Below are 57,671 nucleotides of genomic sequence, written 5' to 3' on the forward strand. Positions count from 1 at the left end.
CGGAACCGGCCCTTGAACGTCGGGCGCTTTGCCGGGTGGTCGGGGTTGACGAAGTTCGCCCACGCCTGCCGGTAGGTCTTCAGCACGGCTTGCGCGGCCTGAGCGGGGAGCTGCCCCATCCACTCGATCTCGTGGCGGGCTTCCCGAATCGCCGCGTCGCAGGCCTTCAGTGACGCGAACCGGCCCTGGCGGAAGGTCGTGAACTCATGGAGCAGGTTCCACAAGGCGCGCGCGGTGTGGGCTTGACCGTCCAAAACGGCCTCCTGGGCCGGGTTGAGGTCGAGTCGCGCCACATGCGCACGAGTCCGCTTCACCTTCTCCACGCACTGATCATATCATTTGGTTTATGTCACCACGATGGAATCCGAACCCCGATGTCAGAACAGGACGACATGTCGTCTACAACCTCCACGCCCATTTGGTGTTCGTGACAAAGTACCGGCGTGGGGTGTTCACCGGCGAGATGCTGATCCGCTGCGAGGAACTCATGCGCGAGGTATGCGCCGACTTCGAGGTCGAACTGCGCGAGTTCAACGGCGAGCACGACCACGTCCACCTGCTGGTCCACTACCCGCCCAAGGTCGCCCTGTCCAAACTCGTCAACTCACTCAAGGGGGTCTCGGCTCGGATGCTTCGTAAGGAATACAGCGCACACGTACGCAAACACCTCTGGGACGGACATTTCTGGTCTGGTTCCTACTTCGCCGGGTCGGTCGGCGGGGCGCCGCTCACCGTGCTCAAGCAGTACATCGAGCAACAGAAACGACCTGTGTGAGTGAAGCTGCTGCCGACAAACCTGAAAGGTCAGGGCACGCTCGCGCCCTAGCGGGCACTCCCACGTGGGCCCTTCACCCCCGGCGTAAACGCCGGAGCACTGGCCCACATTCTGGTAGAGCGGAGTGATGCGCGTTCCGCCCCACTGGATCACGCACCACCGCGCCGTACTCTCGTTGTGGCACCCGTTCACCGGGCAGAGACCCCTTACGGTCGTGCGTCGCCGGGCGGCGAGCCGTCGCCTGCCCGGGTCGAAAGCGAAGGCCATCGAGTGATGAATCGGGCATGAGATGGGGTGGAACGATGGCGGCGTTGTGGACAGGGCTGGTGAAGGTAAGGGCCGAGGCCGAGGGGCAGGGTCTGGGGGCGGTCGAGCGGTGGTTCTCGACAGGGTTTCACTACTGGGATTGGCGCAGGCTTCTGCTCGGGGCGTTCATGCTCTTCTGTGGTGTCGTCGTTGGCGCCGGGGAGGCGCTGTACATGCCGTTGCTCGCCGGTGGCTCCGCGGTGCTGGTGTGGGCGATTCTGCCGCGCGTTCTGTCGATCGGTCGACGGCTCTATGTGTGTGAACGCGGCCTTGTCGAAACACGGATCGGACGGGTGTACATCCTGCCCCTTGAGCGGATCGCCGGGATCCGCCGCACCGTGACCGAGCTCTACATCAACGGCGCGCACCACGCGACGGCCCACGCCGTGACCATTGAGACCGTGGACGGAGGCAGCTTCACCTACAACAACCGGTTCCGGAATATTGAGGGCCTCGCTGGAATCCTTCAGCAGAAAGTGGTGAGCGATTATCTGCTGCCCTCATTGGTGGAGCGTTTCATCGCCGGAGAGACCGTCGCCTTCGGCCCGCTGTCCATCAGTCCCGAAGGGATCGTCCGGAAGCAGAAACTGCTTCCCTGGGATGAACTCGACGGCGCACCGATCACGCAGGGCCGTCTGACCCTCCACAAGAAGAACACGCTCTTCTCCTCGTGGGCGACCCACCACACCTACGACATCCCCAACCTTACGATCTTCCTCACCATCGTCCGCAAAGCCGCAGGCTGGTCGCCTTCGCCGGATCGGTGAGCCACCCCGAGGTTCGGAGGGCTGGGTGGTGAGGTCGTTCTTGAGCGGCTCCTCCTTCGACCCGCACGGCGGGCGCGTGGCCTCGTTGCGGCCGGACCCCCGAGGCCGGAGGGAGAGCGGTCATGCTGCGGAGCAAGACGATCACGCTGACGGGGTGTGGGCACCTCGCCCCTTCTCCAGCTGTCCAAGCATGGTTCCCGCAGCCTCAGGAACTCTTCCGCTCGTCCGTCGACACGGCCGGGGTGCTGAGCTGAGTATGGGCGGTTGATCGGCTACGTCGCCGATACTCGGTGGGTGTCAGCCCGACCAGCGTCCGGAAGCGGCGGGCGAAGTATGTCGGGTCGTCCCAGCCGACGGCGGCACCGACCCGGGCAGTCGGCAGGGCCGAGTGTGCCAGTAACGTGGCGGCGCGCTCGGCCCGCAGCCGGGCCAGGAAGCCCAGCGTCGTCAACCCGACGTACCGTACGAACAGCCGGCCGAGATAGGCGGGATCCAGGTTGACCGCCCGGGCGAGATCATCCAGCCGCCACGGATGGGCAGGCGCCGCCTCGAGCCGGGCAACGGTGGCGGCGACGGCGGGGTGGATGGCGGACTCGAGCGTCTTCCGTTCGGGGTCACGGCCATCGGCCAGGACGCCGAGCACGGTGATCAGCCGACCCAGCACACGGCCCGGCCGCCGCTGATCGGCTCCGATGTCCCGTTCGAGCAGGCCGATCTCCGCGATGGCCTCCTCGGCAGCGGCCGGATCGACGGTCGTGACCGCCACGCCATGCGCGCCGGATGCCACCGGATCGGTCCACAGCGTCCGGCGCAGCATCGGGATGTCGTACAGCGCCGCCAGTTCGGCCCGTAGCGCCTGAGCGGACAGGCAGCAGTTGGCGACGGTCAGGTCGATGCAGTCCCGGAACCCGTGCCAGGCACCGGGGCGGAGCACGATGACCTGCCCGCGCCGCAGCGGGTGCTCGCCCTGGCTGGTCACGTGTCGGCCGCAACCGGCTCCGATCACGGCGATCTCGAGGAAGTCGTGCGCGTGCGGCTCGATGTCGGCGTTCAGGTGGTGGACACCTGCCAAGACCGGGCTCCCTGCGAACAGCGCGTGCTCGTGCAGCGTGGCAGGCATGTCGGGATCGTACGACTACTCGCCGGGATCGGCCTAGCCCGTGGCGGCACACCACGACGACGCTTGCAGTATCCCAACGGTAGGAACCCTGGAGGTCAGTGATGACAACGACCACGAACGAGCAGTCCGGCAGCGACGTCGGCGCCGACGGCCGGGTGTCGGACGAGCTTGTGGCGGCGTACCGCGAATACGGTTTCGTCCGAGTACGGGGTGTTCTCGAGCCCGACCAGATCGAGCGCTTCCGGGCCAGCGCCGAGGCGTTCCTGGAGGCGCATCGGGCGGAGAGCCTGGAGAAGCAAGGCGTCTTCAGCCAGCTGGTCAACGTCTGGCAACACGACCAGACGCTGAGAGAGCTCACGTTCGACCCGCGGCTCGGCCAGATCGCCGAACAGCTCGCCGGGTTCCCGCTGCGGCTCTGGCACGATCAGATGCTGGTCAAGGAGCCGCACAACAACGCCGCCACCGAGTTCCACCAGGACCGTCCGTACTGGCCGCATGCGGGCGACCGGCTCCCGCTGTCGGCGTGGATAGCGCTGGTCGACGTTCCCCCGGAGCGGGGCTGCATGACCTTCCTGCCCGGTACCCAGCATCGCACCGGCCTGCGCCCGCAGGACCTCCACCACGAGGAAGACCTGTTCGCGATGGACCCGCCTCTGCGCTGGATCCCTCGTGTCACCGTGCCGCTCCGCGCCGGCGACTGCACCTTCCACAGCGGCTACACCGGCCACATGGCTCTGCCCAACCGCACCGACCAGGCCCGGCTCGCGCACGTCACCATCTACATGGACGAGGCGACCCGCTACAGCGGGACCGAGCACATCGTGACCGATCCTCTCGGACTCGCCGTGGGCGACCGGTTGGACGGCGACACCTTCCCCCGCCCCTGGGCTTAGGTGGCTGATCAGCCAGGAGGATGAGGGGTTCTCATCGCCCCTACGAGGGGATCACAGTCGGCACTCAAGGGCGAAGGCCGTGGCCAATTCGTCAGAACGCGTCTAGCGGAGTGGATCCGGCGCTGTTACCGTCAATGGTGGAGCGCCGGGAAGTCTGGTCGGCAAACGTCATATCGGACCGGCTTCAGGGGTGCCCATGGCGAACAGTCCCGCCGTTCTCATCAGTGGCTTGTCCAAGCGGTACGGCAAGGTCCGCGCGCTGGACGGGCTCGACCTGACCGTACGCACCGGCGAGGTGCACGGCTTCCTCGGCCCGAACGGCTCGGGCAAGACCACCACCTTACGCATCCTGCTCGGCCTGCTGCGCGCCGACGCCGGGCACGCCGAGCTGCTCGGCGGCGACCCCTGGCGGGACGCGGTCGAGCTGCACCGGCGCCTGGCGTACGTGCCGGGCGACGTCGTCCTGTGGCCCAGCCTGTCCGGCGGCGAGGCCATCGACCTGCTCGGCCGGCTGCGCGGCGGCCTCGACCCTCGGCGCAAGGCGGCCCTCCTCGAACGCTTCGACCTCGACCCCAGCCGCAAGGGCCGCGCCTACTCCAAGGGCAACCGCCAGAAGGTCGCCCTCATCGCCGCCCTCGCCTCCGACGTGGAGTTGTTGATCCTGGACGAGCCCACCTCCGGCCTGGACCCGCTGATGGAGGCGACCTTCCGCGAGGCCGTCGCCGCAGAACGGGACAACGGCCGCACCGTGCTGCTCTCCAGCCACCTCCTGTCCGAGGTCGAAGCGCTGTGCGACCAGGTCACGATCATCCGCGACGGACGTGCGGTGGAGACCGGCACCTTGGCTCAGCTCCGCCACCTCACCCGCACCTCGATCACCGCGGAGCTCGACCGGGTCCCCGACGGGTTGGCAGCGCTCAAGGGCGTGCACGACCTGGCGGTCAACGGCTCGCGCATCCGGTTCGACATCGACGCCGAGCAGCTGGCGAGCGCGCTCCGGCTCATCACCGACGCCGGCGTTCGCGCCCTGACGTGCCGGCCGCCCACGCTGGAGGAGCTGTTCCTGCGGCACTACCAGGTCAAGCCATGACGGGCACACTGCCGGGAGGCCCGCTGACCGGCACGCTGACGCTGGTGCGGCTGGCGCTGCGCCGCGACCGCGTCCTGCTGCCGGTGTGGATCGTCCTCATTCCCGGCGTGATCGCCGCCTCGGCCTCCGCCATCGCCGACCTGTACCCGCAGGCGGCCCAGCGGGTAGCGCTCGGGGTCACCATCAGCTCAGCCCCGGCGCTGCAAGCGTTGACGGGCCCGGTCTTCGACGCCACCTCGGTCGGCGGTCTCACCGCCTGGCGATTGACCACGATGGCCTCCGTGCTGGCCGCGTTGATGAGCATCCTGGTGATCACCCGGCACACCCGCGCCGAAGAGGAGACCGGCCGGACCGAACTCATCGGCGCCTGCGCGATCGGCCGTCACGCGACCCCCGCCTCGGCGGTGCTCGTAGCCGGCAGCGCGAACCTGCTCATCGGCCTGCTCATCACGCTCGCCCTGGCCGGGCAGGGCCTGCCCGGGGCGGGCGCGCTCGCCTTCGGCCTGGCCGTGAGCGGGACCGGCTGGACCTTCACCGGAGTCGCGATCCTCGCCGCGCAGCTGACCGAGCACGCCCGCACCGCCAACGCCCTCGCGACCGCGGTCCTGGGCCTGGCGTTCCTGCTGCGCGCCCTCGGCGACGCCGCCAGGATCGAACCGCTCTCCTGGCTGTCTCCCTTGGGCTGGGCCCAGCGCATCCGGGCCTTCGCCGGCGAACGCTGGCAGGTGGTCGCGCTGTTCGCCGTGACGGGGCTCGCGCTGGTCGCGGTCGCGGCCCTGCTGTCCGCGAGGCGGGACCTCGGCGCAGGCCTGCTGCCGCCACGGCTGGGCCCACGGGACGCCGCCCCCGACCTGAGCAGCCCCTTCGCGCTGGCATGGCGATTGCAGCGGGGCGGGCTGCTCACCTGGACGATCGGATTCACGGTCGTGGGCGCGATGTTCGGCGCGCTGGCGCACAGCGTGGGCGACATCGTGCGGGACAATCCCTCTCTGGCCGAGCTGCTGTCACGGATCGGCGGCGGCGCCGACGTGCTGACCGACACGTTTCTGACCGCCGAGCTGGGGCTGCTCGGCCTGGTCGCAGGCGGCTACGCCGTCCAGGCCACCCTGCGGCTGCAGGCGGAGGAGTCGGCGATCCGGGCCGAGCCCGTCCTGGCGACGGCCGTACCCCGCTGGCGCTGGACAACCGGCCACCTGTTCGTGGCCCTGAGCGGCAGCGCCACGATCGTGGCCGTCGGCGGGCTGACGACCGGGCTCACGCACGGCATCAGGACCGGCGAGCCCGTCGGCCAGGCGATGCGCCTGCTCGGCGCGGCCCTGGTGCAGGTGCCCGCGACATGGACGCTGGCGGGGATCGCGATGCTGTTGTTCGGGCTGGTACCACGGCTGACCGCGCTCGCCTGGGCGGCGCTCGCGGCCTTCGCCCTGCTCAGCCAACTGGGTGAACTACTGCAACTGGACGACTGGATCAGAGGTCTGTCCCCCTTCTCCCACGTGCCGCAGGCCCTGAGCGGGCCGGTGCGAGCGACCCCGCTGCTGTGGCTGGACGCGATCACCGCGGCACTCTCGCTGGCCGGGATCATCGCCTTCCAGCGACGCGATCTGCGGGGAGGCTGACGTGCCGCTCTTGATCGCCCTCAGCGTGCTGGGGCCCATCGTGCTGACCTTGGCCGCCGATCACCTGGTCCTCGGCTCAGGACGACCGGCCGACCGGCTCGGCCTGCAGCCGGTCGTGGTGGTGGTGATCGCATCTCCCGCCCCAAGCAGGTCATCGACCTCCAACCTGCACCCCGCTGACCAGCCCGAACACCACCGCCTAGAGAAACGCCCCTCCAGGCGGCCACAGCCGTGTCAGTCCTGCTCAAAGCCCAGATTCGCATCTCTAGCCCACCGAATTACGCAGAACGCGGGCCATTGTCACGGAAGACCTCCAGCACCACGCCGAAGAAATGGGAGGGTACGTCCTGTTCACAACGAGGCGACCCGTAAAGTGAGGAGACTTGCATCAGTGACCTTGGAGCTTATGTGTTGCACGAGAAACTGTCGTCGATCTACGACAACGTCCTTCGCCGTAACCCTGGGGAAATCGAGTTCCACCAGGCGGTGCGTGAGGTGCTGGAGAGCATCGGCCCGGTTCTCAGCAAGCATCCCGAGTACGCCGAGTCGAAGATCATTGAGCGTATCTGCGAACCCGAGCGGCAGATCATCTTTCGGGTGCCGTGGATCGATGACCGAGGCGAGGTGCAGATCAACCGCGGCTTCCGGGTGGAGTTCAACAGCGCGCTGGGGCCGTACAAGGGCGGGCTGCGCTTTCACCCGTCGGTCTACCTCGGGATCGTCAAGTTCCTGGGCTTCGAGCAGATCTTCAAGAACGGCCTGACGGGCCTGCCGATCGGCGGCGGCAAGGGCGGATCGGACTTCGACCCGAAGGGCCGCTCTGACCGCGAAGTGATGAACTTCAGCCAGAGCTTCATGACCGAGCTGTACCGGCACATCGGCGAGTACACCGACGTGCCGGCCGGCGACATCGGCGTCGGCGGGCGGGAGATCGGCTACCTGTTCGGCCAGTACAAGCGCATTACGAACCGCTACGAGTCCGGGGTGATCACCGGCAAGGGACTCGTGTACGGCGGCGCCCAGGTGCGCACCGAGGCCACCGGTTTCGGGTGCACGTTCTTCGTCGAGCAGATGCTGAAGGCGCGGGGCACGTCGTTCGACGGCAAGCGGGTCGTGGTGTCCGGCTCCGGCAACGTGGCGATCCACACCATCGAGAAGGTCGAGCAGCTCGGCGGCGTGGTCGTGGCCTGCTCCGACTCCTCCGGCTACGTACTCGACGAGAAGGGCATCGACCTGGATCTGCTCAAGCAGGTCAAGCAGGTCGAGCGCGGCCGGCTGCAGACGTACGCGAAACGTCGCGGCGAGCACGTCACCTTCGTGCCGGGTCGCAACGTGTGGGAGGTGCCCTGCGAGGTGGCGATGCCGTCCGCCACACAGAACGAGATCACCGGCCGCGACGCCGCCTTCATGGTGGACAACGGCTGCATCGCGGTCGGCGAAGGGGCCAACATGCCGACCACGCCGGAGGGCATCAAGGCGTTCCTGGAGGCCGGCGTCGCGTTCGGACCAGGCAAGGCGGCCAACGCGGGCGGCGTGGCGACCAGCGCGCTGGAGATGCAGCAGAACGCCAGCCGTGATTCGTGGACGTTCGAGTTCTCCGAGCAACGACTGCGGGAGATCATGCAGGACATCCACGCCCGTTGCCTGCAAACCGCCGACGAGTACGGCATGCCGGGCAACTACGTGGCAGGCGCGAACATCGACGGCTTCCGGCGGGTCGCCGATGCGATGCTGGCCCTGGGTTTGATCTGAGCCGGATATCAAGGCGACCGGCCGTCGCCGGGCTTCCCGCCTTCTCGGCGGTCACCGCCACGTAGGACTTTCAGTGAGTGTGACCATCGGGGGAGGTCACGCTGGAAGTGGTTCGGGCCGCCGGTAGGCACGGGCCCACGCTCCAGCTTGCCGACCGGCTCATCACCGAGCAGCGCGCGCAGTTGGCGGACATCACCAAGCGACTGGCCTGGCCATGGCCAGGGCCCGCCCGGTGTGGGACCATGTGGGCGTCATGCGCGCCCAGCTGCCGTTACGACTGACGCGGTCGGCCACCTTCGCGGCCGTCTGCGTGGGCTTGGCCGCGGGCGGGCACTGGTTGGCAGGCGGAACCTCACCAAGCCTCGGCACGGCCGGCGTCGCGGTCGGCGCAATCGCGGCCGTCGCGATGATGCTGGGCGGACGGGAACGGTCCCCGGTACTGATCACCGGGCTGCTCGGCACCGCCCAGCTGCTGCTGCACCCGCTGTTCTCCTGGGGTGTCGCCCCCGCGCACCCATCCAGTGGGCACGCCCTGAGCACCGGCCTGGGTATGCTCGTCTGCCATCTGACGGCCACGCTGGTGACCGCGTGGTGGCTCGCGCGGGGCGAGTCGGCGCTCTGGTCGCTGCTGAGACGGCTGGCCGCGCGGGCCGTACGGGTCCTGAGGCTCGGCGAGCTCCCCACACCCGCCATCGCCCGTACTCCCCACGTCTGTGAGCTTCATGATCGCGTGCTGCGGCACGTGGTCGTGGGGCGCGGTCCTCCACTGGGGTCGGCTTCCGTGCCCCCCTGTCCCGTCACCCCGTGGAGACCTTCATGTCCTTCCGTTCTGCCTGCCGTCGCGCGGGCACCATTACCGGCGCCTCGATGGCGCTCGTCGTCGGGCTGGCGCTGCCTGCCCTCGCCCATGTCACGATCAATCCCGGCACCGCGGAGCAGGGCGGCTGGACCAAGCTCGCCTTCCGGGTGCCCAACGAGCGCGACGACGCCTCCACCAGCAAGATCGAGATCGCCTTTCCCCAGGACCATCCGCTGCCGTTCGTGTCCGTCAGGCCCGTACCCGGATGGAAGTCCACACTGACCGAGGGCAAGCTGCCCAAGCCGATCGTGTCCGACGACGGTGACAAGGTCACCGAGTCCGTGCTGAAGGTCACCTGGACCGGCGGGAAGATCGAGCCCGGCCAGTTCCAGGAGTTCGAGGTGTCGGTGGGGCCGCTGCCCAAGAACGTCGACAAGCTCGCCTTCCCGACCGTCCAGACCTACTCCGGCGGCGAGGTCGTCAAGTGGACGGACCCGCCCAAGGCTGACGGATCCGAGGGCGAGCATCCGGTGCCGACGCTGAAGCTGGTCGCCGCCGCCGGGGGCGATGAGCACATGTCGTCGCCGTCCGTCGCCGCGATCAACCGGGTCAGCACCGCGACGCCCGGCCCGTCATCCGACGTCACGGCCAGGGTGCTGGGCGGGCTCGGCATCGTGGTCGGCTTGCTCGGCACGGGGATCGCGATAGCTCGGCGGACCCGCCGTGAGAGCGCCTGAACGGATCTATGCCGGTGCCGCCGTCGCCGTGGGCGTCGCGGTGCTGGTCGCCGCCCTCTGGTTCGGCGGCGGCGCCGCCGAACCAGAGATCGTCGGGCTGCCCACCGCGGGACCGCTCACCAGCTGGGGGCTGCCGCTAGTCCGGTTCTGTTACGACCTGTGCGCGGTCGCCTGCGTGGGAACGCTGCTGGCAGCCGTGGTCCTCGCCCCTTCGACGTCGCCCGAGTCGGCGGCCTGTGTCCGCGCCGCCGGTGGGTGGGCGCTCGGCTGGGCGGTCACCGCCGTCCTGAGCTACGTGCTGACCCTGTCGAACATCATCCCGCTGCCCGTGGCGAACCTCCTCGACTCTCCTGACCTGCTGAGCTTCGGCACGTCCATCCCGCAGACTCAGGCCCTGCTGGTGGTGGTGGCCGGGGCCGTCGTGGTGACCCTGTTCACGCGACTGCGGGGCGTTCCCCGCTGGATCCCGCTGGCGATCGCCGCCTTCGCGCTCCTGCCGCCGGCCTACGTGGGGCACGCCTCCTCCGCCGCCGACCACGACATCGCGATCTCCGCACTGATGGCGCACCTGCTGGGGGCGTCGGTGTGGGTCGGCGGTCTGGGCGCGGTGCTCGTCTACTTCCGCCGCTCGCACCACCTCGCGGTGGTGCTGCCCAGGTTCAGCACGATCGCCCTGTGCTGCTTCGCGGCCGTGACCGTCTCGGGCCTGGCCAGCGCCTGGGTACGGCTGAGCAGTCTGTCCGACCTCTGGCAGACCAGGTACGGCCTGCTCCTGCTGGCCAAGGTCACCGCGCTCGTGCTCCTCGCCCTGCTCGGCTGGAACCACCGCCGCCGCACGGTCGCGGGAGTCGCCGACCGGACCGTACGGCGCACCTTCGCCCGGCTGGCGGCCGGCGAGCTGACCGTGATGGCAGCGGCGATCGGGCTGGCGGTCGGCCTGTCCCGCTCCCCGCCACCCGCGGGCGGCGGCGGCCACGACCACCTCGTGCTGGAGTACGACCTCGCCCCCTTCACCAACCCCGGGGTCCTGATCACCGAGGTCCGCCTGGACCCGATGATCCTGCTGCTCCTGGCGCTGCCCGCCATCGGCTACCTGGTCGGCGTGCGCAGGGTCGTCTCCTGGCCGCCCGGCCGCACGCTCGCCTGGTACACCGGCCTGGCGTTGACCGCGCTGGTCCTGCTCGGCGGAGTCGGTGGCTACGCCCGCGCGATGCTGTCGGCCCACGCACTCCAGCACACCGTCCTCACCGTCATCGCTCCCCTCCTGCTCTGTCTGGGCGCTCCCCTCACCCTCGCCTCCCAGGCCACCACCGCCGCCTCCCAGTACGGCGACCTCGGCTCCCGGCTCCTCAACCGGCGTGTGACCCACCCCGCCCTCCTGCTGACCATCTACACCCTGCCGTTCCTCCTCCTGTACGGCACGGCCTGGCTGCCCTGGTCTCTGTCCGGCTACGCCACCCACCTGCTCACCGAGTTCCTGTTCTTCGGCGCAGGGCTGCTGGTCTTCTGGGTGCTGGCGGGCATCGACCCGCTGCCTCGCCCGATCGCCTGGGCCGCCCGCGCGTGGCTGCTCTCCGCGGTCATCGCGGTGCACCTCGCCCTGGGGGCCTTCCTACTGTTCGGACCTCCTGTCGCGGCCGACTGGTTCTCCCTCGCAGCCCCGCCCGGCGTGCCGGACCTCCTCGCCGACCAGCGCCTGGCCGGAGCCATCCTCATGCTCGTCCCGCTGCTCCCGCTCGCCGTGCTGGCCGTGCGAATGGCCTGGCTGAAACAGGCGGCTCTGGCCCGGCTGTCTGCTGTCACATTTCCGGTGCGCCCAGCCGACGAGCCCGGGAGCGACGGCCAGACCCTTCGCGAAAGGAGCTGATATGCCCGCAATGGGGATCGGAGGGAGGTCGTGAGATCTGGGAGAAGTACTTGCCGGAACGCGGGGCCTGAGCAAGCTGTTGACTCACCGTGTCCCCGGTGCCCGGACGGGAGATCTTCGCCGTCCGGTCTTGACCTGGGCAGATGGCAGGAGGTTACCTGAAGTGGAAGGCACCTCGTTCGGTGAGGCGTCTACACGGATACAGGCCACTGACCCCACGACATCGAGAGATGCCCAGGGTCAGGACAGGTTTCCCCGGCTTAAGGGGTAACCCCACGTGGCTTCCCGGCTACGGGATCACGCCGTGCAGTGCCAAAGCTCTTACATGAGGGGTGCCGTCGATCGATGTGGCCATGGGGAGTGCTGACGGCGCTCGCGTGCGCCCGGAACGGGCGAAAGGTAAGGAGGTGGGCGCTGTGTTGGAAGGCGATTGCCATAGTCAACGATCTCAGTTCGTGACACCCCGCGCCCGCCGGCGTCAGCGTGGCTGACTCTCCGCGGCAGCTCTGTGGGAGATCAAGCCCATGGTGCTGGCCGCCGTCTCGCCGGTGCGATGCTGCTGCGGGGCGTCCCCCTGCAGGAGAGGAGGGCCGCCATGACCATCACGATCACGCTGTCCCGTCTGCCCGTCACTGCCGACCTGGGTCGGGCGCTGCGTGCGCTGTGGCCGTTCGCTGCCACCGCGCTGTCGGCACTGGCCGAGATCGCCGGGGCGCCTGTGCTCGTACGCATGATGCTGGAGGTCGTCATGCGCATGGCCGAGCGTGCCATAGGTCTGCAGCCGGCATGAGACCGGCTCACGGTGGTGAGCAGCCCCGGGCAGACAGGGCGGGGCTGCTCGCAAGGCAGTACGATCGCCGCCCCGCCGCCGTCGGCGTCCTGGCCGCCGGGCACGCGGCCCGACGCCCGCCGCGCCTTCGCCCAGCTGTCCAAGCCGGAGTTCGTGCGGGTGTGGCGGGCGACCGTCGACCTGCTCGGCCCCGAGCCCGGCTACCGGACGCCGGTGCCACTGTTCCTGATCCGCGGCGACCGCGACCGCACCGGCAACATCGCCACCGCCATGCCGCGCTGGGTCGCGGCGGAAGGCGTCGCCGAGGTCGTCATCCCGGGCGCCGGTCACCTGTCCACGCAGGACAACCCCACCGCGGTGAACGCGGCCATCGGCGCCTTCCTCGACACTGCCGTCCGGGGGCTGCGTGAACGCACGCCGGGCGTTCACCGTGTCGGTGGGCGACCTGCTGGCCTCCTGGAACCTGCCGCACGCTACCGGGCGCGTCTACGGGCTGCTGCTGATCAGCGCCGACACGCTCACGCTCGACGAGATCGCGGGCGAGCTGGAGCTGAGCAAGGGGGCTGTCAGCACCGCCGTACGGCAGCTGGACCCGTGGGGGCTGGCCAGGGTGATTCCGCAGCCGGGCAGCCGCCGGCTCCAGGTGGAAGCCAGTTGCTCGCCCGGCACCGGGAGGCGCGCGGCTGAAACGTTGTCTCTCTTGTTGACGATGTTGGCTCGGGGGCACTAGCCTCGGGTCTCGATGACCGAGCAGTTTCTCGGCGTCGTCGGGGTGGCCCAGGCGCTGGGGCTCACGCGGCACGCCGTACACAAGTGGCGCGCGCGCCATCCGGCCGACTCTGCGCGGCCCTTCCCCGCACCGGACGTGGAGGTCGACGGCGCGCCCGGCTGGCGGGCTGAGCGGGTGGCCGAGATCGCGCGGTGGCGCGACGGGCTGCCCGGCCGCGGCGCGGGCGGCGGCAGGCCCTCGCTGGCGCTGCGGGACTACCTTGACCAGGCGGCGACCCGCGGCCTGGACAGGGACGAAGCCATGCGGACGCTGGCCGTCTTCGTCGCGGAGTTCCCCGAGATGACCGAGGCGCAGGTCGCGGCGTGGCTGGCGGCGAAGTGGCGGGGGCTGCGCGCGTTCGACACGACGGAAGGCGATGGACCATGACCGAGATCGGCGGCCAGACCGCACCGGGGTTCGAGGGCGTGCGCGAGGCGTTCGCGGCCAACCTGGCCGAGGGGCAGGAGGTGGGCGCCGCGGTCGGCGTCTACCTGCACGGCGAGCCGGTGGTCGACCTGTGGGGCGGCGTGGCCGACCCCGAGAACGGGCGGCTCTGGGAGCGCGACACGCTGCAGGTCGTCTACTCCACCACCAAGGCCGTCACCGCCGCCTGCGCCCACCTGCTGGTCCAGCGGGGTGAGCTGGACCTGGACGCGCCGGTGGCCCGCTACTGGCCCGAGTTCGCCGCGGCAGGCAAGGAGCGCCTTCCGGTGCGCTGGCTGCTCACCCACCAGGCCGGGCTGCCCGCGCTCGACCACCCGGTCACCCCGGCCGAGGCGATCGCCTGGGAGCCGGTGGTGTCCGCGCTGGCCGTACAGCGTCCGTTCTGGGAGCCGGGCGCCGAGTTCGGCTACCACGGCCTCACGTACGGCTGGCTGGTCGGCGAGGTGGTCCGCCGGGTCAGCGGCCGCAGCATCGGCACGTTCCTGGCCGAGGAGATCGCCGGGCCGCTCGGTCTCGACCTGTGGATCGGGCTGCCGGACTCCGAGCAGCACCGGGTCAGCAGGATCCTCGCCGAGCGGGTCGACTTCCAGGCTTTCGCGAAGGTCGACCTGGACACGGTGCCGGAGCCGATGCGCGACATGCTGGCCGCTTTCGCCGACCCGACGTCGCTGACCGTGCGGTCGATGACCGTGATCAAGCCGGGGCTCGACCACAACGACCCCGCCGAGCGGGCCGCCGAGATGCCCTCGACCAACGGCATCTGCACGGCGCGTTCGCTGGCCTGCTTCTACGCCGCCCTCATCGGCGAGGTGGACGGCCACCGCATCCTCTCTCCCGCGACGCTCGCGACCGCGACCGCGGAACAGGCCGCAGCCGTCGACCGCATCCTGCGGGTCCCGGTGCGGTACGCGACCGGCTTCGGCCTGCCGACCCCCGATGCGTTCTGGTACGCCCCTTCCGCCTTCGGTTTCCCCGGCATGGGCGGCTCCATCGGTTTCGCCGATCCGGACAGCGGCCTGGCCTTCGGTTACGTGATGAACCGCGTCATCGAGGGCGTCCCAGACACCCGCGCGGCCCGCCTGCTGGAGGCGGTACGCAAGGCCCTGCGCTAGTGGCGTGGGCGGTACGTGATCACAGGCATCCGCTTGCCAACAGTGACAGTCGGTGCACCCGCCGGAAACACAAACGACCAGCGTTTCCGCAGGTCGTAAGGGGCGTGACCGCGCCCCTGCTCGTCATGCGTCCCATTCCAGCAGAACGTATCCGCGATGCGGCACGCCGACTTCGATCGTCACCCGGTCACCATCACGCTCGACGGGCACGGCCCGCGGCTCCTCGAGGGGCCGCAGCAGTGTCGCCGTCGGGTCGCGGTCCAGCCTGACGACCGGCCGCGCGGAGTCGGCGCAACCGTTGACGATCGCCAGCCGCAACCGCTCTCCCACCCTGGCGTACTGCGGCATGAGGTGCGGCCCGCCGGTGACCATCGGAAAGTCACCGCCGAGGAAGCGGATCGCGTCTTGGGCCAGCCGCTGCCCGTCGTCGCATCGGCCAAGCTGCTCCGGCTCGCACGCGGCGAGCGTGAAGATCCGGCCACCAAGCGCGTTGACGAAGGCGACCCGCCCGCCGCCCCAGTGGTCCAGGCGCGGGGTGAGGATCTCGGTCCAGACCTCGGCGCTCTCGTCGGGCACCAGTCTCGCGAGGCGCGGCTGGACGTTGACGCTCAGCAGCGCGCCGTCGTCGACGATGCGTTCCACGCTGTACGGCCGGCGTGACACGGTTTCTCTGGCGACGATCTCGGCAACCTGGACGCCGAGAAGCGAGCCGAAACCCCGCTCGGCCAGGATGGCCGCAGCCGTGCCGTCGAGCAGGAGACCGCCGCGCAGCAGGTGGAGCGGGTCGGGCACAGCCCAGGCCAGCTCACCGAACAGCGCGGTCACCGGCGCCGTGCCCGCCTGGATGGGCACGCCGTACGACAGCAGATACTGCGCCGCGCGCAGCGGGTCGGCGCTCAGTCCTTCCAGGGTGCCGTCGCCGCGGATCGTGGTGGCGGCGGCGGACCACCAGGGCACGCCCACGCCGAGCGTCGTGAGCTCCCCGGTGGCCGTCGCGTCCAGCGCGGCGCGAGAGGAGGTCAGCATGCGGCCGATCCGCGGGTAGCGCGCGGGGTCGCCGCTGACGAAGGGGTGCACGTCGAGCAGCAGCGCGTCCGCTCCGGACAGCTGTGAGGCGACCATCTCCGACCACGTCTGTGTGTCGGACTTGCGCCACTCGGTGTGCGTCCAATTCTCGATCTCCGGTGCGACCTCGATCCCGGCCGGCCGGAGCGGGCGCTGGAGTTCGAGCATGGCGATCGAGTACGACAGATCGCGGGCTGGCACGTCGCCATAGGGGGCGAAGTGCGGCCGGTGCACCTCGACGCGTTCGAACAGTGCTCCCCAGTCACGGCCTTCGACGGAGGCCACGCCCAGGCCCGAACTCATCAGGCCGATCATGGCTCGGTCGCCGACCGCCTGCCGCACGAGGTCCAGGACCTCGAGCTGCGCTTCGCGCCAGGTCCGCTGGAGCAGCGCCCGCCAGGGGTGCGGCTCGCCTGGCGCGGTGATGGCCGCGACCAACTCCTCGCGGGTGGGCTTGTCCCCGGCGAGCAGGGCGAACCTCTCCAGCATCTCGGGCTCGAACCCGCCACCCCAGGTCAGCGGCGAGTGGTTGTGGAAGCGGAAGTCGTCCTCCAGCCACAGCACGCGAAACCCAAGCTCGGCGAAGCGCCCGTAGTGCGCCGCGAGCCACGTCCGCCAGTTCGGGCAGGCGAACGAGGCGCTCGTGGTGGATGTCTCGCCGAGCGGGGAGACCATCGGCGCGAAACCGACGTCTTGGATGCGGCCTCTGTCGGCGTGCCCTGCGGTGACCCACGGGTTGAGACTGACCGAAAGACCGCTGCCCACGAGGACGTCGCGGGCGTCACGCACGATCTCGAACCAGCGGTCCTCGTCGGCGCCCACGGGATGTCCCGTGTGCAACTCCTCGGAGTTGAAGATGAGCACGACCTCCTCGATGCCGTGCGTGGCGCAGAAGGCGGCGAGCGCGGCGGGGTCGGTGTCGGGGAGGAGCTGGTAGCGCAGGTGGTATCGGGTCATTCGTCCTCCACGTACAGCCAACAATTGGTCCAGGTCCCGTCGGGGAAGTCCACCCGCGGCGGGAATTCTGCCGTGCACTCCGCCTTGGCGACGGGGCAGCGCGGGTGGAAGCGGCAGCCTGGCGGCGGGTCGACCAGGCTGGGCGGCTCGCCGGCCGGGACCGTGCTGGCGAAGGTTGCTCTGCCCGGGTCGGGCGAGGAATCGACGAGCAGCCGGGTGTAAGGGTGCTTGGGGTCCTGGATGACGGACTCGGCCGGGCCGCCCTCGACCATCTGGCCCGCGTACATCACGTAGATCTCGTCGGAGACGTAGCGAGCGCTGGCGATGTCGTGGGTGATGTAGAGCAGCGCCAGCCCCTCCTCGTCGCGCAACTGCGCGAGAAGGTTGAGCACGTCAAGCCTGATGGAGACGTCGAGCATGGAGATGGGCTCGTCGCCGAGCAGAACGGCGGGCCGTACGGCCAGCGCCCGCGCGATCGCCACCCGCTGGCGCTGCCCGCCGGACAGCTCGTGCGGCAGCTTTCGCGCGAAGTCGGCGGCCGGAGTCAGGTTCACCTTTTCCAGCAGCTCACGGATGTGCTCCTCCTCGGCGGGGTGGCCGTGGAGCTTGAGCGCCCGCCGCAGATTGTGGTCGACTCGGCGCAGGGAGTTGAGCGAGGCGAACGGGTCCTGGAAGACCAGCTGGACGTCGCTGTAGAAGTCCTTGCCAGCCCCTTTGACCGGCTCGCCGCGCAGCAGGATCTCGCCAGAGGTGACCGGATAGAACTGGGCGAGCAGCCTGGCGAGCGTGGTCTTCCCGCTGCCGCTTTCGCCCACCAGGGCTGCGATCCTGCCGCTGTGCAGGCGGAGCGTGACGTTCTCCACCGCCCGCACGACCACGTGGCGGCCGAATCCGTCGCGGGTGTCGAAGTGCTTGGTCACGTCCTGTGCGGCCAGCAGCGATACCTCAGACATTGGCCCTCTCTCGGTCGTGCAGGTGGCAGGCGACTTGGCCGCGTCCCACTGTCAGCAGCTCCGGCCTGCGCTCGGCGCAGTCGGCGAAGCGACGCGGGCAGCGCGGCTCGAACGCGCAGCCGGGAGGCAGGTTGCGCAGGTCGGGCGGGGTGCCCGGGATGCCGTGGAGCGTGGTGGCCGGGGCGCGCAGCGGCGGGAAGGAGTCGCGCAGACCCTTGGTGTAAGGGTGCTTGGGCTCGCCATAGAGGTCGGCGGAGTCGCCGACCTCCACGATCCGCCCGCCGTACATGATCGCGATCCGGTCGGCCAGCTCCATCAGAAGCGACAGGTCGTGGGTCACGAAGACCACGGAGAACCCCAGCCGCTTCCTGAGCTCCAGGATGTGGCCGAGGATCTGCCGCTGCATCACGACGTCGACGGCCGTGGTCGGCTCGTCCATGACGACGAGCTCGGGGTCGCAGGCGAGTGCCAGCGCGATCATGGCGCGCTGGCGCATGCCGCCGGACATCTCGTGTGGGTAAGAGCGGGCCCGGTCCGGCGAGATGCCGACCATGTCGAGCAACTCGGCCGTGCGCTCGGCGACCCGCTGCTTGGTGATCTTCCTGTCGTGCGTCTTGAGCACGTCCGCGAACTGGGCACTGAGCCTGGCCACCGGGTTCAGCGCGTCCATGGCGCTCTGCAGGACGACCGCGACGCTGCGCCAGCGCAGGGCGCGCAGCTGCTTCTCGCTCCTGCGCACGAGCTCGACTGGCTCGCCCTCGCGTGGGTGCAGCCAGACCTCGCCACCCGTTGTCACCGCGGGAGGCCGGAGCAGCCGGACCAGGGCCATGATCAGGGTGGACTTGCCGGAGCCTGACTCGCCCGCGACGCCGAGGATCTCGCCCCGCCTGAGCTGGAAGGTCACCTCCGAGCAGGCCCGTACGGCGCCCGCCGCCGACACGTAGTCGACGTTCAGCGCACGGACATCGAGCAGCGTCTCGGTCATCGGGTGCCCTCCAGAACGCGCTTCATCTTCCTGACGGCCTTGACGTCCGAGGTGCGCAGCCTCGGGTTCATCACCTCGTCGATACCGAAGTTGATCAGCCCGGTGGCTGTGCCGAGCAGAGCGATGCACAGGCCGGGCGGCACGAACCACCACCACAGCCCGTTGAGCAGGGCCACCTGCTGGGCCTGGTTGATGATGGTGCCCCAGCTGATCGAGTCGGCCGAGGAGATGCCGAGAAAGGCCAGGCCGGCCTCGGCGAGCACTGCGCCGAGCACCATGTGCAGGAACATCGCCGACAGCCATCCGGCCAGGTGCGGCAGCACCTCCACGACGATCAGCCGGATCCTGGTCTCACCGAGCATGCGCATGGCCATCACAAAGTCGCGTTGGCGTAGCGACATCGTCTGCGCCCGGAGGGTCCGCGCTCCGGGCGCCCAGCCGAACACACCGATGATCAGAGCGATGGTGATCGGCCCGGTGTCCTGCACGTAGCCCGCCACGACCAGGATCAGCGGCAGCACCGGCATGACGAGGAACATGTTGGTGAAGAACGACAGGACCGCGTCCACCCGGCCGCCGAAGAACCCGGCGGGCACCCCCATGAGCACGGCGAGCACCACGCCAAGGACGGCGGCCAGCACGCCGACGAGCACCGAGTTGCGGGTCCCGGCGATCATCTGGGCGAGCACGTCTTGGCCTTGTGCGGTGGTGCCGAGCCAGTGCTCCGCGCTCGGCGGCTGCTGGATCGCCTGGTAGTCGATCTTCCAAGGACCAAGGCCCATCAGGTCGTTCAGCCATGGCCCGACGATCGCGATCACGCCGAAGACGGCGCAGATGGCGATGCCGGTGCGCACCTTCCAGCCCTTCATCGGCCCCCCTCCCTCGTCCGCGGGTCGATGAGCACGTAAATGGAGTCGGCGACGAGATTGGCCAGCAGGACGGTCAGCGTGGTCATCAGGAACACGCCCTGCATGAGCGGGTAGTCGCGCTTGCCGACCGCGTCGAACAGCAGGTAGCCGATGCCCGGGTAGGCGAAGACGATCTCGGTCAGCAACGCGCCTCCCAGCACGCCGCCGATGGCCAGCGCGAAACCGGTGACGGTGGGCAGCATGGCGTTGCGCGCGGCGTACCTGAACATGATCCGCGCTCCCGACAGGCCCTTGGCCTTGCCGAGAAGCACGTAGTCCTCACTGACCGTGGTGATCATCATGTTCCGCATGCCGAGTAGCCAGCCGCCGAAGGAGGAGAAGACGATCGTGGCCGCCGGCATCGCCAGGTAGTAGAGGACGCTGCCGAAGAAGCCCGACCTGCCGTACAGGTCGGGGTCGTATCCGCCGCCCAGCGGGAACCAGCCGAGTACCAGCCCGAACAGCCACAGCGCGATCAGTGCCACCCAGAAGTACGGCACCGCCGTCAGGAACGTGGACAACGGCGAGAGGAACCCGTCCAGCTTGCTGCCGGGTCGCCATCCGGAGGCGATGCCGAGCGCGGTCCCCAGCAGGAACGCCAGCACGGTCGTCGTGCCGACCAGCATGAGTGTCCAGGGCAGGCCGGCGGCCAGCAGTTCGCTCACCGGGGTGGGGAAGCGGCTGACCGACAGGCCGAAGTCGCCGTGGGCCAGGCTGCTCAGGTAGTCCACGTACTGCTGAAGGATGTTCGCGCGAGGGTCGCCGAACAGTTTGCGAATGGCCTCGACCGATTCGGGCGGAACCGACTGGCCGCTCTGCTTCTGCAACTGGCGGACGATGACGGAGGCGGGATCCCCCGGCATGAGCCGGGGGATGAGGAAGTTGAGTGTGATCGCCGACCAGAGGGTGGCCGCGTAGAAGCCCACCCTCCGGACGAGGAACCGGGTACGCGAGCTCATCGGGTGACGGGCTTGAGGTTCTTGAGCGTGAGGACCAGGTCCGGGCCGAGCGAGCTGTGCGGCGCGAACTGGGTCTGGCCGGGCACCGGCCAGCCGGTCCAGCGGGTCATGTTCATGTCCACGAACCAGACGGAGGAGAACATCGGCGAGTAGGGCACCTGGTCCAGCACGATCCTCTGGAGTCGCTGACCGGCATCCTTCTGCTTGGCGTCGTCACCCACGGTGGCACGCAGCTGGTCCAGCAGCGGCACGGTGGACTTATCCTTCCAACGACCTTGGTTGAGGTAGGAGGAGTCCTCGCCGATCGGCTTGTAGGTGGCCGGGTCAAGCTGGTCGGAGAAGACCGAGTACATGCCGTTGGAGCCGCCGGTCCAGTAAAGCGCCATATCGAAGTCGCCCTCGTTGAGCGGCGGGTCGTAGTTCTCCTCCGGTACGGCGACCACCTTGACGTCCAAGCCCAGGTTGGTCTTCCACTGGTCCTGCATGCCCTTGCCGTACGCCATCCAGTTGGTGTACTCCTGCACGACCTTCAGCGAGAGGTCGTAGGCCTTGCCGTCCTTGGTGAGCTTGCCGCCTTCGACCTTCCAGCCGCCGTCGGCCAGTGCCTTCTTGGCGTTCTCGGGGTCCGAGGTCTGGACCTTGCACTCGGGGGCCATGTAATCCTTGTAGACCTCGGGCTCCAGGCCGCAGGCATTGGCCGGGTTCTGGCCGGTGGGCGCCAGCTTCAGCAGTGACTCACGGTCCAGGCTCATCGCCAGCGCGCGGCGCACGTTGACGTCGTCGAACGGGGCCTTGGCCAGGTTGAACAGCAGCGACTCCTCGCCGCCCGTCGCGTAGGTGCTGTAGAGGTTGGTCTTGGGATTCCTGGCGACGTACTCCGCCTGCGCGTTCGGCCAGGACATCGTCGCGAAGTCGAGGTCGCCCTTGAGCAGGCGGGCCTTGGTCTGGTCGTCGCCACCGGCCGCCACGATCTTGATCAGCTTCATCGGCAGAGCGCCGTTCCAGTAGTCGGCGCGCGCCTTATAGCTGATCTGCTGCGGCGTGAACTGGTCGAGGGCGGCGACCCCCGTGCCGACCGGGTCGGGGTTGACCCAGGTCTTGAGGTCCTTGTCCTTCCAGATGTGCTCGGGCACGATCCTTGGCGGGTTGGTGGAGGCGCCCGCCGCGAAGCGGTAGAAGTCGAGCCTGCCGGACTTGCTCCACTTGACGACAACCGTGGACTCGTCGATGGCCTCGGCCGAGACGTAGGTCTGGCCTCCGGTATTGAGCTCGGGATACTTCAGCGGGATGTTCAGCGTGAACGCGACGTCCTTGCTGGTCATCGGGGTGCCGTCGGCGAACTTTACGTCCTTGCGCAGCTTGAGGGTGAGCACTTTGTCGCCGTCGCTCCACTCCCAGGACTCCGCGAGCCACGGCTCCAGGGCACCGCCCTTGAAGACGTTGCGGCGAACCAGCGGCTCGTAGATGAGGCCGGCGGTCGGCGCGAGGTCGGTCGAGGGTGAGTAGATGTTGAAGTTGCGGGTGTAGGTCGTGGCGGAGCTGACACGAAGGTTGATCGCCTCGGCAGGGCCGCCGCCGTTCGCCGCTGCGGTGGGCGCGCCCGTGGTGCCGGGAGAGCAGGCGGCCACGGCCATGGCCAGCGCGAACGCGCCGCCGATCGTGGTGATCCTCCGTCGAAAGATGAGTGGCACGAACCTCGACATCACCGAACTCCTCGTCGGCTAGGGGGGTGGACTGGACCGCCTCAACAGCGGCGACCAGCTGTAGGGGTCAAGCGACGGCGCCGCCGTCGGGGAGCGACGGAGAGATCGGGTACGGCGCCCACGCCTTGCCCCTCATGTCGTCCTATTCCTCCAGTTCTTTGCAGAAGTGACTGGAGGCTAACGCTCATTTGTGAACGAAACCAGACTCAATCGAGCAGGATCCACCAGAAGATGCCTGCGCGCAACCTGAGCGTGATGGCTTCGTAACGGATTTTTTCAGTCATGTTACGAAAAGTGCCTCGCAGCGTCGGTTCAGCACGAGGTCAGTCGGTTCGCCGGAGGGGCGTCGAGCAGCGTGCGAGCGACCATGGTGTGTCCGTTGGGCCGTAGACCCCGGCACCGCCCTGCGCGTCCCAGGCTATTCGTAAAAGATCTTGAGAAATCTTGGGAAGAGGCTCGAGTCTCGGCGGCCCCCGCACGGTCGACCCACTCCCACGAGATCTCGTAGCCACACCCTCTACTAAGAAATAGCCCCTGAGTTCCTGTAGGCCTCTCAAGGTTGTTCCGCCCCAGGAGCAGGGCGTTCTTCGTGCAGAGCACGCCGATCTGGCGATTGAGGAAGTCTCAGGATCGGTGAAGCTTCTCCCTCATCGCCGAGCCTGGATCCACGGCCCTTGTGATCATTCTTCGGTCCGATTCCTCCGCGAGGGCTGGTTCGGTAGGTGGAGGCCGCGTTTCGGGTGTGGAAGGCCCGCCGCGCGTGGGTCGCAGCTTGTCCGGGTGGCGCGGGTGGGGGGCGGGGTGTGCGCCGGTGCGCGTGGTGACCGTCACGGTCGTCGGGTTGGAGGCGGTGACCATGGAGGTTGCGGCGAGTCAGCCCGCTCCGACGGGTGGCGGGTGGTGGACGGCGTCGAAGGCGTTCCGCCACGCCTGCTGCCAGCGCCTGGCAGATGCAGGACCAGGTGGCCGCGGCCGTGTCGGGCCAGCCGGGCGGGCACGATGATGAGGTGGCGGCGCAGTGTGGCCCCACGCGCACGTGCGTGGAAGGCGCCGGCCAGGCAGCCGCAGGCGCGCAGCAGGCCGGTGAACTTCCCCGAGGGAAGATGAGCGAGTGGCCCGTTGATCAAGTCCGCGTTGACCTGCTCCGACGTCTATTTTCCCGTCCTCATCACCCCTACGAGGGGTCGCAACGCCAGATCTCCTGCGCTGCCGCGGCGAGCCTTGGCGTCCTCATCGCCCCCTACGAGGGGTCGCAACTGACCGCCGCTGAGCGTCTCGGCGCTGCACTGATGGTCCCCATCGCCCCTACGAGGTTCGCGACGTGAGGGCTCGGGCGCGTTCGGCGTGACCCACAGGGCCAGCCGCACGGCTGATCCTGCCTCATAGATCGGTACGTGGGTGGTACATGATCACGGGCATCCGCTTGCCGTCAGTGGCAGTCGCACAATGGGTCCACGATCATGAGGCGAGGAAGAGCGCGCACCGTAAGGGCGCAGCTCATAGCCGAGAGCATGTCGCGCATCGTCACAGCATGGAGATCCCGGAGCTTGCCGAGCTGATCTGGCTCTCCGAGGACGAGCCCAGAGCCAGCACGAGGATGTTCATTGGCCGGTCGGCCTTCACTCCTTCCGCCTTTCCCGAGGCTCAACCTCGGTCCTCTTCTCTCTCGATCCCATGGCAGGCGAGGCGTACATCAGCCTCTACGTGGACAATGCCGAGCTCGCATCACTGGGACGGCTGCGCACTCTCGACTGGCTTTCCATCGAGCGGAAGCAGCCCGACTACGAGGGCATGGAGCTGTGGCTCCGGGGTGTCGAGGAGCCCATCACACTTCAGACCAAGCCCATGATTCGACTGGCGTGGCACGTGAAGGCGCTGGGAGTCTGGTAGACGTCGATGCGGGTCACTGGCTGCTGGCCGTGCAATTCAAGGTGAAGCTCGTTTTGTTCCGATCATCGTGACCTGAAACTCGATGTACTCGGCCACGGCCCCGCTGCGCCATGCCCCCTACGCTGCCGAACTGTTGTTGTAAGGCATCAAGGCGGCGGCGCGGCGCGCCGCCGCACCCCGGCCCCGCCGCACGGACCGGACGCTCTGGCCGAGGTCGCAGGAAAAGGCCGTCTCGAGTTTATTCAGACTTGACTTATATAAGTCTCGGGTGAGATTGTTGGCGCCGTGCACGCACTCGACGTGCTCGGCGGCGCTGTCGGCACCCCCGGCGCCCGTACGGCGTCGGCTCCGTACCACTCGGGGAGGTCGGCATCTGGCTGGAGCGCTTGCGCCGGTTCTGGAGCGGGTGCCTGGACGCGCTGGGGACCGAACTCGCGCGCGCCCAGCGCGAGCGCCGCCACCCGCTTGACGAGACGCCGTCCGCGGAGGGACGACCAGACTCGAATAACGAGGAGGAAGAAGGCGAATGATCGACATCGTCAACCGGATCAACGCCATTCACCGCGAGATCGGCAACCAGGCGGTCGCCGCCGGCGCGGGGCGCTCGCTGCTGCTGCGGCGCACGTACGACGCCTCGATCGAGGACGTGTGGAGCGCCTGCACCGACCCCGACCGGATCAGCCGATGGCTCGCCCCGATCGAGGGCGACCTGCGGTTCGGCGGCACTTTTCAACTCAAGGACAACGCTGGCGGGGAGATCCTGCGCTGTGAGAAGCCCCATCTGATCAAGGTGACCTGGGCCTTGGGGGAGGGCATGCTAACCGAGGTCGAAGTGCGCCTCGCGCCCGGCGGCGACGGCGGGACCGTCCTGGAGCTGGAGCACGCCGCACCCGCCGAGATCGTCGATGAGATGGTGCGCACGTACGGGCCCGGCGGCACGATCGGCATCGGCGTCGGCTGGGACCTCGCGCTGCTCGGCCTCGACCTGTTCCTGCGCGGCGTCACGTTCGACCCCGCGACCTGGGGGGACACGCCCGAGGCGAAGGAGTTCGCCACCGCCAGCTGCCACGCCTGGGGACCCGCGGCCCAGGCCGCCTGGGGCACCAGCGACGACGACATCGCCGCGGCCGTCGCGTTCGCCAAGCAGCACTACGCCCCCGGGACCGGCAGCAGCTGACCCGCCGCGCGGTGGGTCATCCCGTTCTCATGAGAGGAGTAGACCGATGACCGAGAAACTCACCACCACGGCGGCCGGCGGGGCGACGCGGACCCTGCTGATGTGCGGCATCGTCGCCGGCCCTCTCTACATCGTCGTGGTCCTGCTGCAGATGCTCACCAGGGACGGGTTCGACATCAGCCGCCACCCGGCCAGCATGCTGAGCAACGGTGACCAGGGATGGGTCCAGATCGCCAACTTCGCGGTCGGCGGCCTGCTGTTCGTTGCGGGAGCGGTCGGCCTGCACCGGGTACGGGGTCCGGCGGGCCAGGGCGGCACCTGGGGGCCGCGGCTGGTTGGCGTCTTCGGCGCCGGGATGGTCGCCGCCGCCTTCTTCTCCGCCGACCCCGCCGACGGCTTCCCGCCGGGGACGCCCCTCGGCCCGCCCACGAGCATGAGTACGCACGGGATGGTGCACTTCCTCGTCGCCGGGGTCGCCTTTCTCGCGCTGATCGCCGCGTGTTTCGCGTTCGGCCGGCGGTTCGCGGCGGCCGGCCGCCGCGGCTGGGCGGCCTTCAGTGGAGTGACCGGCGCGTTCTTCCTGGCGGCCTGGATCTCGATCTTCGCGTTGCAGGGCTCCCGGGTGGCCAATGTCGCCTTCGCCCTCGCCATCGCGCTCGTCCTGGCATGGACGTCGCTCCTGGCCGCGCACCGGCTGACTCGGCCCGGCGCGGCGGCACCGGCCTGACCCTCGGCGTGAGCGGGCCGGCAACAGCGTGGAGGTCCTTCTCAAGCGCTACGCCAAGTGCCTGGACGATCGGCGAGACCAGAACAACCCTCGTGTAGACGCCGTGTTGGGAAATCTAGGATAAGTTCCCGCACATTCGATACGTCGTCGGCTGTTGACCGACCCATCATGGTGGACCCTAAAGGCGGGCAGAATCCCACGTGGATAACGAGGAACAAGTCGCTATGGTCGGTCCGTAATCGTCCAAGGCCGTTGGTTAGCAATTGCGTTAGCAGATCAGCATGTCTGCGAATCCTGGCGCTGACACTCTCCTAACCGGGTTAGCTAGGAGTTGGATGGCTGCTCGAAGTGAAGGCGAGGGTCAGTGCCGAGAACTGCTGCAAATTTGTGAAGACGCGGGATTTCGTGTCGGTGGCTGCCGCCGAACCGGCGTGTACGACAGGAGGCCGACCTCCGTCGTAGGCTGCATCTCGCACATGATCGACAGGAGGCTGAGGTGGCCGAGACGACGCTGACCAAGACGATGGTGGCCGAGGTGATGGCCGAGCTGGCCGAGCTCGAGGACCCGAAGATGCGGGAGGTGAACGAGAAACACGGTGACGATCACGGTGTGAACCTCAGCAAGCTGCGCGCGCTCGCGAAGCGGCTGAAGACGCAGCAGGAACTCGCGTGCCAGCTCTGGGAGACGGATGACACCGCGGCGAGACTGCTGGCGATCCTGATCTGCCGTCCGAAGGCGTTCGAGCGTGACGAGTTGGACGTCATGGTGCGCGAGGCGCGCACACCCAAGGTGCACGACTGGCTCGTGAACTACGTGGTGAAGAAGAACCCGCACTCCGAAGAGCTGCGCCTGACCTGGTCCGCCGATCCGGATCCAGTGGTCGCGAGTGCCAGCTGGGCACTGACCACCGAACGCGTGGCGAAGAAGCCCGAGGGCCTCGACCTCGCAGGACTGCTCGACGTCATCGAGGCGGAGATGAAAGACGCCCCGGATCGCCTGCAGTGGGCGATGAACCACTGCCTGGCTCAGATCGGGATCGAGCACGCCGAGCACCGCGCCCGTGCAATCGACATCGGTGAGCGCCTGGAGGTGCTCAAGGACTACCCGACTTCCCCGGGCTGCACGTCTCCGTTCACGCCCATCTGGATCATCGAGATGGTGCGCCGACAGCACGATAAGTAGGAAGGTTCGCGCTCACGCTCGTGCCGCTACTCCCTCAGAACGTGGCCTCCGATACGAACCGGCCGTGAAGGGCCTCACGTCGCCTGCGGCTGGAGAGCAGCGGAAGCTCTGTCGTGGCCACAACTGGCCCACAACCAGTGAGCGTCAACGAGAACGGGCGGGACTCCGTGAGACTGGAGGCCCGCCCGTTCGTACGATGTTCGCCCTGGTCAGCGGCTAGAACCGCTGGTCAAGATCGAGTGCCCCCTGCAGGATTCGAACCTGCGCACCCGGCTCCGGGGAGGGTTGCAGATGGTGTCCTCATGCTGCATGTGACCTGCGGAAACGCTAGACCCGCGATCATCAGTGTCGATGTCGGCCCACAATGGGCCCACGATCATGACAGGCAGATGAGAGGACCGCACGCCGCAAGTGCGCAGCTCATAGCCGAGAGCATGTCGCGTATCGTCGCAGCATGGAGATCCCGGAGCTTGCCGAACTGATTTGGCTCTTCGAGGACGAGCCCCAGAGCCAGTACGAGGATGTTCATTGGCCGGTCGGCCTTCACTCCTTCCGCGACGGGACCATCAGGCAGGAGGAAAGCGCTGCTGGCGGAGACTTCGTACCCTGACTCCGTGCTTAAGAAGCTCTTACGCCTAATCTCAATCGCCCGCGAGAACCCATGTGAGGCCGATCCCGTCCACCCATATAGAGGCGGGGTCTCTGTTTACGAGGTGGACGGATGTCTCCTGCTGCGTGTCGTCGACTCCAGCGAAGGGCCTGACATCGAAAGGGACACCACAGAAATCATCCGCGGCTACCCAGACGTCAGCCGCGACGAAGTCGGTGCGCTAATTGTCAGCATGGCGGGAACAGCGCGTGTGGTCCCCCTCCCGGACAAGTGGAGACTCCTCTCGGAGTATGCCGAGCCCCTCCTCGCAGCAAGCCCCGTCCGCTACCGTTCGTACCGTCAATGGCAGCGAGCGGCCCGGTACGTGGAAGTCACGCCGCCCGGGACATCGTCACCTGACGAGTGGCGTCTCACGCGACGGCACCCTGAGCTTGGGAGAGGGAGTTGGGCACCAAGGCGGGGCGATCATCCACTTAACTCTGTTTGGCCTCAGGAAACCGTCCTTGCTCGCGACGCGTCCGCGAGGGAACTCGGAGAGGCCGTCTTGACCCTGCTGCGGGAGCCACCCCTACGAGATACGCAACCGCAGAGGTGAGCTGCCTGCCCTGTCTCGCAGGCGATTGCCCTCATTCCGAAGATCCGGAATATACGCGGATGACTCTGCAGTAACGGCCGGTGGGCATCACCGAGTAGCGCTCACTGCGGCTGGACCGGCTGTTCGACGGCGGCTCGGATCGCGGCGAAGTGCCCATGGGCCCGCGTGGTCATCTCGGCCGTCGCATTGAAGGAGACCACGCCGAAGGACGTGTGGTTGGCCCAGGCGCAGAAGTACGTCGTGGTGAGCCAGCACATCGTGTGCCCCTCGTACGGCCACGGGTTGAGCGTCTCCGACTTCCTGGCGGCCTTGCCGAATGACGGCATCAACCAGCCCTTGAAGATCGCATCCGGATCCAGACCCTCGGACTCGGCCGCGAACAGGGTCACCGGGGAGGTGAGCGGAGGCTGCCCGGACGAGGCGTGGGGGAGAACGTAGAGGCCGCTGACCGATTTCGTGACCCTGTAGCCACCGTTGCGCAGGCCGCGGAGGAAGACGGCAGTGCTGTCCTCGACGGTGTCGTCGAACTCGTGGCGCAGGGTCATGCCCTCGACCTGGGCGGGAAGCGTGACCGCGGTGGCGCCGCGAACGGCGGGCAGGCTCAGGCGCGCATCACTGGTCGTGGGCCGGGGCAAGGTATCGGGCGAGGCCGTTGGCGCCACAGGCTTGGGGCGGAGCGCAGAGGGTACGAGACCGGCCGCGCTCAGGGCGACGCCCGCGGCAACGCCCAGCGCGAGTAACGCGGCTCCTGTCAGTGCCGAACGCCGGCGGGGCGTCGGGTCGCCGCCCGAGGCGGGTGCTTCCACAGTCGTTCTCCGATCATGTGAGAAAGCGGTCACTATCAAATGACCCGCCACGGCGGATCAAGGACATCTCCCTGAATCAACCACGTTCAGGCACCAAACACCCACTCTGGCCGCCCATTCAGCTCCACCCGGCCCAACAACACGGAGGTCCCAGCACCGGAGCCGCCAAAGATCGCCCCGCGGCCCCCAGCACCAGCCTCACACAAAGGACCCACAGGCCCACTGAACACTCCAGCGGGCCTGTGACGACTCCCCGCACGGACGCCCCGGCGGGGAGTCACTGTCACCGGATGCCGAACGCGTCGGGCAGATCCAAAGCCGTCAGCCTTCTACTCGCTTCGGTTTCCTCCTCCGCACACTCGGTGAACAGCCTGACAATCGCCTGCCGATCTTCCGCTGGAGCGTTCTGCAGCAGCGCTGCCACCGGCTCCAATATGCCCGTCGCCACATCGGGATCGATCTCGTCGTCATCGCTCAGATCGAGGGAGACCACGATCTCCGTGAGCGCCCTGGCAAGCACACGCTCGACGTCTGTCACGGCACAATCCTCACGCTGATGTTGGTGATGTTCTGGAGACTGAAGATACGCCGCGCACGCGCCGCCTGGGCCGCGTCCGGCACCTCCTACAGCATCTCCGGGCACGCCTTGTTCGTCAGCGTGTACACGGTCTCGGACGGGGCGCACCAGCCGCCGGACGCGATCAGGTCGCCGCCGTCCAGCCGGGACTGGTCGGCGGCCAGGACCACCGCCCGGTGCCTTCCGTACCTGAAGAGGAGTCGTTGACGATGAGTTCGCGCTTGAACGGCAGCCAGCAGGACGCCGTCAGCCCGACACCGCCACTCGCGGTCTTCAAGGCGTTGGCGCGGCGGATGATGATGCCCTCGGTCACGCCATCCATGTCGAGGGCCTGGCCTGGCTGGTAGCCGGGCACGTCCACGCTGGCGGTGATCTCCGGGCCGGGCGGTGGCGCGTCCGGCAGGACACGCGGCTGCCGGCGGCGCACGCTGGACAGGTCAAGCGCAGGCCTGCGCACCACAGCCGCGGACGCGGCGATCGGCTCGGGCAGCACGGCCGGCTCCGGCTCGGGCTCGCTGCTGGCCTCCACCTCGGCCGCGTCCTGCCCGTCCTACTCCGCCTCCGCGCTGCCTCCGCGCACCTGGGCGGCCAGGGCGTCGAACTCGGCGGCCTCGCGGCGGGCCTGCTGTTCGGTGCGGATGTCGTTGACCGCCTGCGCGAGCTGGCGCAGCTGTGCCAGGTCATCGGAGGTGACGGCGGAGGCGTTGGACTTGGCGTCGAAAGCGGCGACCGCGCCATCCAGAAGTTCGGCGAGCTCGTCATCGCCCAGCGCGGTGATGTCCTCAGGAAGCTCGAACTCCACGAGCGGCTCTCTCAGTGAGAGGTGAGAGCCCGGCCCATAACCAGCGGCGATGTGATCGATGCTAGCGCACCAGCCGCTGCCTGGCTGGTGCGGCGGCGCAGGCGCTGGCCAGCGTGAACGTGGTCCGGGAGGTTGAGGCAGATCACAAAAAGTCACAAGATCATGAAGGGGCGGCCAGTCCGACGAAACCGGCTTACCTCGGTCATGATGCCAGGACCGGCTCGACCCGGCTGCCGTCATGCACCTTGAAGTTGGAAGCGTCCAGGAAGAGGTAGTCCAGCCCAAAAGTGGAAAGCTCGCGCCGACACACATGAACTATGTAGCGGCGCCACGTGGCAGCACAGCGGGCACGTGTTCACCACCCCGCAGGGCAGAGCAATCGACCCGACCAACCTCACTCGCACCTTCACCACGCTTCTCGGCAATGCCGGCCGCCTCCGCCGCATCCGCTTCCACGACCTCCGCCACTCGACCGCCACCCTGCTCCTGGAACAGGGCGACGAACTCGTCGTGATCAAGGAACTCCACGGCTCCGCCTCCAGCGCGACGCCATCGAACGCATGTCAGGCGCGCTCGGCGACGGCAGTGCGAACCGTAGCCGTCAGAAAACGATCACGACCGCCGTGGCCGTCAAAGCCGCTTCGGCGCGCCGAATTTGCCATCATGCGGCGTGCCGAATTTACCTATTGAGGAGTAGATGTTGCATCCACCCAGACGGCCTCGAATTCTTCTTTTGAGATTTCCTCGGGCGAAAATTCTCCACCCTCAGAGAGCTCCGAAAGATCTGAAGTTGAAATTTCGGGGTCAGGTTTGATGGGCCATCACGGTTCCGCCACGGCCCATCGATCCTGCCTGGTGTGCGTCACGTGGTGGATACCTGGGCGAGCGGCGACGATAACGTCCTTTCTCAGCTCGATTTCAAAGGCCGATCGGGGCCACGGCAACACGTAGCCGCAATGCGGGCACACCCCTTCGAGGATGGCTTCCACGTACACCCGTCCAGCTCCCGGGACACCTTCGTCATCAGGCGGGCCGTATTCCCAGACGATCGTGTCGCCGATTTCGTAGTCGAATTGCCGGGCGTATCCGTACGTGAACTGGATGACTTGCCCGTAGTGCTGGTGGCAGTTCGGGCAGGTGAACGGCTCGGAGAGCTTCAACCTGTTGAATGCCGGCATAGTTTTTGTGGCCTATCTTTGTCTCGCCCCCTCATTTCCGGCTAGGGCCTGTTGAATTTGAGAAGCTCGTGGGGATAACCTATCCAGTCCACCCAATTCGCGAACTTCGCATCACTTGTGAGGATCTTTATCCGGTTGTGGGCCATTGTCGCAGCGAGGACACGGACGTCCTTGTCCTTGAGGACCGGCGGTTTGACGTTTCTCCATTTATCCATCTCCCACGCGTTCTCGGCCTGCAGCGATTTTACCGCCGACGTCGGCACGCTGCCGCCGTAGACCCCGTTATGCTTGCCCATGAATCTTTCCAGCCACGCCTGGGCCTTGAGGCGCTTCTGCGGATGGACCGACTGTTCGACGGCGGCCCGGATCGCGGCGAAGTGCTCATGTTGGGCAGTCCGGAAAATGCGAACTATTTAGATCACTATCTAATCCAAACGACATCGAGAACCAGAAGGAAAGCCCGGGAGGAGGTATTCCTCCCGGGCCACTCGATTACCTGCTACCAGATCCCCTTACCGCGTCGCTAGATATTCCACATTGGAGACCACGAACTCCCCATAGTGAAGATCTTCGGCTATTTCTGTGAACCTTTCATATTGGCTCCGAGAAATCGGTTCGCCTTTGATGTTCAGGGCTTTCAGAAAGATACGGAATGCGAGGTCTGGCGTGCAGTGGCGCGCACATCGAGCCAGCTGATCGGCCAACTCGACGCCGATAGTCCCGGCAGCCTCATTCAATTCGCGGAGAATTGAGTCGGCCTGACCAGTCCCAGCCTCTTGGTCGATTGGATCAAGACGCCCGGGAGGGGTGATGCCTCTCCTCTGGAGCCAGGCATCGCATTCCTCGATGAGCATCTTCATCCATTGCGATCCAGACGGAACGCGGCGTCCGAAGAAGTTCCCAGCATCCGTTCCAGACTGCCACAGATGTTCTATGGAATCGGACGGAAGCCCCTCAAGCAGCAGCAACGCGTCGCGGCGAAGCGCCATAACATGGCGCGGATCCAGCCCTTCCCACAAATGGTACCGAACCGCACCGATCGCTGTCTCCGCGTTGAGCGTCCAGTCGGCATGAAAGTGACCCATCAGCCAGGTGAGGCCGAAATCATCCTCTGTATACCGCTGCATATCTTCTCTTACTCCGGATAAGCGGTCCACACGATGTAGCCACCCGCGTGACCTTTTTGGCGCTGAAGTATCAGCCTATACCTGTTTCCCGCCTGGGTAATAGTTCCGTTGGAATGAGCGACCCAGCCGATCGAGTTATTCGCTCCGAAGGTGCCTGAGAGGGGAAGCTGGCGATCGCCCCTGCCACCTGCTACCGCACCGCCATCCGACGGGCCCTGCCACACGCGGTTGTCGTGGTTGACCACTTCCATCTCATCGCCCTGGCCAACGAGGCCGTGTGGTCTTTATCAGCGACATGCCCCGGCAGCAGGAACCCGGTGCCCCGGCTCAAGTCGCGGGCTGCGGATTGACGACGTCGATCAGAATTGAACGAGACACAAAGTCGACGTAGAACCTTCCGCTGTATGCATCGCCAGTTACAGCTGTATCGAAAGCTTCGCTGAACGTCCATTGCGCGTCGGCCGCGCATTTCTGGCGGATTTCGTCCGGAACATTCGATGGCACAGTCTGCTCGAAATCGCCGCCCGCCGCCAGCACTTTCTTCCACGCGGACGGCGACAATCGCACAATCCCCACGAGACGGATATCTGTCGGGCCGGGGACCCGTGAGTTCTGCTCCGTCAGCACGATCCCGCACCAATGCGCCGCTGACACGTTCCCGAAGATAGGGAAGCGCTGCATGATGGGCGCCTTGTCCGTCCGTACCACACACTGTCCAACGCTTGCCTGGTGCGTCTCTTCCGGCGATCCACAGGACACCACGAGGGACAGTACCACAAGCGCCAACATGCTTCGGTTCAGCAGCCTCCACGCCATATTCACTACCTTAGCGACCTCTCCGTTGAGTGGCCGCCGCACTGCCACCGGACAGGTGATGTCCGGTGGCCGCAGCGGAGGCCGCGTCGGGCGTCTCCGTGGAATTTATGGCGCTAGTCCCGCCCCGCGCCTCCCGGGTAGCCGCCTGTGATCGAAGTGGTACCGGTTCGTTGACCACGAACCCACGTGACCGTTCTGACGAGCATCCCACGGCTGATGAACGGTTTCGCCCAGCCCAGTACGGCGAACCGTCCGTTGTCCGCGTCAGGCGTGCCGGAAGCCAGGTCGCTCATTCCCGCATTGAAGTCATAGCGGTCCTGGGCCTTCAGTGTGATTTTCATGGTGAACTTGTCGCCGTTGACGGTTACGGTGGCGTTCCCCCACATTTTATGCTCGCCGATGGCCTTCTGCCAATTTTCCGTCACCGGGTAGTACTTGCCACTGATGTTCACTGGCTTGCCGGACATCATGAAGTTTGTCTTGGAATTTTGTCCCTGTACTTTCTCTGCCCACTTCTGGGCGAGTGCGATCTCCTTGTCTATGACCTTGCGGATGCCAGCATCCTCGCGGTACGCCTCATCATAATCAAATTCGTAGTCCTCGCCGGTACCTCCTCGATAGTGCTCATAGGCCAGAGTGGCATCGTCGAGCCCACGAATCCCGACAACGGCAGCCCAGGCCGCAACGAAATTCATGCCGTACCACTTGTACCAGCTCCCTAGATCTCCCCAGGTCGAAACCGCTTTGGGGTCGTACGGGAAGTCATCCTTGTACTTTACGTTCGGCTTACGCTCCCCCCCTTCTCGATATCTCGCGGCGGCCTTCGCGCCCGATGGATCGCATTCCTTTCCGTAATTACCAGCGCACTGCGAGCCGTCGTACTTGGGGTTGTGCCATGGCCGAGGTTCGTGACCGTCGAGTTCGACGTTGCTGATGGGGTTGCCGCCGGTGAAGGCGTAGCGGTTGGCGGTCCAGGGGTCCAGGCCGAGGCCGAGATCGTCGAGGGCGCCGTTGTAGGAGTCGAGGTTGAGGAAGCGGTTGAGGTTGGGGTTGTAGTCGCGGAACCCCATGTCGTACATGCCGGTGGAGTTGTCCCACCGCTTGCCGTTGAACCGGTAGGGGTTGTACTCCTCCTTGGCGGTGGGGTCGACGGGGTCGGGTTTGTCGATGCCGGTGAAGAGTTTGTCGTCGTTGCTGCCGTAGGCGGTGTAGCCGTAGGTGGCGCGGGTGTCGCCCGACTCGCTGGTGATCTGTTCGACGTCGGTGTGCGGGTTGTAGCCGTAGTAGGAGGACTCTTCGCGGCCTTCGTCGGTGGCCTTCACCTGGGACAGGCGTTCGCCCCACGGGGAGTATTGGAAGGACTTGGTGAGTTTGCCGGCCACCTCTTCGTCCAGGACTTCGGCGGACATGCCGAGGTAGGAGTAGGTGGTGGTCTTCGCTGAGGCGCTGCCTTCCTTCTCGGTTTTGGTGGTGGTGCGATCCAGCGGGTCGTAGGTGTAGGTGGTCGTGGTGGTGGCGCCGTCGCCGCCGAGCTTTTCGTGCCGGGTGACGTGGTCGAAGCCGTCGTAGGTGTACTTCTCTTGGGTCTTGCCGCCGCCCTGGATGGTGCGCAGCCGGCCGTAGGGGTCGTAGGTGTAGGTGCTGGTTTGGCCGCCTGTGACGGAGGTCATCAGGCGGTTGCGGTCGTAGGTGAAGGTGGTCTTCTTGCCGAGGACCTCTTCTTCGTAGACGTTGCTGTTGGCATCGTGCCAGTACGTCTCGGTGGTCGCGGGGCCGCTGGTGGGGGTTTTGACGGTCTTGGCGATGCGGTCGCGCGGGTCGTAGGTGTAGGCGTACTCGTGCTCCAGGTAGGAGCCCGGCGAGTCCGCGTTCTGGATCTTGGCGGTGTCGCGGGCGCGTTGCAGGTTGCCCTGGTAGCCGAGGGTGTGTTCGGCGACGACCTGGCCGTTCGGCTTCTTTTCCAGGCTGTGGCGCAGCACGCCGGACAGGAAGTAGTCGTAGTCGACGGTGTTGCCGTTGGCCTTGGTCTCCTGCAACCGTTCGGCGCGCTTGGTGTAGGTGTAGCTGGTGGTCTTGGGCTGGGTGTCGGTGGCGGACTTCTTGTTGACCACCTGCGAGACCAGGTCGCGGACGTCGTAGTCGTAGGTGGCCAGGGTCTTGTCGTGGGTGCGCTCCACCACCGCGCTGTTCTCGTTGTAGCGGTAGGTGGTGGTGTTCTTCAGAGTGCCGTTGAGCTTCTCCTGGATCTGTTCGATCTGGTTGAGGTTGGTGTAGCTGAGGTCCCAGATGTCGATCTTCGCGGTCGGGGAAGTGTCCTTGATCTGGGTCAGGTTGGCGTTGACGTCGTAGGAGTAGAGGAAGTCCTTCTTTTCGCCGTCGGTGTCGCCGGAGTTGTCGCGGACCAGCTTGACCGCGTCGGTGACCACGCTGCCGTTGGCCTCATCGGTCAGCGTGACGGACTGGCCCAGCCCTGCGGTGAAGGTCCAGGTGCCGAGCTCGACCCACGATTCTGCGTTCTTGGTCTGGTCGATCGTGACGCTCGCCTCGCCGCCCTGGTGCTTGACCTTGTACTTGGCGTTGGTGGCGGTGGCGCCGGCCGGGTACTTGACGGCGACCTTGTAGGAGCCGGCGGTAGAGGTGGTCAGGTTCCAGGAGAAGGCGGACTGGCCGGTGCCCGCGGGGGCGACGGCGTAGTCATAGCCGACGAACCCGGTCGACGCGGTCGCGTTCACCTGGGGGCCGACGATGTTCGACGATGAGCTGCCGCCGGAGGCGGCGGTCCACGATCCAGTCGTGCTCACCTGGCCGGTGTCGGAGTTGTCCGACAGCACCACGTCCAGGCCGAGCGGGGTGCCGTCGTCGGAGTGGGTCTTGAGCTTGCCGTCCGGGTAGTAGAACCAGTCCAGCGCCCGCTGGCTGGAGCCGCCCGCGCTGGTGACGGTGCGGTTGGTCTGCAGGCCGAGTTCGTTGTAGTTGTAGGTGGTCTTGATGTCCCACGGGTCGGTGGTGGTCTTGGACCAGCCGTTGTCCCAGTAGGTCATCGTGGTGACGTTGCGGACCGTCTGGTTGTGCGACGGGGGCGCGGAGATCTTCTCCAGCCGGGAAACCGCGTCGTAGGTGTACAAGACCGAGTCGGGCTTGTTGTAGACCGGGTCCTGCCGGTCGAACGGGTAGATCTCCTCGGCGGGCCGGTTCAGCTCGTCGTACTTGGTTTCCTGAACGAAGTCGACCAGGTCACCACCCCGTTCCACACCGCGTGGGGTGACGGTCTTGATCTTGTTACCGACCTGGTCGTATGTGAACTGGGTGGTGACGTACTTGATCGTGCCGTCGGTCTCCGAATGCGGGACCTTGGTTTCGGTGACGTCGCCGCGCTTGTTGTAGGTGGTGAGGGACTTGTTGCCCTCCTGATCGGTCTGGGCGACGACTAACCCGTCAAGGTCGTAGTCGGTGGCCGTTTCGTAGCCGGCGGCATCCTTGACGCGCTTGACCTGATGGTTGAGGTCGTAGGTGTAGAAGGCGGTGTAGTCGGCGGCGTCGGCGGTGGCGTTCTTGCGCGGGTCGACGACCTTGACGGTGTTGCCGACGTTGTCGTACTCGTAGGTGATCTTGTGCTGTTTGGCGTTGAGGACGCCGGTCAGCTGGTAGATCTTGTCATAGAGGTAGGTGGTGGTGAAGTCGGCCGGGTTCGCACCGGCCAGGTTGCCCTTGGGCTCGGTCTGGGTTTCCAGGTTGCCGGCCGCGTCCCAGGTGAAGGAGGCCTTGCGCTCCGGCCCGCCTTCGGTGTCCTTGGGCAGGATCGACGCTTTCAGCTGGTCGGCCGCATCGTACTCGGCGGTGGCCACGGCGCCGTTGGGCGCGGTGGTCTTGGTGATGTTGTCGTTGCGGTCGTAGACCGGTGCCGGGGTGACGATGAACACCGGCGGAGAGGCGTTCTGGTCCTTGGGGACCTTCGACTCCAGCGGCCGTTTGAAGATGTCGTAGGTCTGGGTCGTCTTCTTACCCAGCGCGTCAGTGACCGACAGGACGTTGCCGCGTACGTCGTAGGCGGTGGAGGTGACGTTCATCTTGGCGTCAGTGATCTTCTCCGGGTAACCGGAGGGGTGATAGTCGCTGAAGCTGGTGAGGTTGCCCTTGGCGTCGGTGGCTTTGGTTAGTTGGCCGAACGGGTCGTACTCGTACGAGGTGGTGTAGTCGCCGGCCGTGGATGATTCGACGCCGAGCGGGTCGGTGACCTTAAGCAGGTTGCCGTTGACGTCGTAGTCGAAGTCCCACGTGTGTCCCTTTGGTGACGTCTTGGTATCCAGGTCGGCGATGTAGCCGCCCAAGCCGAACGCGTAGTCCAGCGTCGTCGCCGGGGTGTCGTTCTTGTTGGCCTCGGCGTCCCTGATCTCCAGCGGGTAGCCGGTCAGCGGGTCGTACTTCCACGTCGTGGTGGCGTATTCCGTGGTGCGGTCGGGACGGCCTTTCTCGATCAGCGCGGTGACATTGTGGTCGGCGTTCCACTCCAGATCGGTGATCTCACCGTTGGCGTTCGTGATCTCGTCGGGGCGACCGTAGGCGTCCAGCACGTAACGGGTCTGGTGCTGCAGCGGGTCGGTCACCGTGGCGTGAACGACCGCGTCGCCCGGACCGTCCGGATCCTCATAGGAGAAGCCGGTGTCTTGCCCCAGACGGTCGGTCAGGGTCTGGACTTTCCACAGGTCCTCCGGGTCTTCGGTGGCGTCGTAGTAGTCCAGCTTGGTGGAGTACTTCTGCGAGCCCTGCGGGGTTTCCGTGTGGGAGCGAGGGTCGATGACCTTGACGAGTTTGACGTTCTTGTTGCCCTGGGTGGCGTCGTATTGGAAGGCGAACGTCTTCGCCTCGTCGTCGCCGGCGCCGTCGACCATCCTGGCCATCAGGCCCTTGTCGGTGTAGGCGAAGGTCACCTTCCGACCGGCGATGTCGGTGATCGACTCGACGTTGTCGATGATGTGCGGGTTGGTCAGCTTGGTGCCCTCGACCGGCTGCCAGGTCGTGTCGTTGATGTAGGTGTAGTTCTGGCCTTTGGCGTAGTAGTCGAAGGTCAGGGTGCGGCGGCCGGTGGCGTCGGTGATGTACTGCAGGAACTTGGTCGGCTTGTTGTTCGACCTGCGCCGCTCATAGGTGAACGACATGGTGTTGCCGTTCTTGTCGACGATCGCGGACTGGAAGCCCTCGTCGTCGAAGAAGAACTGGGTGCGGTCGGGCTTGGTGAACACCCACTGCCGCTGGGGGTCGTCGGTGGGGTAGTCGGGGTAGCGGTCGTCGGGGACGCGCTGCAGGTACAGGTGCACGCCGCGCGGGTTCTTGTAGCCGCACTTGGAGGGGGTGCAGGTGTTCGGGTCGATCCCTTCGGGGAGCGTCCACACGTGGGTGGTGCCGTCGCCGTCGGTCAGCCTGACCTGCGATGGCCAGTTTTTGCCGGGTGGGTGGAACTGCAGTTGCGAGCCCAGTTTGGACAGCGTGCTGGTTTGCAGTGACCAGCCGTAGCCGAGTGAGGCTGTTGAGGTGTCCAGGGAGTTGTAGGTCATCCGGGCGAACGTCTGCGGCCCGCGGGAAGGGTTGGAGAAGGCGTTGTAGTTCCAGACGACGTTGCCGGCGTAGGGGTTGACCAGCGCGGTGCTGCCGGCGCCGGTGTTCTTGCCGGTGTAGGTGTAGAACTTCTCCAGCCCCAGCAGGTCGCTGGTCGGGGAGTCGACGCGGATCTGCTGCGGCAGCTCCGGCAGGTGGTGAGTGGCCGACTTCCAGTTGTTGGTGGTGGTGTCTTGGACGTCCCACACCACCTGAGCGCCCTCGGCCAGGTTGGTACCCGGGCCGGTCACGGTCGGCGCCTTGACGGAGACGGTGACGGCCGTCGTCTCACCCGGGGCCAGGGGCGCGCCCAGCGTGGTCTTGCGCTGGTTGTCGGGGGTGGAGATGTCGGTGCCGTCGGGGAGCTTCCAGTGGTAGGAGACCGCCGTGGTGGTGGCCGGCCAGGTTTCGTTCGTGGTGTTGGTGACCACCACCGGCAACTCGGTCGTGGCGCCCGAGTCCAGCCGCTCCGGCGTGCCCGGCACGTAGAACGTCGACGCTCCGGTGGCCTTCTCCCGGTAGACGACGCGCAGCCGTGGACGCAGGACCGGCTCTTCGGCCTCGCTGGACAGGAAGGAGACTGCCTGCTTGGCGGTGCCGGCCTCGTTGGCCACCTTCACCAGCAGCCCCTTGTTGGTGGCAGGGGCGGTGACCCATGCCTTGGCCGCGTCGGTGACCGCCAAGCGCCGCCAACCCGGCGCGGCGTTGCCTGCGGGCGCGCTGCCGAGCGCCGGAGTGGCGAAGTCGCCGCCCGCCGTCGTCCACGGGCTGGTCCAGGTGGCCCCCTCGGTGAAAGCGGTGGTCAGCTGGTGTGCGTCCAACGTGGTGCCGGAGCCGGTGGCCGAGGCGCCCCACATCGACAGGGTGGCCTCGCTGATGTCGGCATCGGCCGGTATGGCGTCGGCGAACTTGCTGAACGACATCACGGCGCGGGTGTTGCCCAGGGCGCTGGTGGTGTTGCCGACCGGTAGTCGCGCCTGGTCGTGTCCGACCACGGGCTCGCCCGAGGACAGCATGGTGTCGGCGTCGGCGTACAGCGTGGTGGCGATCTGTCCCGGCCGGGGCGCGACCACGGTCAGTTCCTGCGATGGCGAGTGTTCGCCGTTGGCCAGCACCGCCACCACCCAGTAGGTGATCTCGTGAATGTACTGGCTGTCGGCTACCGCTTCGGGGTCGCCGCCGCTGGCGGTGTCGGTGTGGGAGGTGACGTCGGGCGGCAGCGTGGTCACCAGCGACCTACCCCCCGTCTGGGGCGTCACGCCTCCGGGGAGTTCGCACCCCGACGGGCAGGTACGGTGCAGCTCGTAGCCCACAAGGTCGTCGGAGGCGTCCTGCGGGGTGGGGTCCTCATAGGCGGTCCACGACAGGGAAGCGCCCACCGAGGTGGCGGTAGTGACCGGCTTGAGCGTCACGCTTGGCAGGCCATAGGTGACCACCAGCTTCGGCGTGTTGACCGTTTCGCCCGCGTTGCCGTCGCCGCCGTAGACGCTTTCCGTGGCCGCCTCGTACACTGGGCCGCCCACCTTGGCGGTCGCCGACTCGTCGGCCGCCTTCAGCATCAGCCCATACGACATGACCTCCTGGCCCAGCCAGCCCTGCACCACCTGGGTGACGTCGAAGGAGTGCCAGCGCGACAATTCGCCCGGCTGCCGGGTCACCGTCGAGGCCGGGGTGGCGTTGAAGGACGGCTGGGAGCCCCAGGACACGTCGAAAATCGACCAGTCGGAGGTGATCTCGTGCGCGCCGATCGTTACCGGCCCGGTCTCACCCAGCGCCTGGTCGAAGTACACCTCGAACCGCGCCTGATCGACCTGCACATTCTCATCCGGCAGCTCGCCCAGCACCGGAATGTTGATCAGCGACCGGTTGATCGCGCCCGCGCTGGTCTTGCCTACCGGCAGCCGCCATCCGTCGGCGTAGTTGGCGTTCGGCGCCGCCGAGTTGACGTAGGTGTCCTCCGACCAGAACCAGTCCGGCTGTAGCCGGATCGTCGGGTCGATGACCACCGGCCACTTGCGCTCCGGCGCGGCCAGCCAGCCCGCGTCCGGGGTGAGTGTGATCGTCGCCTCGCTGCCCTGCTGGCTGACCTCCTGTCGGACCGCTTCCGAGGAGCGCCATCCGTACGGCGAGGTGGCGTCCTTCTCCGAGTCGATCATGAACGGCTTGGGGATCGTGAACGCCGCCGTGCCGTCCGGCCCCAGGAACGCGATCGCCCCGTCCGGCCGCGCCTGTGCCCGCATCCCGCCGGTCTTGACGGTGAACGCATACGACGCGCCCGCGGCCGGCGGCCCGGTCAGCACAAGGTATTCCTTCACCCCCTCCGAAGTGAGCCGGTAGACCAGGTCGACGCCGTCCCACACGCCGGGATAGGTGACCGTGGACCCCTCGACCTTCGGCGTGATCTGCCGGACCTCGCCCGGCACGCCCAGGGTGAGCTGCTGCTCGCCGGTCTTGACCCGCACCAGCTTGTCGCTCTTGCCGCCGAAACGGGTGGAGAAGCCGGTCTTGTCGTTGCCGTGCGTGAAGCCGTCGTCGGTCAGTCCTTCGATCCTGGTGTCGATCGGCTGCCAGGGGCCGTTCCCGCTCCGGTAGCGGACCGGACGCGAGGACACCTCAGCCTGCCGTCGGCCGTCTTCCAGCTCATACACGGTGGTGAACCGGGAGGCCTTGCCCGGCAGTTCCTTGACCCGTTTGCCCGGCGGCGCGGCTACGCGCCGCTGCTCGGCCGGGCTGGTGTTGCGGCCCGGCAGGGTGATCTTCTGGTTGCTGGGGCGCATCTCGCCCTTGGGATCCTCGGCGAACCACCCGGCCACCTGGCCGGTCAGCCAGGAGGCCGCCCGAAAGAACAACACAGGCTCACCAGGGGTGGCCGCGGACGACTGCGCCAGCACCGGCGCCGGCGGGGCCAAGGAGGCCAGGAGCACGAACGCGACGACGACGGCAACATGCCGCCGTAACCGGCCGTGACGGCGGCGGCGGTACCCCGGCTCGGGAAGCCGCTTGGGGGATAACAGCGACACCAGACACTCCACTTCCGCACGACCGCGAAGGCCGCACATAAAGAGCACCTAAAGCTCCGCAGAGCAAAACACCCGAATCACGCCACAAAACGACACATCAGGTCAATAAACACGGAACGTGACTTACCGGAACTTCCGAACAAGCGCTCTAATACGACCGACAAGCACCTCCTGCTGGGAAGATCCACTCGACGGACACAGCCCCAGCCGACAAACCGTCAAGGTGACTGTGTGTAAACAGTCCAGGTCGCGATCAGTCAACGACGACAGCCATGCGATCGGACTCCCAGCAAACTCACAGCAAACCGGCCCCACCGCCAGGCGGATCGACAGACATCGCCTGACCTGCACAAACGCACCAGGAGGGCTCCGCCTCCGCTTGAAGATGGCGGAAATGCCGCACCCCTCCGACCCGGATGACAACGAGCGAGCAACAGCGCTGCAGCCAAGCCGGCTTGGCCATACCTGCCCTAAACGGGGCTATTCGCGATGGCATCGCACCAAGAGTCGACACAGTCAAGTCAGCGCCAGATGACATAACGGTCAGATCACAGTTGGCGGACCGCCATACCGATACGACAGGAGTTGGCACCCCAGGTCAGGACGCCCTCCCGCTACGGAAACGCACGTTCGACACCCTTGCCAGGGAGTCTTGACGGGCTTCCAGCGTCCATGTCTAGATCAATCCGATTTGCCCCAAAAATGCGGAGGTTGGCCATGACATCGACGCAGCCCGTGCGAACGTGACACCGCAGCAGCCCCCAACTGCCCCGGACCACGCGGGCCGCCGAACTCAGGCAGCAAAGATCGCCGCAGTCCTAACCGGCATCCTGCTCCTGGGTTTCGCGATCACCCTGATCGGCATCCCCGGCATCTCCACCACCCTGGACGAGATCGACGACCCAGACGACACCGCAACCCCTCGCCCAGCCGCGGCCGACCTCCACCGCGTGCCCTCGTCTGTCACGCCAACACCCCGAACCATCGCAGCAGCTGCCACCACATCGCCGGTCGCGCCGCCTCCAACCACGCGATCAGCAACGACGCCTCGACCGACCTCCACCAGAACTCCGCGAAACACACGCACCCAACCGACCACCAGCACACACACCACCGCGCCCACACACCCGCCCACCATCACTCCCCTCCCAACACACCGCCGTTACTCGAACCCGCCCACGATCGGCTCCTCATCCAGCCCGACCGTCTCCCCGCCCGACACCCCCCACAAGGCCACCCCTCCAGGACAAACCAAAGAACCGCCAGGCCAAACCTCGGACAAAACCCACGGCCCAAAGAACGACACCGACACCGACCAACGTCCCTCGAACCAACCGAACCCCCAAGAAAGACAACAGGACGCGGACACTTTGGAACAGTGATCGCCGCCTCAACCGAGGCCTCCCATCCCAGCGAGAGACCCCTACGTTGCGAGGGGTTACGACGCGGGATCTGAAAATCGCTGCCAGACGCCAGCACATCCTCCAGTCGGTATGGTCAGCACGAGGGACCCGGGCAGCAGCATGTCTCAATGGCTGCGCGACGCGGTAGGTACACGCGCCTCTAGAGCCTGTACGGAGTTCGGATCTCTAGGCCGGTCGGAGGCTGCGGATCCACAAGATGGCCCCGCGTTGGTGCAGGCCAGCCAGATAGCTGTCGGGCGTCTTGTCGAACCGGAAGGCCAGCCCACGCCACTCCTTGATCCGATTGATGCACCGTTCCACTGTGTTGCGCTGCTTGTAGAGGTCAGGATCATGACGGACCGGTCGGCCGCCGCGGGAGCCGCGCTTCTTGCGGTTGGCCGCTTGGTCGCTCTTCTCGGGGATGACCGCCTTGATCCGGCGCCGGCGCAGGTAGGCGTGGTTGCTGCGGGAGGAGTACGCCTTGTCGGCGGCGACCGCGCCCGGGCGGGTGCGCGGACGTCCGACAGGCAGGCGGACCTTGATGCGCTCCAGCACGGCGCGAAACTGCGGGCTGTCGCCGGCTTGGCCGGGAGTGAGGACGAAGGACAGCGGACGGCAGCGACGGTCGGCCGACAGATGCACCTTGCTGGTCAGCCCGCCCCGCGAACGGCCCAGCCGGGCCACCTTCAGCCGGAACCTGTGCCGGCGTCGTATCCGCCGGCGGTCGTTCCCCTCTCCGTCGTCGCCTGGATCGCCATCGCGGAGGTTTTGTCCCTTTGGCGCAGCCCCCTTTCCTGCTCGACGGCTTATTCCAGCGCTGTGGCCAGCTCGCCGTCCACCATCATCCCGGCGGCGTGGTGGTTGGCGCGGGCCGTAGTGGAGTCCACGCTGACCACCTCCAGGCCGGCCTGTCCACGTGCCGCGGCCTCGGCGATCATCGCCTGCATCAGCTGCTCGAACACGCCGCTCACCGCCCACGAGCGGAACCGGTCGTAGGCGGTGGACCATGGCCCGTACTCGGCCGGCAGGTCCCGCCATGGGCTGCCGGTGCGAAACCGCCACATCACGGCGTTGAACTGCTGCCGCAGGTCCGGGATCGGGCCTCGCTCACCCAGCGGCAGGTGAGGCTCGATCAAGGACCATTCCTCGTCGGTGAGGTCTCCACGCGCCATGGCCAAGGCCTATCAGGATCGCGAACCGGAGCGCAGACAATCCCTCTGATCTCAACTCCGTACAGGCTCTAGGAGCAGGCGCGGCGTCGCATCAAGCGTGCGGTCACGCCTCCAGCCCGGCCGGCCGACCCTACACGGGTGGCGTCTCTATTCTCGACGGGAGTGAACCCGCAGAGCGTCTTCTCCGTACCTCCTGGTGTCTGGGCGTTTCAGAAGCCGAGGATGAGCATGCTGTTACGTTCTGCGCCTCTGGCCGGGGGTTTTGGGTTGTGGGAGGATCCGGCTGTTGTCGAACATGCCGGAGACCCGCCATGACGACGCCTTCGCCGGTTCCCCAGCCGTCTCCCGAACAACCACCGGTACATCCTCCAGCTCACGCCGACACGACCCCGGCGCCTCCCTCTCTGACTCCGCCGGCGGTCTCACAGCCGCCCGACTGGGGTTACTCGGGGATCGACCCGAAGCTGATGGGCGACTTCGAGCGCGGCCTCGGCCAGGCGGAGGCCACGCTCGGTCGGTACAGGTCGCGGAACGGCGAGCTGCGGTGCCCGTGGGCGCGCTACCAGGTGACCGGCAGGCCGGCCACGCCGTAGATGGTGGCGCGGGGGCGCAGCGGCACGTCCTTCGCGGGTACGGCCAGTCGCAGTCCGGGGAAGCGGCGCAGCAGCGCCGGATAGGCCAGCCGCATCTCCAGCCGGGCCAGCTGCTGGCCCAGGCACTGGTGGATGCCGTGGCTGAAGCCCAGTTGCTGGCCGGCCTGGCGGGTGACGTCGAAGCGGTCGGGGTCCGGGAAGCGGGTCGCGTCGCGGTTGACGGCCGGGAGGGAGATCGTCACGGTCTCACCGGCTTTGATCGTCCGTCCGGCGAGGGGCACGTCGGCCCTGGCGACCCGGATCGGGCCGATGTGCGTGATGCTGAGATAGCGCATCAGTTCCTCGACCGCGGTCTCGGCGACGCTGGGATCCGCGCGTACGAGGTCCGCCTGCTCGGGGCGGCACAGTAGCAGGAACGTGCCCAGGCTCAGCATGTTCGCGGTCGTCTCGTGCCCGGCGGTCAGCAGCAACGTGGCCACCCCGGTGAGCTCCTCGTGGTTGAGCTGGCCGCTGGCGACCAGTTCGCTGAGCAGGTCCTCGCTGGGCTCGGCTCGCTTGCGCCCGACCAGCTCGGAGAGGTAGCCCATCAGCTCCGCGCCTGCGGCGCCCCGCTGCTCGATGGAGTTGTCGAGGTTCACCGCCTGCGCGGTGGTGTCCTGGAAGCGCGAACGCTCGTCGTACGGCACGCCGAGCAGCTCGCAGATCACCAGCGACGGGATCGGCAGCGCGAACGCCTTGACCAGGTCTGCGGGAGTACCTGCGCGGGCCATCTCATCGAGCTGACCGTCGATGACCTCCTGAATCCTGGGCTCCAGCCGGCGCATCTTCCGCATGCTGAAGTGCCCGGTCAGCAGCCTGCGATATCGGGAGTGCTCAGGGTCGTCCATCGCGATGAAGAAGCCCGGCGGGATCACCAGATCTGCCAGCCCCTCGGGCGGCGCCAACTCCTTGATCGGCGGCGCGGCGCCCTGCGAGGTGTTGCTGAAGCGCGAGTCGTCGAGCACCGCGCGGGCCTCGGCGTAACCGGTGACCAGCCAGCCGGGCCGCCCGTCGGCGTAGATCATCGAGTGCAGTGGTCCGTGGAGCTCTTTCAGGACAGCAGGCGGCTGGAACGGGTCCTCCCGTTCGACTGGCAGCCTCTCGAGGGTTTCCATACCCTCCAGAAAAGCGCATAGACTGCGAAATTGCAATATATGTATAAATGCATGGCGTGCGGTAGGATGGCGACGTGGAAGGTCATCGCGAACGCAAGAAGGTCCGCACCCGCCGTGCGCTGCTGGAGGCCGCGGTGCGCTTGTTCAGCGAGCGAGGCTACGAGCAGACCACCGTCGCCGAGATCGCTGCGGCGGCCGACGTGGCGCCCCGGACCTTCTTCGCGTACTTCGCGAGCAAGGAGGATGTGCTCTTCCTGCACGCCGAGGATCGCGGGCAGGCCATGCTCGACGTGATCGCCGGGCGGAAACCGGGAGAGCCCCTGGGGGATCTGCTGAGCCGGATGTTCGAGGCCCTGGTGCGCAGCATGGCCGAGGACGACGAATTGAACTTCGCGCTGTCGCCGCTGCGGGCCAGGCTGATGTTCGCCGAGCCCGCGCTGCGGGCCCGCGGGCTGGCACTCATGATGGAGGCGCAGCCCATGCTGACCGAGGCCCTGTGCGAGGTCTATCCCGAGCTGGATCCCGTGTCGGCCGGAGCGGCGGTCGGGAGCTTCATGGGCGCGCTGACGGTGGCTGGGCTCATCGCCCAGCAACAAGGCGGCTCGAACGAGGACGTCCTGGCCGCCGGACGGCGGGGGATCGAGATCGCGGTCAACGGGCTGTCAAGCCTCGACGGTTCCTAACGCGTGGCCGGGCTCCTCATGAGTTCTGGAGTAAGCCATCCGGCAGACTCCGTGGTGGGTAGTGGCTGCCGACAGGTGAGCACTTTGGGTTCCTGGACGTTGAGTCCTGATGAAAGATTGTGCCCCCTACCGGTGGGCCGGGAGAGTTGATCGCTGATGGGATGTCGTTCCCGCCCGCATACGGCGTGAGCACTGCTTCATTAGGTCGCTGATGGTTCTCCCGCAGGCCGCCGACCGTGGCAACGGAGACGGGAGAGACCTTGCGAGTGTTCGTGGGCGATGACTGGGCCGACGCACACCACGATCTGGAGCTGATGGACGCCTCAGGCAGGCGGCGGGCCAGGGCTCTGCACACGTTGCTGGACTGGCCGGCCAAACAACGGATGCCGAACCTGCTGGTGATCGGGCCGACCAACAACGGCAAGTCGATGATCGTGGAGAAGTTCCGGCGCTCCCACCCGCCGGTCTCGCACCCGGACCGGGAGGAGATTCCGGTGCTGATGGTGCGACGCCTATCTGGCGATTCGCTCCGACGACCAGTTGGAGAGCCGCTTCGCTCCCTTCCATCACCGATACACCCACGGTCACGCAGGTGAACGACTCAAAGATCTACCGATGTAGTACAGGGCACCGTCGACGTCGCCTCGATCCGAATCTGGCTACGCGACCCTGTCACCTGACCTACGGGATAGGTCCTGTCGGCAGATGCCCGTCAACAACCGTTCGAAGCCGCACGGATCCCTTTAGGTCTTGTCCAACCTATAGCGTCTCCCCCATGCCGACCCGACGCCTGGCCTTTGCGGCTCCGCTTGACGAAGACAGCGAGGTCGAATGGGATGCGGACGGGGGATGGTGCCGCGTTGCACCCAAACACCCGTTTGTCGTATTCGCCGTTGAACAAGGATGGAAGCCGCTTCAGCTGCCCGAGTGGTATGACGATGGCGACCGCGCAGCGTGCGACTGGCAGACCCCCGATAAGGCATTCGTTCGACTGACCCTGGACACGATCATCGCAGTGAGCCATGTCGAATTGTGGGGCGACTCGATTGAGAGGACGGAGGCGGTGATCCGGGCGGGTTGGGAGTGCAAAGCCTATGGCGACGTACTGTCCGCACTCGGCCACCTGGATGCGCTTGGCGCGGCGCAGGCCAAGCAGGAACTTCGGCGCCTCGCCGTGACCGGCCCGCGAGACCCGGACACGCGAACTGTTGAGGTGGTCGAGGCCGCCGTTCGAGACCCAGGACCAAAGATCCGTTCGGAAGCAATGAAGGTCGTCCTCTACCTCAAGTGGCAGGAGCTTCGCCCTAGTGTGGAACACGCCTTGAGCCTCGATCCCGACGATGTCACCGCATCGAACGCCCTCTTTCTGCTGGACCTGATGAGGTAGACGGCGAGCGACTGACCGTCAAACCGACCATCGCGGTGATCTGGTCAGCACGGATCCGCCAAGATTGTGATCCACAGGGCCAGCCGTACGGCTGGCCCTGTCTCGTTGATCAGTACGCGGGTGGTACGTGATCATGGGCATCCGCTTGCCGTCAGTGGCAGTCGGTGGCACACGCCGGAAACACAAACGACCCGCGTTTCCGCAGGTCGTAAGGTGTTTTGCTATGTAGATCGCGAGTGCCCCCTGCAGGATTCGAACCTGCGCACCCGGCTCCGGAGAGGATTGTATGTTCGCTCGCAGACATCTTTCTGACCAGGCACAATGCAGAGATGTCACTCGATCAAGGCCATGGATGGCCCACACGTGGCCCACGATCATGCAGAGAGCCTCCTGTTGACGTGGTTTACAGCGGGCGCGAAGCGCATCATGGGCTTCAACCCGCGGCGGTAGTGGAATGCTCTGCGTTGTGATCGCCCCCGGCCAGGAGGTTCCGCGTGTTCCACAAGATCGTGCGAGCCCTCACCCAAACCGCTGCAGACCAACGGCAGGCAAGCGAGGCCAGCGAGTCGCTGATCAGCTCTACCGGGTCAGCCGCATCGTCGGGCAGAAGTATCGCCTCATCCGCTGGGGGTTCTGGCTGCTCCTGAGTGGAATGACGGCCACGGTGAGCGCTGGAACTCCCCGAGGCGGGGCCGGTGGAGGTGAGCGTCAGCATGGCGGCCGCCGCGTGAGCGGTGCCGCCGAGAACCAGTCGATTGGACACGCTCCGACGCGAAGGGCGGCGCCTTGCGGGGGGATTGTTCTCGGCTTGCAGTGGTCCGGGCGCTCTGAATCGCTTGGTCACGAGCCCGGGACACGGACGTTCAAGGGTGCAGAGGGTCGTGTGGGCGGGTGAGGGCCTTGATCCATGCGACCCTCACCCGCGTTCCTGGTGCTATTGGGTCGACGGGAGAACCAGATCGAGGGTCTGGTGTTTCTCCTGCGGTCACCCGGTACGGAGTGGCCGAGTCGAAGTCGGAACCACCGCCGTACCAGCCGTTCGGCGGCCTGTACCAGATCTTGATGTCCTGGGTGGCGAGTCCCGCGAAAGTATAGCTGTCGCTCCAGTGGCCCCCGGCGAAGGTGTCAGGAGTCGCGAAGTCGCCGGTGCGCGCGTTCAACGCCTGAACGTCGAACCGGTACGTAGGGCTGGCCATCATGTGTAAGCAGCCGGCCCGTGAGCGTGCCGGAAACCCCGCGATGGCGGCGCGTGCGGCAGGAGATCGGTAGCGCTGCCCAAGCTCGACTTCCCCGGACGTCGTGAAACTTGACAGAAACCTACAGAAATCAGCAACAAAAGATCGCTACATTAGTCCGCTCATTCGCCTGTGCGGTACACGTCGAGGACGACAAGCGCTTCCGGCCTCGCCTGCGCCGTCGCCTCGGCGATGGCTTTCTTCTTTTTCAAGTCCAGCCCGCTGGACTCGAGAACAAAATCTACACTACTGAGCGATAGTTGCGTGGCTTCCCACTTGTTCGACTCCATCTGCATCCACGCGGGCAATCGTTGCGCAACCACCGTCCACCCCCGCGTGCCGAGAAGATCGCCCGCTCTTGCAAGCTGCCCCTCAGCATTACCAGCATCCACCTTTACCACCAGGGTTTCCGTTATTGTGGTGAGCCCATCCCAGTATTCCTCGGTGGTGGCTTCAGCTAACACCTCTCCTATACCACGGACATCCCGGATGGCACTGGGATCGACCCGTAGCCCGCGAGGAAAGAGTTCCGACCGGCAAGCAGTAAGCGTGAGAAGTACAGCGAGCAGGAGTGCGATATTGCCGACACCAAATTTTCGCCGTCCGCTATACCCATACATTCGCATCCGAACCAATCCCTCTGCCGGAATCACCAGTCGCAGTCGTCCGCGACACATCGCCAGTACTCGTCAACGATCTTAAATGCTTCGCCTCCGAGCATGAACTTCCTCCGCTTTTCTGTGTTCTCGTTGGGAGCGGCGCCCCCCTCAAGGAATCGCCTTTGCTTGTCTCCGCTACCAGAGCATCCGCAATAAGCCAGAGTCGCCTCCCAGTCGTTGATCGGGCGAGTCTTTCCAGTTTGTTTGTCAGTTATGCGAATCGTAGCCTTCACATCCCGCAGACGCGCAGCGGCCAAACGAATGGCCATCGCATGATTGTTGACTAAAAGGTCTGCCGTGAGACGGTCACTCTTCGCGTAACCCTGAAGGGCTTTGTCGTTCTTATAGTACTTTTTCAAGAGAGCCTGTGCTCGGTATATCTCCAACTGAGACATGCCGAGGGAGAGCTTGTTCGAAAAATGACTACCCTCGGCCAGAAGATTCGCCCCGAGGCCGGTAGTTGGCTCCAAGTGCATGTTCTCGTAAATGAGAACAGCCAGCAGAGCATTCCTGTCGACGCCATGCTCCTTTGCGGCCTTCCTGATAATTCCTTGATACGGCAGGAGCTTCTTGTATATGTGGTAGTACGACCGCTCGGGAGCTCCCGCAAACCCTCCTCCGGAAGGCGCTCCGACACCCAGCAACTCCTCTTCCGAGATCGAAGGATTGATGAAGTTTATCCAAGAGGCGAACATCGTGAATTCCATACGTTCTTCGGCACTCATGCCCCAGAAGCCCTTCGGAGCCCTCATTCCATTCGACATCACACCGATTCGTTTCGCTTCTTCGTCGTCGAAAGCGGGAAGATGCGGCAGGATGAAGTTTTCGAAGTACCACTGAGGGTCAGTTTCGGCGACAGCCGAAAAGTCAGCGGCACCGCAAATATCGAGACCAGGACCGCTGCAACCAACCATTCCGCCGCCGCCACCGCCGAACCCGCCTCCGATGACGCGGCCGCCGTCTCCGCCACCTCCGCAGATGGCGACGTAACCGCTGCAGATGTCCCCGGAGTAGCCGCCGGAGGTGTCCCCCCAGCCGGATCCTCCGTTATTCCAGGAGTTGGGGACGGTGTCGTGGCCGGTCGGATCCACATTGCTGAGAGGCGATGCGTTGGCGTAGGTGTAGCGGTTGGCTTGGACCGACGGGTTCGGATTCAACGTTGCGGTGTCGCGGGTGGTGAAGGTGCCGGTACCTGGTTGGTACCAGCGGGCGTGCATGTTGACTTTGCCGGTGTCGGGGTCGGTGTATTCGCCTTGGTAGCCGAGGTTGGCCTTGGCCCCGGTTTGGGCGGTGATGGTGCCGAACGGGTCGTAGGCGGTGGTGGTGGCCAGGTTGGTGGTGTCGTAGGTGGCTACGAGGTCGCCGTGCAGGTCGGTCATGGTGGCCAGGGCGGGGTTGGTGCCTTCCTGCTGGCCGAGCAGGGCGCCGAAGGCGTCCCGTCCGTATTTGGCCTGGATGCCGGCGCTGGTGTCGCTGATGGCCGCGAGGTCGTTGGCGAGGCCTGCGTAGGCGAAGGTCTGCTTGGTGGCGCCCTTGATGCGTGAGGTGACGCGGTCGAGGGCGTCGTAGCTGTAGAGGCTGTCGCCGTCGGCGATGAGGCGGTCGAAGGCGTCGAAGGTGAGCTGGGTGGTGGTGCCGTTCTTGGTCTCGGTGGCCAGGGTGCCGCGGGGGGTGTAGGTGTAGTCGGTGCCGTCGCCGGAGGTCAGGCGGTTGCGTTCGTCGAAGGTGTAGGTCTTGTCGCCGGCCTTGGTGCGGTTGCCGGCCGCGTCCCAGCCGTAGGTGGTGGTCGCGCCGCCAGGGGCGGTCCACGAGGTCAGACGTCCGGCGTGGTCGTAGGTGTAGGTGTTGGTGCCCGCTCCGGCCGTCCCTGCGGTGGTCTTGCTGGTGAGGCTGTCGTCCTTGTCCCACCCGTAGGTGATCTTGGCGAGCTGGGTGCCGGAGCTGCCGCCCTTGCGCAGAGTCTGGGTTTCCAGCCGGTCGACGGCGTCGTAGGTGAAGATCTGAGTGTCGGTGGTGGTCGTGCCCTTGGCCGCCGTCAGCGAGGCGAGGTTGTTGGCCTTGTCGTAGCCGTAGGTGAGCTTGCGGCCGGTGACCGGGTCGGCGGCGGTCGCCAGACGGCCCGCGTTGTCCCAGGTGAACGTGGACGTTCCGGCAGCATCCACGCGCTGCGTCGGGTTGCCCAGTTCGTCGTAGGTGTAGGCGGTCTGCTGGGCCGAGGAGCGGGTGATGGCCAGGGGGAGGCTGCGGTCGTTGTAGTCCACGGTCAGGTCGCCGATGGCCGTCTGGTGTCCGGCCAGGTCGTAGCCGAAGGTCCGTTCCGCGCTGGCCGCTCCTCCCCCGGCTCCGCTCTCCTTGGTGAGACGTCCCAGGTGGTCGAAGGTGCGATCGATGCGCACACCGCCGGGCTGGAGCTCGGCCACCGCGTTGCCCGCCTGGTCGTAGACCGCGGTCCAGGTCCGGTCGGCGGCGTTCGGGTGGGCGGTGGTGGACGGCTCGGTCACCGTCTCGACCAGGCCGAGGCTGTTGTAGCTGGTCCAGGTGGCGTTGCCACGTCCGTCGGTCAGCCGGGTGCGGGCCCCGGTGGCGTCGTAGCCGAAGCTGGTGGTGATCGACTCGCTGTCGGAGACCGGCTCTACCAGCGACGTGACACGGCCTAACGCGTCGAAGGTCTGCTTGGTGACGTGGCCTTCGGGCGAGGTGGAGCTGGTCGGGTTGCTAGCCGGGTCGTAGCCGACGCTGGTGGAGCGGACCGTGGCGCCGGTGGAGTCCAGGTCCTTGGTGCCGATCTTGCGTCCGGCCAGGTCGTATTCGGCGGTGGTGGCGTTGCCGCGTGCGTCGGTGGTCTTGACCAGCCGTCCGGCCAGGTCGTAGTCCATGCTCGTCTTGTTGGTGGCCGGGTCGGTCTGCGAGGTGACCTCACCCGCGGCGTTGACCTTGTAGTCGGTCGTCTTGTTCCCGGGGCCGGGTGCCACCGTCTTGGTCAAGTAGCCGGCCTCGTTGTAGGTCATCGTGGTCGTGTAGGACGCGCTAGCCGGCTTGCGCTCGACCTCGGTCTGGGTGACCTGACGGCCCAGGTCGTCGAACGTGGCCTGCACGCGCGCGCCGTTCGGATCGACCGCGGCGAGCTTCTCCCCGACCAGGTCATACTCGGTGATCCAGCGGCCCGGCGTCTGACCGTCGGGGGCGGGGTCGGTGACGCGGACCTGGCGGCCGAGCTGGTCGTAGTCGAACGTGCGGACGTAGCCGCGCGGGTCGGTGGTGGAGATCAGCTGGCCCGCCTTGTCGTAGGCGTTCCTGGTCGTCGGGATGACGGCCGTGCCACCGGGAGGCGTGTAGCTGGGGGCGCTCTGGCCGGTCAGACGCCCGGCCTTGTCGAAGGTGGACGTGAGGGTCCGGCCCTCGGCGTCAGTCGCGTGCGTCTTGGCGCCGAGCGTGTCATAGCCGTAACGGGCGGTCGGCCGGCCTGTGTTTACCGCACCGGCCTTGTCCACCTTCACCTCGGGCCCGGTCGCCTCCACCAGACGGCCCAGCAGGTCATAACGCAGGGCGGTGGTGAAGTCAGCCTTGTTCGCACCGGTGACGTTGCCACGCGGATCGGTACGAGCCGTGACCAGCCCACGGTCGTCGTAGTCGGTGGTGGAGACCAGGTCCTCGGCACCATTCTCGACGGTCTCCTTGGTGGGCTGGTTCGCCTTGTTATAGGCGTACTCCTTGATCTCCGCGCGAGTGCCATCGCCGCCGGTCAGGGTGGTCTTGAGAGTATTGCCGTTGGCGTCGTAGACGAAGGCCGTCTTGCGCTTCAAGCTGGTCGGGTCGAACAGCTGAGAGGTCAGACGGCCTGCGGCGTCGTACTCGAACTCGGTCGTCGTCTTGGTGTCGCCGCCGGTGACCAGCTTGGTCTCGTTGCCTGCGTCGTCGTAGGTGTGATCCTCAAGCGTCACGTCCCCGGGCGTGGTGGAGCCGTTCAGCTTGACGTCGTCGCCGATCTTCTGGGCGAGCCGGTTGTCATTGAAGTACGTGTAGGACGTCTTGCGTCCCATCGCATCGACCTGCGCGGCCAGTCGCCCGCCCGGGTCGTAGGAGAAGGACTCCAGCACCACGTCCTTGGCGGGCTGCGGATTGACCGGGCTACCAGTCCAGGCCTTCAGCGTGCGCGAGGCGAGTTCACCGCGCTTGCTGTAGCCGTACTCCACGATCGATCCGCGGGCATCGGTCGTGCGGGCGAGCAGGCCGAGCGGGTTCCAGTCCTGCCGGACGAAGCCGCCCTCCGGGTCGGTGACCGTCTCCACCTGACCATGAACGTCATACGTGTACACAGTGGCCCGCGCAGCGTCACCACCTGTCAGGTCAGCGATGGTGTCGCTGAGCTTGTTGCCGTCCGAGTCGTAGGCGAAGGTCGTCCGCTTGGTGTGGGTGACGCCCGAGATCTCGTTTTTCACCCCCGGCTCGGTCAGCATCAGCGGGCGGCTGAGCGCGTCGTAGGTGAATGTCGTTGTGACTCCGTCGGGATGTGCGGACGAGACCTGTGTCGTGTTGATGACCCGGCCGAGGGGGTCGTACTCCAGCTTGGTCACCAACCCTGTCGGATCGGTCTGCTCGGCGAGGTCACCCGTGGCGGTGTATCGGTAGTTCCAGACGCTGCCGCGCGCGTCGGTCTTGCTCTTCGTCAGACCGGCCGGCGTGCTTCCGCCTCCGACTGCGGGCTCGGTCCCGTCGGTGTAGGCCACTTCGGTGGATCGGCCGCTGGGGAAGTCGGGAGTGGCGGGTGTTGTCTGCTTGATCTGCTCGCCGTACTGGTTGTACTCGATGGTGGTGAGGTACGTGGTGTCGGTGGCGCTGGATGAGCGTGCGTCCCGGGACTTGACCAGGCGGTCGTTGCGCGCGTCAAAAGGATCGTCCTTGTTGACGTAGTACTCCGAACGGACCGTCTGGCATTTGCCTGCCTCGCGGCAGGTAGTGGTGGCCAGCGTGTTGCCGCGGCTGTCGTTGGCTAGGGTGACGCTGTTGTTGTTCGGATCGGTCACCTGGCTGATGAAGCCGCCGGTGTCGTAGGCGAAGCTGGTCTTCTTCTCGAGCTGGTCGATCTTGGCGGCCAGGCGGTAGCCGCGCCAGGCGTCGTAGGAGTACTTGAGCGTGTTCGTCTGCGGGTCGGTCATCGTGACCGTGGACAGGCCGGTGGTGCCGTCGTAAACGGGCTCGGTGAGGGTCCAGGTGCCGCCGTGCTGGTCGGTGTGGGTCTTGAGGCGGTCGGTGGCGCCATCGTAGGTGTTTTGCGCCCATACTCGACCGGACGGCAAAGTGATCTTGTTCAGCAGGTGGAGCGCCGGACCTCGTGCCGCGTAGTGATCGTTGACCTGGTCGATGTCGAGCGCCTTGTCGTACACGGCGACCTCGTCGATTTCTCCCTTGAACAGGAAGGTGCTGTACACGGCCTGGCCGGGCGAGGGCGCTGCGGGCCAGTCCTGGGTGAAGTGTCCCTGGCCGATGCGGGCGTATTCGAGCCACGTCTCCGGGTTGGGCTGGGAGCCCGTACGGGTGGCCGCTCGCTGTCCGTCGAGGTAGATCGTTTCCGTGGGGCCGTCGCCGGTCAGCACGACGTGATGCCACTGGCCGTCGTTGACGGTAGCGCTGGTGGTCATGACGTTCGCTGGGGTGGCACCACGGTAGAGCTGCCCACGTAGCTTGCCGTCAGTGCCGACGTACAGCAGAGACGGGATCGGCTCCTCCGAAGGCGCACCCCCCGAGTAGCCATAGCTTTCACGGGTGTCGCGGGCGGAGATGAGCACGCCGGAGCCGGTGGTCTTGAACCACATCTCCACGGACATCCGCATATGCCGCGACGCCAGAGCGTTGCGCGGCAGGATGACGTAGTTCGACATCTCGATCTCGCCATCCAGACCGATGGCGGTATCGGCCGATCCGGACAGCGGTGACGGGCGCCCACGGGTGGTCACGTTGTCGTAGATGGCGGTGCCCGAGGTACCAGTCAGGTCACGGGCTGCCTCAGTCGCCGGAGGCTGGCAGACCGCCGCGTCGGGATTCCACCTGCACTCTACCGGTTGGGACCAGCCCGACCCGGACCCGCTCTCACCCAGACGCCAGTACCCCGTCGGGTCAGTGTCCAGCACACGGTTCTTGTACTGCGAGCCCGTGGTGTAGCCGTAGGTGGTGCAGTTCGGCGCAGCAGCTGGTGAACAAGCCTTGACGAGCTTTTCGCCCTCGTAGTGGTACGTCCAGGTCAGCGGGCTGCCGTCGACCGGGTCGGTGGACACCGACCCGACGTGCGCACCGGACCAGGTAAAGGTGAGCGACCGGCCTCCCGTGGCGGTCACCTTGGTGAGGCTCGTTCCGGTGTAGGTGAGATCCTGAGCCCGCCCCCGAGCATCGACGATCTTCACCAGACGACCCTGCGCATCGAAGGTATACGTGGTGGAGGCCTTGTCCATGAGCCGCCAGCCACCACCCGCATTCTCAGCCAGGGTGGCGTGCATGCCCGGCGGCGGCTGGTAACCTCCACCGCCCTTGGCGATGAAACGCAGCACCTGCCCCTGCGGATACGTGACCAGCAGAGAATCGACGCCAAGGCTCATCTCGCGCTGGATCCGCATGTCCCATCGCGTACTCCAGCCCGCCCCGAAGATGCCGCTTCGCCGCGGGTCGAGGCTGTTGTACCAACGAGTGACCGACAGCCCCGGACCGACCGTGGCGACCTGGGCATCCGTTTCCGTGGTGGTGTAGTTCCCGGACAATGCCTCGAATTCCTGGCCGTCGGGACCAGGCGCTCCCAGCGTGGAGGTGACGACGGGCTGCCGGATACCGGTCGTGAAGCAGTTGAATTCCCAGTTTTCCGTGTTGTCGTAGTACCGGGCGCCGAACTTAACGCAGTATTTCTTACCCCATTCAAGCTTCCCAGCCGGA

The 57,671-nt window shown here is 66.6% G+C and carries 42 protein-coding genes, 4 pseudogenes and 1 riboswitch (1 of these 47 running past the window's edge); of the genes and pseudogenes, 22 read left to right on the top strand and 24 right to left on the bottom strand.

Translation table 11 applies throughout. The annotated features are described in order from the left end of the window. Positions 1–323: pseudogene (locus tag ABZ297_RS15825) on the bottom strand (RNA-guided endonuclease TnpB family protein); the annotation flags it as partial. Positions 324–346: 23 nt separating this feature from the next. Here ABZ297_RS15825 and tnpA point away from each other — a divergent pair. Beyond that, the gene (tnpA, locus tag ABZ297_RS15830; protein ID WP_355345592.1) at positions 347–775 is read left to right on the top strand and encodes an IS200/IS605 family transposase; all 429 of its coding nucleotides are present in this window, start codon (positions 347–349) and stop codon (positions 773–775) included. Positions 776–1,077: 302 nt separating this feature from the next. Next, positions 1,078–1,848, top strand: a complete 771-nt coding sequence (locus ABZ297_RS15835; protein ID WP_355345595.1) for a DUF6585 family protein — start codon at positions 1,078–1,080, stop codon at positions 1,846–1,848. Positions 1,849–2,053: 205 nt separating this feature from the next. On the opposite strand, the gene ABZ297_RS15840 is transcribed toward ABZ297_RS15835, so the two are convergent. Then, positions 2,054–2,968, bottom strand: a complete 915-nt coding sequence (locus ABZ297_RS15840; RefSeq protein ID WP_355345598.1) for an AraC family transcriptional regulator — start codon at positions 2,966–2,968, stop codon at positions 2,054–2,056. A gap of 101 nt (positions 2,969–3,069) precedes the next feature. Here ABZ297_RS15840 and ABZ297_RS15845 point away from each other — a divergent pair, with 101 nt between their 5' ends. From ABZ297_RS15845 to gdhA, 4 genes are all read left to right on the top strand, one after another. Continuing rightward, positions 3,070–3,861: a phytanoyl-CoA dioxygenase family protein gene (locus ABZ297_RS15845; protein ID WP_355345601.1), complete on the top strand. Its 792-nt coding sequence runs from the start codon at positions 3,070–3,072 to the stop codon at positions 3,859–3,861. Positions 3,862–4,057: 196 nt separating this feature from the next. Further along, entirely contained in the window at positions 4,058–4,951 is an 894-nt protein-coding gene (locus ABZ297_RS15850; RefSeq protein WP_355345604.1) for an ABC transporter ATP-binding protein, read from the top strand. Further along, positions 4,948–6,567: an ABC transporter permease gene (locus ABZ297_RS15855; RefSeq protein ID WP_355345607.1), complete on the top strand. Its 1,620-nt coding sequence runs from the start codon at positions 4,948–4,950 to the stop codon at positions 6,565–6,567. Before ABZ297_RS15850 ends, ABZ297_RS15855 begins: the two co-directional genes overlap by 4 nt. Before the next feature lie 408 nt (positions 6,568–6,975). Continuing rightward, on the top strand, positions 6,976–8,319 hold the full coding sequence (gene gdhA, locus ABZ297_RS15860) for an NADP-specific glutamate dehydrogenase (protein ID WP_355345610.1): 1,344 nt from the start codon (positions 6,976–6,978) through the stop codon (positions 8,317–8,319). A 352-nt stretch (positions 8,320–8,671) separates the two neighbouring features. Here the strand turns inward: gdhA and ABZ297_RS15865 are convergent, their stop codons facing one another. Then, positions 8,672–8,800 (bottom strand): hypothetical protein, encoded by a 129-nt coding sequence (locus ABZ297_RS15865; protein WP_355345613.1) that lies wholly within the window; start codon positions 8,798–8,800, stop codon positions 8,672–8,674. A 335-nt stretch (positions 8,801–9,135) separates the two neighbouring features. Between ABZ297_RS15865 and ABZ297_RS15870 the strand changes: the two genes are divergently transcribed. The 6 genes from ABZ297_RS15870 (at position 9,136) to ABZ297_RS15895 (ending at position 14,837) form a co-directional block, all read left to right on the top strand. Beyond that, complete coding sequence (locus ABZ297_RS15870) at positions 9,136–9,855, top strand: YcnI family protein (protein ID WP_355345616.1); 720 nt, start codon at positions 9,136–9,138, stop codon at positions 9,853–9,855. Next, complete coding sequence (locus ABZ297_RS15875; protein WP_355345619.1) at positions 9,842–11,722, top strand: cytochrome c oxidase assembly protein; 1,881 nt, start codon at positions 9,842–9,844, stop codon at positions 11,720–11,722. The genes ABZ297_RS15870 and ABZ297_RS15875 overlap by 14 nt, the downstream gene beginning before the upstream one ends. Positions 11,723–11,889: 167 nt before the next feature. Continuing rightward, positions 11,890–12,061, top strand: a riboswitch (M-box (ykoK) riboswitch). A gap of 256 nt (positions 12,062–12,317) precedes the next feature. Next, the gene (locus tag ABZ297_RS15880; protein ID WP_355345622.1) at positions 12,318–12,512 is read left to right on the top strand and encodes a hypothetical protein; all 195 of its coding nucleotides are present in this window, start codon (positions 12,318–12,320) and stop codon (positions 12,510–12,512) included. A gap of 406 nt (positions 12,513–12,918) precedes the next feature. After that, positions 12,919–13,242, top strand: a complete 324-nt coding sequence (locus ABZ297_RS15885) for a hypothetical protein (protein ID WP_355345625.1) — start codon at positions 12,919–12,921, stop codon at positions 13,240–13,242. Positions 13,243–13,254: 12 nt separating this feature from the next. Next, positions 13,255–13,668 carry a hypothetical protein gene (locus tag ABZ297_RS15890; protein WP_355345628.1) on the top strand — a complete coding sequence of 138 codons (414 nt, stop codon included), beginning with the start codon at positions 13,255–13,257 and terminating at the stop codon, positions 13,666–13,668. Then, positions 13,665–14,837: a serine hydrolase domain-containing protein gene (locus ABZ297_RS15895; RefSeq protein ID WP_355345631.1), complete on the top strand. Its 1,173-nt coding sequence runs from the start codon at positions 13,665–13,667 to the stop codon at positions 14,835–14,837. The genes ABZ297_RS15890 and ABZ297_RS15895 overlap by 4 nt, the downstream gene beginning before the upstream one ends. A 123-nt stretch (positions 14,838–14,960) precedes the next feature. On the opposite strand, the gene ABZ297_RS15900 is transcribed toward ABZ297_RS15895, so the two are convergent. The 7 genes and pseudogenes from ABZ297_RS15900 to ABZ297_RS15930 all read right to left on the bottom strand — a co-directional run. Further along, positions 14,961–16,859 (bottom strand): hypothetical protein, encoded by a 1,899-nt coding sequence (locus tag ABZ297_RS15900; protein ID WP_355345634.1) that lies wholly within the window; start codon positions 16,857–16,859, stop codon positions 14,961–14,963. Further along, the gene (locus tag ABZ297_RS15905) at positions 16,856–17,812 is read right to left on the bottom strand and encodes an ABC transporter ATP-binding protein (protein WP_355345637.1); all 957 of its coding nucleotides are present in this window, start codon (positions 17,810–17,812) and stop codon (positions 16,856–16,858) included. The genes ABZ297_RS15900 and ABZ297_RS15905 overlap by 4 nt, the downstream gene beginning before the upstream one ends. Beyond that, positions 17,805–18,797, bottom strand: a complete 993-nt coding sequence (locus ABZ297_RS15910) for an ABC transporter ATP-binding protein (RefSeq protein WP_355345640.1) — start codon at positions 18,795–18,797, stop codon at positions 17,805–17,807. Before ABZ297_RS15910 ends, ABZ297_RS15905 begins: the two co-directional genes overlap by 8 nt. Then, positions 18,794–19,666 carry an ABC transporter permease gene (locus ABZ297_RS15915; RefSeq protein WP_355345643.1) on the bottom strand — a complete coding sequence of 291 codons (873 nt, stop codon included), beginning with the start codon at positions 19,664–19,666 and terminating at the stop codon, positions 18,794–18,796. The genes ABZ297_RS15910 and ABZ297_RS15915 overlap by 4 nt, the downstream gene beginning before the upstream one ends. Beyond that, the gene (locus ABZ297_RS15920) at positions 19,663–20,664 is read right to left on the bottom strand and encodes an ABC transporter permease (protein WP_355345646.1); all 1,002 of its coding nucleotides are present in this window, start codon (positions 20,662–20,664) and stop codon (positions 19,663–19,665) included. The genes ABZ297_RS15915 and ABZ297_RS15920 overlap by 4 nt, the downstream gene beginning before the upstream one ends. Next, positions 20,661–22,367, bottom strand: a complete 1,707-nt coding sequence (locus ABZ297_RS15925) for an ABC transporter substrate-binding protein (RefSeq protein WP_355345649.1) — start codon at positions 22,365–22,367, stop codon at positions 20,661–20,663. The genes ABZ297_RS15920 and ABZ297_RS15925 overlap by 4 nt, the downstream gene beginning before the upstream one ends. Positions 22,368–23,240: 873 nt before the next feature. Then, positions 23,241–23,512 (bottom strand): annotated as a pseudogene (locus ABZ297_RS15930) (IS1380 family transposase); the annotation flags it as partial. Between the two features lie 529 nt (positions 23,513–24,041). Here ABZ297_RS15930 and ABZ297_RS15935 point away from each other — a divergent pair. The 5 genes from ABZ297_RS15935 to ABZ297_RS15955 all read left to right on the top strand — a co-directional run bounded on the left by ABZ297_RS15935 (position 24,042) and on the right by ABZ297_RS15955 (position 27,954). Continuing rightward, a complete protein-coding gene (locus ABZ297_RS15935) occupies positions 24,042–24,257 on the top strand; it encodes a hypothetical protein (RefSeq protein WP_355345652.1) in 216 nt (71 codons plus the stop codon). Positions 24,258–24,783: 526 nt separating this feature from the next. Continuing rightward, entirely contained in the window at positions 24,784–25,434 is a 651-nt protein-coding gene (locus tag ABZ297_RS15940; RefSeq protein ID WP_355345655.1) for an SRPBCC family protein, read from the top strand. 46 nt (positions 25,435–25,480) lie between these two features. Beyond that, a complete protein-coding gene (locus ABZ297_RS15945) occupies positions 25,481–26,161 on the top strand; it encodes a DUF998 domain-containing protein (RefSeq protein ID WP_355345658.1) in 681 nt (226 codons plus the stop codon). Between the two features lie 538 nt (positions 26,162–26,699). Continuing rightward, positions 26,700–27,344, top strand: a complete 645-nt coding sequence (locus tag ABZ297_RS15950; RefSeq protein WP_355345737.1) for a DNA alkylation repair protein — start codon at positions 26,700–26,702, stop codon at positions 27,342–27,344. A 454-nt stretch (positions 27,345–27,798) separates the two neighbouring features. Continuing rightward, positions 27,799–27,954 (top strand): hypothetical protein, encoded by a 156-nt coding sequence (locus ABZ297_RS15955; protein ID WP_355345661.1) that lies wholly within the window; start codon positions 27,799–27,801, stop codon positions 27,952–27,954. A gap of 696 nt (positions 27,955–28,650) precedes the next feature. On the opposite strand, the gene ABZ297_RS15960 is transcribed toward ABZ297_RS15955, so the two are convergent. The 4 genes from ABZ297_RS15960 to ABZ297_RS15975 all read right to left on the bottom strand — a co-directional run bounded on the left by ABZ297_RS15960 (position 28,651) and on the right by ABZ297_RS15975 (position 30,734). Then, entirely contained in the window at positions 28,651–29,184 is a 534-nt protein-coding gene (locus ABZ297_RS15960) for a hypothetical protein (RefSeq protein ID WP_355345664.1), read from the bottom strand. Between the two features lie 454 nt (positions 29,185–29,638). Continuing rightward, positions 29,639–29,893 carry a hypothetical protein gene (locus tag ABZ297_RS15965; protein WP_355345667.1) on the bottom strand — a complete coding sequence of 85 codons (255 nt, stop codon included), beginning with the start codon at positions 29,891–29,893 and terminating at the stop codon, positions 29,639–29,641. 163 nt (positions 29,894–30,056) lie between these two features. Further along, complete coding sequence (locus ABZ297_RS15970) at positions 30,057–30,461, bottom strand: hypothetical protein (RefSeq protein ID WP_355345670.1); 405 nt, start codon at positions 30,459–30,461, stop codon at positions 30,057–30,059. A 21-nt stretch (positions 30,462–30,482) separates the two neighbouring features. Next, positions 30,483–30,734 carry a hypothetical protein gene (locus tag ABZ297_RS15975; RefSeq protein WP_355345673.1) on the bottom strand — a complete coding sequence of 84 codons (252 nt, stop codon included), beginning with the start codon at positions 30,732–30,734 and terminating at the stop codon, positions 30,483–30,485. 351 nt (positions 30,735–31,085) lie between these two features. Here ABZ297_RS15975 and ABZ297_RS15980 point away from each other — a divergent pair, with 351 nt between their 5' ends. Further along, positions 31,086–31,424, top strand: a complete 339-nt coding sequence (locus tag ABZ297_RS15980) for a tyrosine-type recombinase/integrase (protein ID WP_355345676.1) — start codon at positions 31,086–31,088, stop codon at positions 31,422–31,424. A 131-nt stretch (positions 31,425–31,555) separates the two neighbouring features. Here the strand turns inward: ABZ297_RS15980 and ABZ297_RS15985 are convergent, their stop codons facing one another. The 3 genes from ABZ297_RS15985 to ABZ297_RS15995 all read right to left on the bottom strand — a co-directional run bounded on the left by ABZ297_RS15985 (position 31,556) and on the right by ABZ297_RS15995 (position 33,069). After that, complete coding sequence (locus tag ABZ297_RS15985) at positions 31,556–31,912, bottom strand: hypothetical protein (protein ID WP_355345679.1); 357 nt, start codon at positions 31,910–31,912, stop codon at positions 31,556–31,558. A gap of 41 nt (positions 31,913–31,953) precedes the next feature. Next, positions 31,954–32,208 (bottom strand): hypothetical protein, encoded by a 255-nt coding sequence (locus tag ABZ297_RS15990; protein ID WP_355345682.1) that lies wholly within the window; start codon positions 32,206–32,208, stop codon positions 31,954–31,956. A 216-nt stretch (positions 32,209–32,424) separates the two neighbouring features. Then, positions 32,425–33,069 (bottom strand): hypothetical protein, encoded by a 645-nt coding sequence (locus tag ABZ297_RS15995; RefSeq protein ID WP_355345685.1) that lies wholly within the window; start codon positions 33,067–33,069, stop codon positions 32,425–32,427. 143 nt (positions 33,070–33,212) lie between these two features. Here ABZ297_RS15995 and ABZ297_RS16000 point away from each other — a divergent pair, with 143 nt between their 5' ends. Then, positions 33,213–33,389, top strand: coding sequence for a transposase (locus ABZ297_RS16000; RefSeq protein WP_355345739.1), 177 nt, complete (start codon positions 33,213–33,215; stop codon positions 33,387–33,389). Here ABZ297_RS16000 and ABZ297_RS16005 read toward each other — a convergent pair. The 4 genes and pseudogenes from ABZ297_RS16005 to ABZ297_RS16020 form a co-directional block, all read right to left on the bottom strand. After that, entirely contained in the window at positions 33,367–33,720 is a 354-nt protein-coding gene (locus ABZ297_RS16005; protein WP_355345688.1) for a hypothetical protein, read from the bottom strand. The two genes, ABZ297_RS16000 and ABZ297_RS16005, sit on opposite strands and share 23 nt — an antisense overlap. Before the next feature lie 248 nt (positions 33,721–33,968). Further along, a complete protein-coding gene (locus ABZ297_RS16010) occupies positions 33,969–42,467 on the bottom strand; it encodes a DNRLRE domain-containing protein (protein ID WP_355345691.1) in 8,499 nt (2,832 codons plus the stop codon). Positions 42,468–44,056: 1,589 nt separating this feature from the next. Further along, positions 44,057–45,042 (bottom strand): annotated as a pseudogene (locus tag ABZ297_RS16015) (IS5 family transposase). A 559-nt stretch (positions 45,043–45,601) separates the two neighbouring features. After that, positions 45,602–46,789 carry a cytochrome P450 gene (locus tag ABZ297_RS16020; RefSeq protein WP_355345693.1) on the bottom strand — a complete coding sequence of 396 codons (1,188 nt, stop codon included), beginning with the start codon at positions 46,787–46,789 and terminating at the stop codon, positions 45,602–45,604. 74 nt (positions 46,790–46,863) lie between these two features. Here ABZ297_RS16020 and ABZ297_RS16025 point away from each other — a divergent pair, with 74 nt between their 5' ends. From ABZ297_RS16025 to ABZ297_RS16035, 3 genes are all read left to right on the top strand, one after another. After that, complete coding sequence (locus ABZ297_RS16025; protein ID WP_355345696.1) at positions 46,864–47,472, top strand: helix-turn-helix domain-containing protein; 609 nt, start codon at positions 46,864–46,866, stop codon at positions 47,470–47,472. Between the two features lie 314 nt (positions 47,473–47,786). Next, positions 47,787–48,068 (top strand): TniB family NTP-binding protein, encoded by a 282-nt coding sequence (locus ABZ297_RS16030; protein ID WP_355345742.1) that lies wholly within the window; start codon positions 47,787–47,789, stop codon positions 48,066–48,068. Between the two features lie 179 nt (positions 48,069–48,247). Beyond that, the gene (locus tag ABZ297_RS16035) at positions 48,248–48,859 is read left to right on the top strand and encodes a hypothetical protein (protein WP_355345699.1); all 612 of its coding nucleotides are present in this window, start codon (positions 48,248–48,250) and stop codon (positions 48,857–48,859) included. Positions 48,860–49,096: 237 nt separating this feature from the next. On the opposite strand, the pseudogene ABZ297_RS16040 reads toward ABZ297_RS16035, so the two are convergent. The 3 genes and pseudogenes from ABZ297_RS16040 to ABZ297_RS16050 form a co-directional block, all read right to left on the bottom strand. Beyond that, positions 49,097–49,206 (bottom strand): annotated as a pseudogene (locus ABZ297_RS16040). Positions 49,207–50,216: 1,010 nt separating this feature from the next. Then, positions 50,217–50,558 carry a hypothetical protein gene (locus tag ABZ297_RS16045; protein WP_355345702.1) on the bottom strand — a complete coding sequence of 114 codons (342 nt, stop codon included), beginning with the start codon at positions 50,556–50,558 and terminating at the stop codon, positions 50,217–50,219. Positions 50,559–50,743: 185 nt separating this feature from the next. Further along, positions 50,744–57,671, bottom strand: partial view of an RHS repeat-associated core domain-containing protein gene (locus ABZ297_RS16050; protein ID WP_355345705.1) — the 3' portion only. 599 nt of this gene lie beyond the right edge of the window; 6,928 of the gene's 7,527 nt are visible here — the last part of the coding sequence; its start codon lies off the right edge, out of view; its stop codon occupies positions 50,744–50,746.

The organism is Nonomuraea sp. NPDC005983 (assembly GCF_040614375.1).
Lineage (GTDB): Bacteria > Actinomycetota > Actinomycetes > Streptosporangiales > Streptosporangiaceae > Nonomuraea.

Coding starts and splice junctions, on each gene's coding strand:
- tnpA (WP_355345592.1), top strand. CDS start 347: ATGTCACCACGATGGAATCCGAACCCCGATGTCAGAACAGGACGACAT.
- ABZ297_RS15835 (WP_355345595.1), top strand. CDS start 1,078: ATGGCGGCGTTGTGGACAGGGCTGGTGAAGGTAAGGGCCGAGGCCGAG.
- ABZ297_RS15840 (WP_355345598.1), bottom strand. CDS start 2,968: ATGCCTGCCACGCTGCACGAGCACGCGCTGTTCGCAGGGAGCCCGGTC.
- ABZ297_RS15845 (WP_355345601.1), top strand. CDS start 3,070: ATGACAACGACCACGAACGAGCAGTCCGGCAGCGACGTCGGCGCCGAC.
- ABZ297_RS15850 (WP_355345604.1), top strand. CDS start 4,058: ATGGCGAACAGTCCCGCCGTTCTCATCAGTGGCTTGTCCAAGCGGTAC.
- ABZ297_RS15855 (WP_355345607.1), top strand. CDS start 4,948: ATGACGGGCACACTGCCGGGAGGCCCGCTGACCGGCACGCTGACGCTG.
- ABZ297_RS15870 (WP_355345616.1), top strand. CDS start 9,136: ATGTCCTTCCGTTCTGCCTGCCGTCGCGCGGGCACCATTACCGGCGCC.
- ABZ297_RS15880 (WP_355345622.1), top strand. CDS start 12,318: ATGACCATCACGATCACGCTGTCCCGTCTGCCCGTCACTGCCGACCTG.
- ABZ297_RS15890 (WP_355345628.1), top strand. CDS start 13,255: ATGACCGAGCAGTTTCTCGGCGTCGTCGGGGTGGCCCAGGCGCTGGGG.
- ABZ297_RS15895 (WP_355345631.1), top strand. CDS start 13,665: ATGACCGAGATCGGCGGCCAGACCGCACCGGGGTTCGAGGGCGTGCGC.
- ABZ297_RS15900 (WP_355345634.1), bottom strand. CDS start 16,859: ATGACCCGATACCACCTGCGCTACCAGCTCCTCCCCGACACCGACCCC.
- ABZ297_RS15905 (WP_355345637.1), bottom strand. CDS start 17,812: ATGTCTGAGGTATCGCTGCTGGCCGCACAGGACGTGACCAAGCACTTC.
- ABZ297_RS15910 (WP_355345640.1), bottom strand. CDS start 18,797: ATGACCGAGACGCTGCTCGATGTCCGTGCGCTGAACGTCGACTACGTG.
- ABZ297_RS15915 (WP_355345643.1), bottom strand. CDS start 19,666: ATGAAGGGCTGGAAGGTGCGCACCGGCATCGCCATCTGCGCCGTCTTC.
- ABZ297_RS15920 (WP_355345646.1), bottom strand. CDS start 20,664: ATGAGCTCGCGTACCCGGTTCCTCGTCCGGAGGGTGGGCTTCTACGCG.
- ABZ297_RS15925 (WP_355345649.1), bottom strand. CDS start 22,367: ATGTCGAGGTTCGTGCCACTCATCTTTCGACGGAGGATCACCACGATC.
- ABZ297_RS15935 (WP_355345652.1), top strand. CDS start 24,042: ATGGCAGGCGAGGCGTACATCAGCCTCTACGTGGACAATGCCGAGCTC.
- ABZ297_RS15940 (WP_355345655.1), top strand. CDS start 24,784: ATGATCGACATCGTCAACCGGATCAACGCCATTCACCGCGAGATCGGC.
- ABZ297_RS15945 (WP_355345658.1), top strand. CDS start 25,481: ATGACCGAGAAACTCACCACCACGGCGGCCGGCGGGGCGACGCGGACC.
- ABZ297_RS15950 (WP_355345737.1), top strand. CDS start 26,700: ATGGCCGAGCTGGCCGAGCTCGAGGACCCGAAGATGCGGGAGGTGAAC.
- ABZ297_RS15955 (WP_355345661.1), top strand. CDS start 27,799: ATGGAGATCCCGGAGCTTGCCGAACTGATTTGGCTCTTCGAGGACGAG.
- ABZ297_RS15985 (WP_355345679.1), bottom strand. CDS start 31,912: ATGCCGGCATTCAACAGGTTGAAGCTCTCCGAGCCGTTCACCTGCCCG.
- ABZ297_RS15990 (WP_355345682.1), bottom strand. CDS start 32,208: ATGGGCAAGCATAACGGGGTCTACGGCGGCAGCGTGCCGACGTCGGCG.
- ABZ297_RS16005 (WP_355345688.1), bottom strand. CDS start 33,720: ATGCAGCGCTTCCCTATCTTCGGGAACGTGTCAGCGGCGCATTGGTGC.
- ABZ297_RS16020 (WP_355345693.1), bottom strand. CDS start 46,789: ATGGAAACCCTCGAGAGGCTGCCAGTCGAACGGGAGGACCCGTTCCAG.
- ABZ297_RS16030 (WP_355345742.1), top strand. CDS start 47,787: ATGGACGCCTCAGGCAGGCGGCGGGCCAGGGCTCTGCACACGTTGCTG.
- ABZ297_RS16035 (WP_355345699.1), top strand. CDS start 48,248: ATGCCGACCCGACGCCTGGCCTTTGCGGCTCCGCTTGACGAAGACAGC.